At 69.9% G+C, this 57,671-nt stretch carries 46 protein-coding genes, 1 rRNA gene and 1 riboswitch (1 of these 48 running past the window's edge); of the genes, 29 read left to right on the forward strand and 18 right to left on the reverse strand.

Translation table 11 applies throughout. The features are described from left to right. The 11 genes from rrf to OO70_RS11445 form a co-directional block, all read left to right on the forward strand. Positions 1–99 (forward strand): 5S ribosomal RNA (gene rrf / locus OO70_RS51210); the annotation flags it as partial. A 110-nt stretch (positions 100–209) separates the two neighbouring features. Continuing rightward, a complete protein-coding gene (locus tag OO70_RS11400) occupies positions 210–818 on the forward strand; it encodes a CDP-alcohol phosphatidyltransferase family protein (protein WP_043667902.1) in 609 nt (202 codons plus the stop codon). Positions 819–932: 114 nt separating this feature from the next. Further along, positions 933–3,428, forward strand: coding sequence for a mannose-1-phosphate guanyltransferase (locus OO70_RS11405; protein WP_043667905.1), 2,496 nt, complete (start codon positions 933–935; stop codon positions 3,426–3,428). A 167-nt stretch (positions 3,429–3,595) separates the two neighbouring features. Beyond that, positions 3,596–4,432 carry a DUF881 domain-containing protein gene (locus tag OO70_RS11410; protein WP_043667909.1) on the forward strand — a complete coding sequence of 279 codons (837 nt, stop codon included), beginning with the start codon at positions 3,596–3,598 and terminating at the stop codon, positions 4,430–4,432. Next, on the forward strand, positions 4,429–4,761 hold the full coding sequence (locus OO70_RS11415; protein WP_019059351.1) for a small basic family protein: 333 nt from the start codon (positions 4,429–4,431) through the stop codon (positions 4,759–4,761). Before OO70_RS11410 ends, OO70_RS11415 begins: the two co-directional genes overlap by 4 nt. A gap of 5 nt (positions 4,762–4,766) precedes the next feature. Then, a complete protein-coding gene (locus tag OO70_RS11420; protein WP_043667914.1) occupies positions 4,767–5,603 on the forward strand; it encodes a DUF881 domain-containing protein in 837 nt (278 codons plus the stop codon). A gap of 61 nt (positions 5,604–5,664) precedes the next feature. Then, entirely contained in the window at positions 5,665–6,546 is an 882-nt protein-coding gene (locus tag OO70_RS52310; protein WP_078651359.1) for an FHA domain-containing protein, read from the forward strand. Between the two features lie 43 nt (positions 6,547–6,589). Further along, positions 6,590–7,327 carry a transcriptional regulator FtsR gene (gene ftsR, locus OO70_RS11430; RefSeq protein WP_043667920.1) on the forward strand — a complete coding sequence of 246 codons (738 nt, stop codon included), beginning with the start codon at positions 6,590–6,592 and terminating at the stop codon, positions 7,325–7,327. A gap of 85 nt (positions 7,328–7,412) precedes the next feature. Next, on the forward strand, positions 7,413–7,886 hold the full coding sequence (locus OO70_RS11435; RefSeq protein WP_006123076.1) for a bifunctional nuclease family protein: 474 nt from the start codon (positions 7,413–7,415) through the stop codon (positions 7,884–7,886). Positions 7,887–8,102: 216 nt separating this feature from the next. After that, a complete protein-coding gene (locus tag OO70_RS11440; RefSeq protein ID WP_078651360.1) occupies positions 8,103–8,747 on the forward strand; it encodes a MerR family transcriptional regulator in 645 nt (214 codons plus the stop codon). Between the two features lie 57 nt (positions 8,748–8,804). Further along, positions 8,805–10,388 (forward strand): DNA polymerase IV, encoded by a 1,584-nt coding sequence (locus OO70_RS11445; protein WP_043667930.1) that lies wholly within the window; start codon positions 8,805–8,807, stop codon positions 10,386–10,388. Here OO70_RS11445 and OO70_RS11450 read toward each other — a convergent pair. Next, a complete protein-coding gene (locus OO70_RS11450) occupies positions 10,307–10,681 on the reverse strand; it encodes a PRC-barrel domain-containing protein (protein ID WP_043667932.1) in 375 nt (124 codons plus the stop codon). The genes OO70_RS11445 and OO70_RS11450 overlap by 82 nt on opposite strands. A 114-nt stretch (positions 10,682–10,795) precedes the next feature. Then, positions 10,796–10,891, forward strand: a riboswitch (glycine riboswitch). 187 nt (positions 10,892–11,078) lie between these two features. On the opposite strand from OO70_RS11450, the gene gcvP reads away from it, so the two are divergent. Next, positions 11,079–13,964, forward strand: coding sequence for an aminomethyl-transferring glycine dehydrogenase (gcvP, locus tag OO70_RS11455; RefSeq protein WP_043668995.1), 2,886 nt, complete (start codon positions 11,079–11,081; stop codon positions 13,962–13,964). A gap of 70 nt (positions 13,965–14,034) precedes the next feature. Here gcvP and OO70_RS11460 read toward each other — a convergent pair whose 3' ends face one another. The 3 genes from OO70_RS11460 to modA are packed head-to-tail and all read right to left on the reverse strand — an operon-like array spanning position 14,035 to position 16,818. After that, positions 14,035–15,108, reverse strand: a complete 1,074-nt coding sequence (locus OO70_RS11460) for an ABC transporter ATP-binding protein (RefSeq protein WP_043667934.1) — start codon at positions 15,106–15,108, stop codon at positions 14,035–14,037. A 34-nt stretch (positions 15,109–15,142) separates the two neighbouring features. Next, entirely contained in the window at positions 15,143–16,000 is an 858-nt protein-coding gene (gene modB / locus OO70_RS11465; protein ID WP_043667937.1) for a molybdate ABC transporter permease subunit, read from the reverse strand. Beyond that, complete coding sequence (gene modA, locus OO70_RS11470) at positions 15,997–16,818, reverse strand: molybdate ABC transporter substrate-binding protein (RefSeq protein ID WP_043667940.1); 822 nt, start codon at positions 16,816–16,818, stop codon at positions 15,997–15,999. The genes modB and modA overlap by 4 nt, the downstream gene beginning before the upstream one ends. 205 nt (positions 16,819–17,023) lie before the next feature. On the opposite strand from modA, the gene OO70_RS11475 reads away from it, so the two are divergent. Then, positions 17,024–17,515, forward strand: a complete 492-nt coding sequence (locus OO70_RS11475) for a molybdopterin-dependent oxidoreductase (protein WP_043667943.1) — start codon at positions 17,024–17,026, stop codon at positions 17,513–17,515. Here the strand turns inward: OO70_RS11475 and OO70_RS11480 are convergent. Next, positions 17,427–20,168 carry a molybdopterin-dependent oxidoreductase gene (locus OO70_RS11480; RefSeq protein ID WP_043667947.1) on the reverse strand — a complete coding sequence of 914 codons (2,742 nt, stop codon included), beginning with the start codon at positions 20,166–20,168 and terminating at the stop codon, positions 17,427–17,429. The genes OO70_RS11475 and OO70_RS11480 overlap by 89 nt on opposite strands. Further along, a complete protein-coding gene (locus OO70_RS11485) occupies positions 20,165–20,989 on the reverse strand; it encodes an FAD binding domain-containing protein (RefSeq protein ID WP_043667950.1) in 825 nt (274 codons plus the stop codon). Before OO70_RS11485 ends, OO70_RS11480 begins: the two co-directional genes overlap by 4 nt. A 181-nt stretch (positions 20,990–21,170) precedes the next feature. Here OO70_RS11485 and OO70_RS52315 point away from each other — a divergent pair, with 181 nt between their 5' ends. The 3 genes from OO70_RS52315 (at position 21,171) to OO70_RS11500 (ending at position 25,254) form a co-directional block, all read left to right on the forward strand. Continuing rightward, positions 21,171–22,988: a PucR family transcriptional regulator gene (locus tag OO70_RS52315; RefSeq protein ID WP_043667954.1), complete on the forward strand. Its 1,818-nt coding sequence runs from the start codon at positions 21,171–21,173 to the stop codon at positions 22,986–22,988. Between the two features lie 26 nt (positions 22,989–23,014). Continuing rightward, positions 23,015–23,950 (forward strand): LysR family transcriptional regulator, encoded by a 936-nt coding sequence (locus OO70_RS11495; RefSeq protein ID WP_043667957.1) that lies wholly within the window; start codon positions 23,015–23,017, stop codon positions 23,948–23,950. A 143-nt stretch (positions 23,951–24,093) separates the two neighbouring features. Further along, on the forward strand, positions 24,094–25,254 hold the full coding sequence (locus OO70_RS11500; protein WP_043667959.1) for an NAD-dependent formate dehydrogenase: 1,161 nt from the start codon (positions 24,094–24,096) through the stop codon (positions 25,252–25,254). Between the two features lie 30 nt (positions 25,255–25,284). Here OO70_RS11500 and OO70_RS11505 read toward each other — a convergent pair whose 3' ends face one another. Further along, entirely contained in the window at positions 25,285–25,680 is a 396-nt protein-coding gene (locus tag OO70_RS11505) for a TOBE domain-containing protein (RefSeq protein WP_043667962.1), read from the reverse strand. A gap of 98 nt (positions 25,681–25,778) precedes the next feature. On the opposite strand from OO70_RS11505, the gene OO70_RS11510 reads away from it, so the two are divergent. Continuing rightward, positions 25,779–26,369 (forward strand): DUF1707 SHOCT-like domain-containing protein, encoded by a 591-nt coding sequence (locus OO70_RS11510; protein WP_043667964.1) that lies wholly within the window; start codon positions 25,779–25,781, stop codon positions 26,367–26,369. On the opposite strand, the gene OO70_RS11515 is transcribed toward OO70_RS11510, so the two are convergent. From OO70_RS11515 to OO70_RS11525, 3 genes are all read right to left on the reverse strand, one after another. Further along, positions 26,347–26,868 (reverse strand): hypothetical protein, encoded by a 522-nt coding sequence (locus OO70_RS11515; RefSeq protein WP_043667967.1) that lies wholly within the window; start codon positions 26,866–26,868, stop codon positions 26,347–26,349. The genes OO70_RS11510 and OO70_RS11515 overlap by 23 nt on opposite strands. Positions 26,869–27,385: 517 nt before the next feature. Continuing rightward, positions 27,386–29,341: an APC family permease gene (locus OO70_RS11520; RefSeq protein ID WP_043667970.1), complete on the reverse strand. Its 1,956-nt coding sequence runs from the start codon at positions 29,339–29,341 to the stop codon at positions 27,386–27,388. Between the two features lie 424 nt (positions 29,342–29,765). Next, positions 29,766–31,370 (reverse strand): Na+/H+ antiporter, encoded by a 1,605-nt coding sequence (locus tag OO70_RS11525; RefSeq protein ID WP_234336825.1) that lies wholly within the window; start codon positions 31,368–31,370, stop codon positions 29,766–29,768. Between the two features lie 152 nt (positions 31,371–31,522). Between OO70_RS11525 and OO70_RS11530 the strand changes: the two genes are divergently transcribed. Further along, complete coding sequence (locus OO70_RS11530) at positions 31,523–34,036, forward strand: ATP-binding protein (protein ID WP_043667973.1); 2,514 nt, start codon at positions 31,523–31,525, stop codon at positions 34,034–34,036. Here the strand turns inward: OO70_RS11530 and OO70_RS11535 are convergent. Next, a complete protein-coding gene (locus OO70_RS11535; protein WP_043667975.1) occupies positions 34,014–34,523 on the reverse strand; it encodes a hypothetical protein in 510 nt (169 codons plus the stop codon). The genes OO70_RS11530 and OO70_RS11535 overlap by 23 nt on opposite strands. 259 nt (positions 34,524–34,782) lie before the next feature. Here OO70_RS11535 and OO70_RS11540 point away from each other — a divergent pair, with 259 nt between their 5' ends. The 8 genes from OO70_RS11540 (at position 34,783) to OO70_RS11575 (ending at position 47,281) form a co-directional block, all read left to right on the forward strand. Beyond that, entirely contained in the window at positions 34,783–36,660 is a 1,878-nt protein-coding gene (locus OO70_RS11540) for an APC family permease (protein WP_043667978.1), read from the forward strand. 1,183 nt (positions 36,661–37,843) lie between these two features. Further along, positions 37,844–37,933 (forward strand): K(+)-transporting ATPase subunit F, encoded by a 90-nt coding sequence (gene kdpF, locus OO70_RS51785; RefSeq protein WP_016434100.1) that lies wholly within the window; start codon positions 37,844–37,846, stop codon positions 37,931–37,933. A gap of 8 nt (positions 37,934–37,941) precedes the next feature. Next, positions 37,942–39,606 (forward strand): potassium-transporting ATPase subunit KdpA, encoded by a 1,665-nt coding sequence (kdpA, locus tag OO70_RS11550; protein WP_043667984.1) that lies wholly within the window; start codon positions 37,942–37,944, stop codon positions 39,604–39,606. Positions 39,607–39,644: 38 nt separating this feature from the next. Continuing rightward, on the forward strand, positions 39,645–41,741 hold the full coding sequence (gene kdpB, locus OO70_RS11555) for a potassium-transporting ATPase subunit KdpB (protein WP_043667987.1): 2,097 nt from the start codon (positions 39,645–39,647) through the stop codon (positions 41,739–41,741). A 6-nt stretch (positions 41,742–41,747) separates the two neighbouring features. Next, positions 41,748–42,416 carry a potassium-transporting ATPase subunit C gene (locus OO70_RS11560; protein WP_043667990.1) on the forward strand — a complete coding sequence of 223 codons (669 nt, stop codon included), beginning with the start codon at positions 41,748–41,750 and terminating at the stop codon, positions 42,414–42,416. Between the two features lie 100 nt (positions 42,417–42,516). Next, entirely contained in the window at positions 42,517–43,200 is a 684-nt protein-coding gene (locus OO70_RS11565) for a response regulator (RefSeq protein WP_019059380.1), read from the forward strand. A gap of 1 nt (position 43,201) precedes the next feature. Next, on the forward strand, positions 43,202–45,748 hold the full coding sequence (locus OO70_RS11570; RefSeq protein ID WP_043667995.1) for a sensor histidine kinase: 2,547 nt from the start codon (positions 43,202–43,204) through the stop codon (positions 45,746–45,748). A gap of 57 nt (positions 45,749–45,805) precedes the next feature. Further along, positions 45,806–47,281 (forward strand): glycoside hydrolase family 43 protein, encoded by a 1,476-nt coding sequence (locus tag OO70_RS11575; protein WP_051741113.1) that lies wholly within the window; start codon positions 45,806–45,808, stop codon positions 47,279–47,281. A 68-nt stretch (positions 47,282–47,349) separates the two neighbouring features. Here the strand turns inward: OO70_RS11575 and OO70_RS55925 are convergent, their stop codons facing one another. Both OO70_RS55925 and OO70_RS11585 read right to left on the reverse strand, forming a co-directional pair. Next, positions 47,350–47,541 (reverse strand): DUF5999 family protein, encoded by a 192-nt coding sequence (locus OO70_RS55925; RefSeq protein ID WP_043667998.1) that lies wholly within the window; start codon positions 47,539–47,541, stop codon positions 47,350–47,352. A 284-nt stretch (positions 47,542–47,825) separates the two neighbouring features. Beyond that, positions 47,826–48,410 carry a hypothetical protein gene (locus OO70_RS11585; protein WP_043668001.1) on the reverse strand — a complete coding sequence of 195 codons (585 nt, stop codon included), beginning with the start codon at positions 48,408–48,410 and terminating at the stop codon, positions 47,826–47,828. A 530-nt stretch (positions 48,411–48,940) separates the two neighbouring features. Here OO70_RS11585 and OO70_RS11590 point away from each other — a divergent pair. Further along, complete coding sequence (locus OO70_RS11590; protein WP_043668004.1) at positions 48,941–50,458, forward strand: glutamate-cysteine ligase family protein; 1,518 nt, start codon at positions 48,941–48,943, stop codon at positions 50,456–50,458. Positions 50,459–50,509: 51 nt separating this feature from the next. Here the strand turns inward: OO70_RS11590 and OO70_RS11595 are convergent, their stop codons facing one another. After that, complete coding sequence (locus OO70_RS11595; protein WP_043668008.1) at positions 50,510–52,297, reverse strand: substrate-binding and VWA domain-containing protein; 1,788 nt, start codon at positions 52,295–52,297, stop codon at positions 50,510–50,512. Positions 52,298–52,437: 140 nt separating this feature from the next. Here OO70_RS11595 and OO70_RS11600 point away from each other — a divergent pair, with 140 nt between their 5' ends. Then, on the forward strand, positions 52,438–53,238 hold the full coding sequence (locus OO70_RS11600; RefSeq protein WP_043668011.1) for a CPBP family intramembrane glutamic endopeptidase: 801 nt from the start codon (positions 52,438–52,440) through the stop codon (positions 53,236–53,238). A gap of 28 nt (positions 53,239–53,266) precedes the next feature. On the opposite strand, the gene OO70_RS11605 is transcribed toward OO70_RS11600, so the two are convergent. The 4 genes from OO70_RS11605 to OO70_RS11620 all read right to left on the reverse strand — a co-directional run bounded on the left by OO70_RS11605 (position 53,267) and on the right by OO70_RS11620 (position 56,050). After that, positions 53,267–54,076, reverse strand: a complete 810-nt coding sequence (locus OO70_RS11605) for a PhzF family phenazine biosynthesis protein (protein ID WP_043668014.1) — start codon at positions 54,074–54,076, stop codon at positions 53,267–53,269. A 63-nt stretch (positions 54,077–54,139) separates the two neighbouring features. Beyond that, positions 54,140–54,571, reverse strand: a complete 432-nt coding sequence (locus OO70_RS11610) for a hypothetical protein (RefSeq protein WP_043668017.1) — start codon at positions 54,569–54,571, stop codon at positions 54,140–54,142. Positions 54,572–54,611: 40 nt separating this feature from the next. Next, the gene (locus tag OO70_RS11615) at positions 54,612–55,292 is read right to left on the reverse strand and encodes a class I SAM-dependent methyltransferase (RefSeq protein WP_043668020.1); all 681 of its coding nucleotides are present in this window, start codon (positions 55,290–55,292) and stop codon (positions 54,612–54,614) included. Between the two features lie 242 nt (positions 55,293–55,534). Further along, positions 55,535–56,050 (reverse strand): GtrA domain-containing protein, encoded by a 516-nt coding sequence (locus OO70_RS11620; protein WP_267881213.1) that lies wholly within the window; start codon positions 56,048–56,050, stop codon positions 55,535–55,537. 164 nt (positions 56,051–56,214) lie between these two features. Here OO70_RS11620 and OO70_RS11625 point away from each other — a divergent pair, with 164 nt between their 5' ends. After that, positions 56,215–57,671, forward strand: the 5' portion of a protein-coding gene (locus OO70_RS11625; protein WP_078651362.1) for an SWIM zinc finger family protein. The gene runs 13 nt beyond the window's last position; only the first 1,457 of its 1,470 coding nucleotides appear in the window; the start codon lies at positions 56,215–56,217; its stop codon lies off the right edge, out of view.

Genomic DNA, 57,671 nt, shown 5'->3' on the forward strand with positions numbered 1-57,671 from the left:
AGGGAAACGCCCGGTTACATTCCGAACCCGGAAGCTAAGCCTTACAGCGCCGATGGTACTGCAGGGGGGACCCTGTGGGAGAGTAGGACGCCGCCGAACTCCTTTTAGAGCTCTGGCTCTTGGGCATGCAGCCCAAGAGCCAGAGCTTTTTTGCGTTGGGGTAAGGTCAGGGGGCATCGTCGGCACGTATTCCCACAGGAGGCCCCCGGGTGGAGGTCCAGGAGACCCGCGTCCAGACAGACCGGGTGCTCACCATCCCGAACATCCTCAGCATGGCGCGCCTCGTCGGCGTACCCATCTTCCTGTGGTTGATCCTCAGGCCCGAGTTCGGAGGCCCCAAGAGCGACGGCTGGGCGCTCCTGGTGCTGATGCTGAGCGGGATCAGCGACTACCTGGACGGTAAGCTCGCGCGGCGCTGGAACCAGATCAGCAGCCTCGGCCGGCTTCTTGATCCCGCCGCGGACCGGCTCTACATTCTCTCGACTCTCGTTGGACTCACCTGGCGCGAGATTCTGCCAATCTGGTTGACCGCCGCGCTGCTGGCGCGTGAGCTGGTCCTGTTGGTGGTCGTAGGCATCCTCAGGCGTCACGGCTATCCGCCGCTGCAGGTGAACTTCCTGGGCAAGGCGGCTACGTTCAACCTGATGTACGCGTTCCCGTTGCTGCTGCTCAGTGACGGAAGTGGATGGCTCCCGTCACTCGCGGCTATTTTCGGATGGGCGTTCGCAGGATGGGGTACAACGCTCTACTGGTGGGCAGGAGTCCTCTACCTGGTACAAGTCCGCCGCCTACTGCGTGCGGACGCCATGGCCGACTGACCTTGCCGATTGGGCGGTAACAGTCGCTCGATGGCCCGCTGAGCAAAAGTGCGGGACAATCTGGACTGGTGAAGTCGGCTAGACCGTCGTCTCTCAGAGGAGGACGCTTCCGACATGAAGGCCGTCGTGATGGCCGGAGGCGAAGGCACACGCCTTCGCCCCATGACCTCAAGCATGCCCAAGCCACTGTTGCCCGTGGTCAATCGACCGATCATGGAGCACGTGCTCAGGCTGCTCAAAAGGCATGGGCTCAATGAGACCGTAGTCACCGTGCAGTTCCTGGCCTCGCTGGTCAAGAACTACTTCGGTGACGGCGAAGAGCTCGGCATGGAGCTCTCGTATGCCAATGAGGAGAAGCCACTCGGTACCGCCGGAAGCGTCAAGAACGCCGAAGAGGCGTTGAAGGACGATGCCTTCCTCGTCATCTCCGGTGATGCCCTGACCGACTTCGACCTCACCGAACTGATCAGTTTCCACAAGGAAAAGGGCGCGCTGGTCACCGTCTGTCTGACCCGTGTGCCCAATCCGCTGGAATTCGGCATCACCATCGTCGACGAAGAGGGAAAGGTCGAGCGGTTCCTCGAGAAACCGACCTGGGGGCAGGTCTTCTCGGACACGGTGAACACGGGCATCTATGTGATGGAGCCCGAGGTCTTCGACTACGTCGAGGCCGATGTCCCCGTCGACTGGTCAGGCGATGTCTTCCCGCAGTTGATGAAGGAAGGCAAGCCGGTCTACGGCTTTATCGCCGAGGGCTACTGGGAGGACGTCGGCACTCACGAGAGCTATGTGAAGGCACAGGCCGATGTCCTGGAGGGCAAGGTCGACGTCGAGATCGACGGTTTCGAGCTGTCGCCGGGTGTGTGGGTGGCCGAGGGCGCAGAGGTGCACCCCGACGCGGTTCTCCGCGGGCCGCTGTACATCGGTGACTACGCCAAGGTCGAGGCCGGTGCCGAAATCCGTGAGCACACCGTCATCGGTTCGAACGTCGTCGTGAAGACCGGGGCATTTCTGCACAGGGCCGTGGTGCACGACAACGTGTACGTCGGCCAGCACAGCAATCTGCGTGGCTGTGTCGTCGGAAAGAACACCGACATCATGCGCGCCGCCCGGATCGAGGACGGCGCGGTCATCGGTGACGAGTGCCTGATCGGTGAAGAATCGATCGTGCAGGGCAATGTGCGGGTCTACCCGTTCAAGACGATCGAGGCTGGCGCCTTCGTCAACACGTCGGTCATCTGGGAGAACAGAGGCCAGGCGCACCTCTTCGGCGCGCGCGGTGTGTCCGGGATCCTGAACGTGGAGATCACGCCGGAGCTCGTCGTCCGTCTCGCCGGCGCCTACGCTACGACGCTCAAGAAGGGGTCCACGGTCACCACGGCCCGCGACCACTCCCGAGGCGCCCGTGCGCTCAAGCGGGCGGTCATCTCCGCCTTGCAGACCAGTGCGATCGACGTACGAGACCTGGAGAACGTACCGCTGCCCGTGGCCCGGCAGCAGACCGCGCGGGGCAGTGCCGGCGGGATCATGATCCGGACCACACCCGGGGTGCCGGACTCCGTCGACATCATGTTCTTCGACAGTCAGGGCGCTGATCTCTCGCAGGGGAGTCAGCGCAAGCTGGACCGGGTGTTCGCGCGGCAGGAGTACCGGCGTGCGTTCCCCGGCGAGATCGGGGACCTGCACTTCCCGGCCAGCGTCTTCGACTCGTACACCGGGTCGCTGCTGCGGAACGTCGACACGACCGGGATCGCCGACTCCGGCCTGAAGGTCGTGGTGGACGCGTCGAACGGCAGCGCCGGGCTTGTATTGCCCAGCTTGCTCGGCAAGCTCGGTGTGGACTCGCTGACGATCAATCCCGGTCTCGACGAGTCCAGGCCGACGGAGACCGCCGACACGCGGCGGTCGGGGCTGGTGCGGCTCGGTGAGATCGTGGCCTCCGCGCGGGCCGCGTTCGGGGTGCGGTTCGACCCGGTCGGTGAGCGGCTGTCGCTCGTCGACGAGAAGGGGCGGATCGTCGAGGACGACCGGGCTCTGCTCGTGATGCTCGACCTGGTGGCCGCGGAGCGGCGCAGCGGGCGGGTGGCGCTCCCGGTGACCACCACCAGGATCGCCGAGCAGGTGGCGGCCTATCACGGGACCCAGGTCGAGTGGACGACGACCTCGCCGGACGACCTGACCAGGGTCGGGCGCGACGAGACGACCATCTTCGGCGGGGACGGCAAGGCCGGGTTCATCATCCCGGAGTTCAGCAGCGTCTTCGACGGTGCCGCAGCCTTCGTACGACTCATCGGGCTGGTGGCGCGGACACAACTCACGCTCAGCCAGATCGACGCCCGGATTCCGCGGGCGCACGTCCTGAAGCGGGACCTGGCTACTCCCTGGGCCGTCAAGGGACTTGTGATGCGCCGGGTCGTGGAAGCGGCCGGCGATCGCTTTGTCGACACGACGGACGGCGTCCGGGTCGTCGAGACCGACGGGCGCTGGGTGATGGTGCTGCCCGACCCCGCCGAGGCGGTCACGCATCTGTGGGCCGAAGGGCCCGACGACGCTTCCGCGCAGGCCCTGTTGGACGAGTGGTCGGCGGTCGTGGACAGCGCCGGACGGTAAAACGCGGACCACGCGCGCGTGCCGGACATGCGTCCCCAAGGGGGCCTGTCCGGCACGCCGGTGGGGCCATTCGGAGGTACAGGCCACCACGTGCGACGATGTGCGGCATGCCGCAGCAGCCCCCCGTTCGGAGCACACCCACGCGACCTTCGCGCCCGGACGCATCCATGTCGCTGCTCACCAACGTCATGGACCACAGCCTCGACGACGGTTACGCCGAGGCCGCCGAGCGGAAGAGGGCCGCGGGCGCGAGCGGTATGCCGAAAACGCTCCGGGCGAAGCTCGGTCTCGCCGCCGGCCTGGTGCTGGCGGCCCTCGTCGTGACCGTAGGTGCGGCACAAGCGCGCGTGGCGGCCCCCGTGGTGGCCAAGGAGCGCCAGGAGCTGATCGACCGTATCGACAAGGAGACCACGTCGGCGGACAAGCTGGAAGGCACCGTCGACAAGCTCCGGGACGACGTGAGCGCGCGGCAGCGGGCCGCTCTGAAGACGACCGGCGGCAGCGGACAGGCCGACCTGGTGAGCATGTTGTCCGGAGCCACAGCGGTGCACGGCCCCGGTGTGAAGCTCGTGGTCAACGACGCGAAGGAAGCCTCCTCCGGCGGGGGCGACAACCCGCGTGAGACAGCGGACTTCTCCGACACCGGACGGGTGCGCGACCGCGACATGCAGCGGGTCGTCAACGGACTGTGGGCGGCAGGCGCCGAGGCGATCTCCATCAACGGGCAGCGGCTGACGGCGCTGTCCGCGATCAGGGCCGCGGGTGACGCGATACTGGTCGACAACAGGCCGCTGGTGCCGCCCTACACGGTGCTCGCGGTGGGGGACGGCAAACGGCTGAGCACCAGGTTCCAGAACGGTGCCGACGGGCTCTATCTGCACGCCCTGGAAGACAACTACGGCATCAGGGCGACCATTTCCGCGGAGAGCGATCTCCGGCTGCCCGCCGCGCCGAGTGTGATCGTACGTACAGCACAGCCGAGAACTGAGAAGGGCACATCGTGATCGCCGTACTGGGCCTCATCGTGGGAGTGGTGGCCGGAATCCTGGTCCGGCCTGAGGTGCCGGTGGTCGTCGAGCCGTATCTGCCGATCGCCGTCGTCGCGGCGCTCGACGCCGTCTTCGGGGGGCTGCGGGCCATGCTCGACGGCATCTTCGACGACAAGGTCTTCGTGGTGTCGTTCCTGTCGAACGTGGTCGTGGCCGCGCTGATCGTGTTCCTGGGCGACAAGTTGGGCGTCGGTGCCCAGCTGTCCACGGGTGTCGTGGTCGTTCTCGGCATCCGTATCTTCTCCAACGCCGCGGCCATTCGCCGGCACGTCTTCCGGGCGTGACGTAGATGAGCAACGAGGACGAGCAGCCGGAGAACAGGCTGCGCAGGGAACTGCCCGAAGAAGTGCCGGCGTCTGCTTCCTCGGAGGCGCCGAGTCCTGAGGAGAAATCCGGCCCCACCGTGACCGGTCGGCAGCGGCTGGTGCAGGGACTGTGGCCGCCCCGGGTCAGCCGGGCCCAACTCATCGTCGCCGTGCTGCTGTTCGGCCTCGGCTTCGGGTTGGCCGTGCAGGTCGCGTCGAACAGCAACAGCGACAGCGCGCTGCGTGGGGCCCGGCAGGAAGATCTTGTACGCATTCTCGATGAACTGGACGACCGTACTCAGCGTCTTGAGGACGAGAAGCAGGGTCTGCAGAAACAGCGCGACGAGCTGGAGAACAGCTCCGACCAGGCCGAGGAGGCCCGCAAGCAGACAGCCGAGAAGGAGAAGCAACTCGGCATTCTGGCGGGCACCGTGGCCGCGCAGGGACCCGGCATCACGATGACCATCGACGACACGAAGGGAACGGTCGAGGCGGACATGCTGCTCGACGCGGTCCAGGAGTTGCGCGCGGCCGGCGCGGAGGCGATCCAGGTGAACGGTGTACGGGTCGTCGCCGGCACGTATCTGACCGATTCGGGCAAGAGCGTGAGTGTCGACGGGAACAAGATCAACGCGCCCTATCGTTTCAAGGTCATCGGCAAGCCGCAGGATCTCGAACCGGCGCTCAACATCCCTGGAGGCGTGGTGCAGACTCTCGAGAAGGAGCAGGCCACCGTTACCGTCGGGCGGTCGGCCAAGATCGTCGTGGATGCCTTGCGGGCGGCGAAGCAGCCTGACTACGCTCGGTCGTCCTCCCGGTGAACCGGGGGTGCATGGGGACCGTCCGGCGAGGGCATGAGGTTGCGGGGGGTCGACGCACCGATTGGGTGGTGCGTGGTGGAAACTGTCTGGTGGATACGGACGTTGTGAGGATGTCCGGGTCAACCGGTGTGTTCAATCAGGGTTCGTCCTGCCCCACGGGCGGGTCTGTTTCGGTCAAGGGGAATCGCCCGTGAAGTTGTTTGCGAAGTTGTTCGGCAAGAGTGCGAAAGAGGGCAGCGACAGTCAGACCGCCCGCCATCGCGCCCAACCGGACGCAGAAGGCCAGCGCCCGCTGTTCCGCGATCAGGTCGGTGGCCAGGGCGCGCCGTCGGTTGACCCTGCGCAGTCCGGCGACATAGGTTTCGGGCAACCGTCAACCTCAAGTACGGGTGGAGGGTTTTCCCCTATGTCGGCCCTGGTGTGTACGAGGTGCGGTAACCGCAACGCGGAGAACAGCCGCTTCTGTTCCAACTGTGGTGCGCCGCTGCGGCCCGGCGCGACCCCGGAGCGTCCGTCCGAGACGACCTCCACCATCTCCATCTCCGGTCTCGAGGCCTACGACGCCGAGGTCACCGGCCAGACGCAGATGCCCACGCTCTCCCCGGAGGCACAGGCCGCCGTGGACGCCCTGCCGTTGGGCTCGGCACTCCTGGTGGTGCGCCGCGGGCCGAACTCGGGCAGCCGCTTCCTGCTGGACGGCGAGCTGACCACGGCCGGCCGTCATCCGCAGAGCGACATCTTCCTGGACGACGTGACGGTCTCGCGCCGGCATGTGGAGTTCCGGCGCGCCCCTGACGGTTCGTTCACGGTCGCCGACGTCGGCAGCCTGAACGGCACGTACGTCAACCGCGAACGCATCGACTCGGTCCCTCTGGCGAACGGTGACGAGGTGCAGATCGGCAAGTACCGGCTGGTGTTCTACGCGAGCCAGCGGGGTTACTGACCCTCCCTCGGACTGGGTCCGGGGGGATTCCCCAGGAAGGTCCATGCTTCAAACACCGAGCGGCGGTGCCGGGCACGGTACCGCCGCCGCGGACACTGGGCTGATGAGCATCGGCACGGTGCTGACCGTGCTGCGCGACGAGTTCCCCGAAGTCACCATCTCCAAGATTCGTTTCCTGGAGTCGGAGGGCCTCATCGAGCCGCAGCGGACCCCTTCCGGGTACCGCAAGTTCAGCCCCGCCGACGTCGAGCGCCTCGGCCATGTCCTGAGGATGCAGCGGGACCACTATCTGCCGCTCAAGGTGATCCGCGAGCACCTCGACGCCATGGAGCGCGGGGAGGCCGCCCCGCTGCCCACCGTGGGGCGTCAGCGGGACGGTGAGATCGTTCTGGAGCCCGTGGAGGGGCCCACGGTGGCCCGGATCGGGCGGGCCGAGCTGCTGGCCGCCGTGGGCATCGGTGAGCAGGAGCTCGACGAGTGGGAGTCGTACGGACTCATCGCTCCGCTGCCGGACGGGGTTTACGACGTCGAGGCCGTCACCGTGGCGGGACTTGTCCTCGAATTGGGGCGGTTCGGGATCGAACCGCGGCATCTGCGGGTGATGAAGGCGGCCGCCGACCGTGAGGCCGGGCTCGTCGACCAGGTGGTGGCCCCGCTCAAGCGCCACCGCAATCCGCAGACCAGGGCCCACGCGGAGGCCCGTACGAAGGAGCTGGCGGGGCTCACGGTGAAGCTGCACGCCGCGTTGGTGCAGACCGCGCTCGGTACGCGTCTGCCCTGAGCCGGGCGGGTTCGCGGCTGCCTGATCGGTCACCCGTTCTCGGCCCGACTACCCAAACGTCCCGGGCACGGCCTAGGGTTGCTGTGTGAACGAGCTCGATGTCGTAGGTGTCCGGGTCGAAATGCCCTCCAACCAACCGATCGTGCTCCTGCGTGAAGTGGGAGGCGACCGCTACCTCCCCATCTGGATCGGGCCCGGGGAGGCGACGGCGATCGCCTTCGCGCAGCAGGGCATGGCCCCCGCACGACCGCTGACCCACGACCTGTTCAAGGACGTGCTGGAGGCCGTCGGCCAGGAGCTGACCGAAGTGCGCATCACGGATCTGCGGGAGGGCGTCTTCTACGCGGAGCTGGTGTTCGCCAGCGGCGTCGAGGTGAGCGCCCGCCCGTCCGACGCCATAGCGCTGGCTCTGCGCACCGGGACGCCGATCTACGGCAGTGACGGCGTGCTCGACGACGCCGGCATCGCGATCCCGGACGAGCAGGAGGACGAGGTGGAGAAGTTCCGTGAGTTCCTCGACCAGATCTCACCCGAGGACTTCGGCACCAACAGCCAGTGAGACCGACGCTCGGCGAAGAAATGCTGGCATTTGCCACCGGCGAGTGAGAGCGTCCTGCGGCTTCCCGCGAGCGCATTCGGCTAGCCTTTCCCCGCGGTGGGGTGCGGGAAACCACTCCTAGGGTGATTATCACTCGGCGTGCCGAGTGTGGCGATCGTTGACGCACCCCTGGTGACTGCCTACCGTCGAGAAGGCAGGTCAAGGACGGAGGTCGGCGTGAGAAGCAGCGGCGACGGTACGGCTGGGGGTGCCCCGGAACGCAGTTTCGGGGACAGTGGCCCGTACCCGCTTCATGGCAGTGCGGCCGATCACGCTACGCATCGACCCACTGCCGTGCCGAGCAGCGGAGGGGCGACGTCCATGGCGTCCGAGCAGATCGGCTACCGGGGCCCGACGGCCTGTGCGGCGGCCGGCATCACCTATCGGCAACTGGACTACTGGGCACGCACCGGGCTCGTGGAGCCCAGCGTGCGGCCCGCACACGGGTCGGGGACTCAGCGGCTCTACAGCTTCCGGGACGTCGTCGTCCTGAAGATCGTCAAGCGGTTCCTCGACACGGGCGTGTCGCTGCAGAACATCCGCAGCGCCGTCCTGCACCTGCGGGAGTGCGACTTCCGCGACCTGGAGCGCATGACGCTGATGAGCGACGGCGCCACGGTCTACGAGTGCACTTCGCCGGACGAGGTCCACGCGCTGCTCCAGGGCGGCCAGGGTGTCTTCGGGATCGCTGTGGGTGTCGTGTGGCGGGACGTCGAGAGCGCCCTGTCGCAGCTGCACGGGGAGCGCATCGACACCGGCGAGACGCTGGTCGGGTCCAACCCCGCAGACGAGCTGGCCAGGCGGCGCAACCGGGCCGTCTGAGGGCCCGGCGGGAGCCGTAGCGGGGCATTGTCAGTGGCGTAGGGCAGCATCGGAGATGTGAGAACCGCGCCCACGATCCTGCATCTCGACATGGATGCCTTCTTCGCCTCGGCGGAGCAGGCGTCCAAGCCGAGCCTGCGCGGGAAGGCCGTCGTGGTGGGCGGGCTCGGGCCGCGCGGGGTGGTCGCCACCGCGTCGTACGAGGCACGGGTCTTCGGGGTGAACTCGGCGATGCCGATGGCCCAGGCGCGGCGGCTCGCTCCGAACGCCGCGTATCTCGTGCCGCGGTTCGGGTTCTACCGGTCGATCAGCGAGCAGGTGATGGGGCTGCTGCGGGCGTTGTCGCCGCTGGTGGAGCCGCTGAGCCTGGACGAGGCGTTCGTGGACCTGGAGGCCGGGGGAGCGGCCCGGGACGCCGAGTCGGCGCGGCTGACCGGGGAGCGGCTGCGGGCCGACATACGGGCGGTCACGGGGCTTACGGGCTCGGTGGGGCTCGCCGCCTCCAAGATGATCGCGAAGATCGCCTCCGAGCGGGCCAAGCCCGACGGGCTCGTGCTGATCGATCCGGGGAGCGAGCGGGCTCTGCTCGGTCCGCTGTCGGTGCGCACGCTGCCGGGGGTCGGGCCGGCGACGGGCGACCATCTGCGGCGGGCCGGGATCACCACGGTCGACGAGATCGCCGAGGCGGGCGAGGACGAGCTCGTACGGCTGGTGGGCAAGGCGCACGGGCATGCGCTGTACGCGATGGCGCTGGCACACGACGAGCGGCCCGTGGTGGCCGAGCGGGAGACCAAGTCGGTGTCCGTCGAGGACACGTACGACGTGGACATCCACGACCGGATCCGGGTGGGTCTGGAGGTGCAGCGGCTCGCCGACCGGTGTGTGCGGCGGCTGCGGAGCGCCGGGCTGTCGGGGCGGACCATCGTGCTGAAGGTGCGGCGGTACGACTTCTCGACGCTCACCCGGTCCGAGACGCTACGGGGGCCCACCGACGACCCCGGGGTGGTGCGGGAAGCGGCGGCGCGGTTGCTGGACTCCGTGGACACCACGGGCGGGGTACGGCTGCTCGGGGTGGGGGTCTCCGGGCTTGCCGACTACACACAGGAGGACCTGTTCGCGCAGGCGGCGGGGGAGCAGGCCGACCTTCTTGAGGAGGAGCACACGGAGGAGGCCGGTGAGGAGCAGGCGGCGCCCGTGGAGCGGCGCTGGCCCGCGGGGCACGACGTGCACCACGCCGGGTTCGGGCACGGGTGGGTGCAGGGGAGCGGGCTGGGGCGGGTCACCGTGCGGTTCGAGACGCCGGAGGATGTGGGGCCGGGGCGGGTACGGACGTTTCGGACCGACGATCCTGAACTGGAGCCGGCGGAACCGTTGCCGTTGGTGGCGCGGGAAGTGGGGGAGTCGCCGGGGGTGGCGTTGCCGTTGGAGGGGCGGGGTCGAGAGACGCGGCCGGCCGAGCCGTTGCCTTTGGTGGCGCTGGACCCCGGCCTTCTCCCGCCCGCCGCGCCGAGGGACCCGGAAACTCGAAGACCCGGAGATGATCCGCCCGCCGAGCGGCCTCAGGTGTTGTCGTCCGAGCCCGCCAGTTTGCCGAAGTCGTGGTCCGGGAGAGAGGGCGGTGGCGCCACGTCGAGGCCGTAGTGGTGGTAGAGCTGGAGTTCCTGGTCCGGGGAGAGATGGCGGCCGACTCCGAAGTCGGGGGCGTCCTTGATCAGGGAGCGGTCGAAGGGGATGTGCAGGGTGCCTTCGATCAGTTCGCTGGGCTCCAGGGGGACGAAGGCGTCTCTGGAGAACAGGCCGGTGCGTATGGCCGCCCACTCCGGTACGCCGGTCGCGTCGTCGAGGTAGACCTCGTCGATCGTGCCGATCTTGGCGCCGGTGCGGTCGAACGCCTTGCGGCCGATCAGGTTGCGGGGATCGATATCGGTCTGCACGGGCCCTCCTCCTGGTCGCAACTCATCCGTAAGCACTACAAAAGAGCACATTGGGGAAGGTGGCCACTCGAAAGCTCGGCTTCAACGCTCGCTGGTAGGCTGGCGAGTGGCTGCTGACCCCGTGCGGGAGAGTCCTCCAGACTTCATCGGAGGCGCCGAAGGAGCAAATCCTCCCCGGAATCTCTCAGGCTCACGTACCGCACGGACGAGGTCACTCTGGAAAGCAGGGCGCGTGTCGTCGATGGTGTCGACGGCTTGCGCTCTCACCGACGGTGAAAGCCGGTGACCTTCGGGTGACCGGTGAAGCTCTCAGGTTGAGATGACAGAGGGGGAGGCCGTCCGGCACCCCGATGTCGTGGTGCCCTCGAAGGTCGTGTTCGACCAGGAGGCCTCCCTCATGACTGCCCCTCGTACTTCCCTCTCCGAGCTCGAACAGGGCATCCCGTTCGAGCAGCGTCACATCGGGCCCGACCAGGAGGCGCGGGCCAAGATGCTCGCGCAGGTCGGCTACGGCTCGCTCGACGAGCTCACGGCCGCCGCGGTTCCCGATGTGATCAAGAACGCCGACTCCCTGGATCTGCCGGGTGCCCGCACCGAGGCCGAGGTGCTGGCCGAGCTGCGTTCCCTCGCGGACCACAACGAGGTCCTCGGTTCCATGATCGGGCTCGGGTACTACGGGACCTTCACCCCGCCGGTGATCCTGCGCAATGTCATGGAGAACCCGGCTTGGTACACGGCTTACACGCCATATCAGCCGGAGATCTCCCAGGGGCGGCTCGAAGCCCTCCTCAATTTCCAGACCATGGTTGCCGATCTCACCGGGCTGCCGACCTCTGGTGCCTCGCTGCTCGACGAGGGGACGGCCGCCGCCGAGGCGGTGGCGCTGTCGCGGCGCATGGGGAAGAACAAGAAGGGTCTGTTCCTGGTCGACGCCGACGCGTTGCCGCAGACCATCGCCGTGATCGAGACCCGTGCCGAGCCGGCCGGCGTCGAGGTCGTCGTCGCCGACCTCAGCGAGGGCATTCCGGCCGAGATCGCCGAGCGTGAGATCAACGGCGTGCTCGTGCAGTACCCGGGCGCCTCCGGTGCCGTACGCGACATCAAGCCGCTGATCGAGCAGGCGCACGCGCTCGGCGCGCTCGTCACCGTCGCCGCCGATCTGCTCGCGCTCACGCTGCTGAAGTCGCCGGGCGAGCTGGGGGCGGACATCGCGGTCGGTACGACGCAGCGCTTCGGGGTGCCGATGGGCTTCGGCGGGCCGCATGCCGGATACATGGCCGTGCACGAGAAGTTCGCGCGCAGCCTGCCCGGACGGCTCGTGGGCGTCTCCGTCGACGCCGACGGGCACAAGGCCTACCGGCTTGCCCTGCAGACCCGTGAGCAGCACATCCGCCGGGAGAAGGCCACCAGCAACATCTGTACCGCCCAGGTGCTTCTTGCGGTGATGGCCGGCATGTACGCCGTCTACCACGGGCCCGAGGGGCTCAAGGGCATCGCGCGCCGGACGCACCGGTACGCGACCATCCTCGCTGCGGGCCTGACCGCCGGAGGTGTCGAGGTCGTGCACGGTGGTTACTTCGACACGCTGACCGCACGCGTTCCGGGCCGGGCCGCCGAGGTCGTCGCCGCCGCTCGTGAGGACGGGGTCAACCTGTATCTCGTGGACGCCGACCAGGTGTCGATCGCCTGCGACGAGACCACCACGCGTGCCCAACTGGCCGCCGTATGGGCCGCGTTCGGGGTGGAGGGTGACGTTGAGGCGCTTGACGCGTCCGCCGCGGACACGCTGCCCGAGGGCCTGCTGCGCACCGACGCGTACCTCACGCACCCCGTTTTCCGGGACCACCGTTCCGAGACCGCGATGCTGCGGTACCTGCGCAGGCTCGCCGACCGGGACTACGCGCTCGACCGGGGCATGATCCCGCTCGGCTCCTGCACCATGAAGCTCAACGCGACCACCGAGATGGAGCCGGTCACCTGGCCCGAGTTCGGGCAGCTGCACCCCTTCGCGCCCGCCGAGCAGGCGCAGGGATACCTCACGCTCATCCGGGAGTTGGAGGAGCAGCTCGCCGAGGTCACCGGGTACGACAAGGTGTCGTTGCAGCCGAATGCTGGTTCGCAGGGGGAGTTGGCCGGGCTGCTGGCGGTGCGTGGGTACCACCGTGCCAACGGTGACGAGCAGCGGACCGTGTGTCTGATTCCGTCGTCGGCGCACGGGACCAATGCCGCGAGTGCCGTGATGGCGGGCATGAAGGTCGTCGTCGTGAAGACCGCCGAGGACGGTGAGATCGACGTCGAGGATCTGCGGGCGAAGATCGAGCAGTTCCGCGACGAGCTGTCGGTGCTGATGATCACGTACCCGTCCACGCACGGGGTGTTCGAGGAGCATGTCGCCGACATCTGCGCGCAGGTGCACGAGGCGGGCGGGCAGGTCTACGTCGACGGTGCCAACCTCAACGCCCTTGTGGGGCTTGCCAAGCCGGGGCATTTCGGCGGGGACGTCTCGCATCTGAATCTGCACAAGACCTTCTGTATCCCGCACGGTGGTGGCGGTCCGGGGGTCGGGCCGGTCGGTGTGCGTGCGCACCTGGCGCCGTATCTGCCGAACCACCCGTTGCAGCCGGCGGCCGGGCCCGAGACGGGAGTTGGGCCCATCTCGGCTGCTCCGTGGGGCTCGGCAGGGATTCTGCCGATCTCTTGGGCGTACGTCCGGCTCATGGGCGGCGAGGGGCTGAAGCGGGCCACGCAGGTGGCGGTGCTCAGCGCCAACTACATTGCCAAGCGGCTCGAACCGCACTACCCGGTGCTCTACACCGGGCCCGGCGGGCTTGTCGCGCACGAGTGCATCATCGATCTGCGGCCGATCAGCAAGGCGACGGGCGTCTCCGTCGACGACATTGCCAAGCGGCTCATCGACTACGGCTTCCATGCGCCGACCATGTCGTTTCCGGTGGCCGGCACGTTGATGATCGAGCCGACGGAGTCCGAGGACCTGATTGAGCTGGACCGGTTCTGCGAGGCGATGATCGCGATTCGGGGGGAGATCGAGAAGGTCGGGGCGGGGGAGTGGCCGGCTGAGGACAATCCGTTGCGGAACGCGCCGCATACCGCTGCCGCGTTGGGCGGGGAGTGGGGGCACGCTTACTCGCGCGAGGAGGCTGTCTTCCCGGCCGGTGTCTCCGTCGCCGATAAGTACTGGCCGCCTGTGCGGCGGATTGACCAGGCCTTTGGGGACCGGAACCTTGTTTGTTCCTGCCCGCCGTTGGATGCGTACGAGGACTGACGTCTTTCGGCTGCGGCCGCGTCGTGGCTGGTCGCGCAGTTCCCCGCGCCCCCAAGAGGGGCGCTCTCGCTCAGGTGGGATATGAGTGGGTCTGGGTTGCCTTCACCGCAGCCCAGACCGACGCGCCCTGGTGTAGGTCCAGTTCGGCTGCTGCGGGCGTTGTCAGGTCTGCTGCCAGGGGGAGTTCGCCGGTCAGGTCTACGCGGATCTGGTCGCCGTGGGTTTCCAGGCCCGCTACCTCGCAGTGCCAGAGGTTGCGGGCGCTGGCGCCAACGGGGCGGTCCCGGAAGAGAGTTACCGCGCTTGGCGGGAACGCTACGAACACCTCGCCCTGGAGGTTCTCCGTGGTGGTGATCGTGGGGCCGGTGTCGAGGGTGACCGTGTGGCCGTCGGCTTGGCCCTTGTAGAGGTTGAGGCCGACCAGTTGGGCGATGTAGTCCGTGCGGGGGTGGCGGGCGATGTCGGCGGGGGTGCCCTCCTGGACGATCGTGCCCTGCTCGATCACGACCAGGCGGTCGGCCAGCACCATGGCGTCCAGGGGGTCGTGGGTGACCAGTACCGCGACCGCCTCGAACTCCGCGAGGTGGCGGCGGAGTTGGGCCCGTACGTCGAGGCGGGTGCGGGCGTCCAGGGCGGCGAGGGGTTCGTCCAGGAGCAGAAGTCGGGGGTGGGTTGCCAACGCCCTTGCCACGGCTACGCGTTGGGCCTGACCGCCGGAGAGGCTGCGGGGCTTGGCGCCGGCGTGCTCGGCGAGGCCCATCCGGTCCAGCCACTCGGCGGCCACCGCGCGGGACTCCGCCTTGGTCGCTCCCTGGCAGCGTGGGCCGAACGCCACGTTGTCGAGTGCGGTCAGGTGGGGGAACAGCAGGTAGTCCTGGAAGACGACTCCTACCGGGCGGGACTCCGGTGGCGTTCGGTCCAACTCCGCGCCGTCCAGCCGTAGATGACCGTCCGTCAGGCGGACCAGGCCCGCCAGCGCGCGGAGCGCTGTGGTCTTGCCGGCGCCGTTGGGGCCGAGCAGGGCGACTACGTCACCGGGGGCGGCGGTCAGCTCGACGTCGAGGCGGAAGGTGCCGCGGTCCACGACGAGATGGGCGTCGAGGCCCTGGGAGCCGGTGAGTTGGGCGTCGGCGGTGTCGGTCATCAGGGGATCGTCCAACGTGGTTGGGGTGGTTTCGTCATGACGTGGTCATCCAGCGGTCGCGGAGTCCGGCCAGTACCGCGATCGACACGGCGAGCAGGACCAGGCTCAGGGCGATTGCCGCCTCCGGGTCGTTCTGCAGGGCCAGGTAGACCGCCAGCGGCATTGTCTGGGTGCGGCCCGGGAAGTTGCCGGCGAAAGTGATCGTCGCGCCGAATTCGCCGAGGGCGCGGGCCCAGGCGAGGACCGAGCCCGCCGCGATGCCCGGCGCGATCAGGGGGAGTGTGACCCGGCGGAACGCGGTGAAGCGGGAGGCGCCCAGGGTCTGGGCGGCCTCCTCGTAGCGGGGGTCCGCGGCGCGCAGGGTGCCCTCGACGCTGATGACCAGGAACGGCATCGCGACGAACGCCTCGGCGATCACGACGCCGGTCGTGGTGAAGGGGAGGGTGATGCCGAACCAGGAGTCCAGCCACTGGCCCACGACGCCGTTGCGGCCGAGGGCCAGGAGGAGTGCTACGCCCCCCACCACCGGGGGCAGGACCAGGGGGAGTGTCACCAGGGCTCGGACGAAGCCGCGGCCGGGGAACTCCGTGCGGGCCAGTAGCCAGGCCAGCGGTACGCCCAGGACCAGGCACACGGCCGTCGCCGCGGTCGCGCTGAACAGGGAGAGTTGGAGCGCCTGCCAGACCTCCGTGCTCGTCAGCTGGGACGGGAGGGAGCGCCAAGGGGCCCGTACGAGAAGGGCGAGCAGGGGGAGGAGCAGGAACGCCAGCCCTACGAGCGCGGGCAGCAGAAGGGGGAGCGGCACTCCGCGGCCGGTCATCCGGACGCGGCGACGCCGCGGCCCGCCCTTCAGGGTCTCGGCCGCGGCGTCGGAGGTGTCGAGCTGGGTCACGGCTTGAGGAAACCTGCCGCGGACAGCACCTTCTGGCCCTCGGCGGACTGCACCAGCGCGATGAACGCCTTGGCGGCGACGGCGTTCGGTGCGTTCTTGAGGAGGGTGATCGGGTAGTCGTTGATGGCTTCGGCGGACTCGGGGAACTCCACGCCCTCCACCTTGTCACCTGCCGCGTGCACATCGGTCTTGTACACGACCGCCGCGTCTGCCTCCTTCAACACCACCTTGTTGAGGGCGGACTTGACGTCCTCCTCGTACGACACCGGGGTCAGCTTCAACTTGCTTGCCGTCAGCGCCTTTTGGGCGGCGGCACCGCACGGCACCGTCTTGTCGCACAGGACGACCTTGAGCGAGGACTTGGTGAGGTCCTTCAGGGAGGCGATCTTGTCGGGGTTGCCCGGCAGGGTGGCGATCTCCAGCTGGTTGCGCACGAACGTGGCCGGCGTGCCGACGCCGTCGCCCTTGTCCGTGACGATCGCCATGGTCTTGGGGCTCGCCGCGGCGAACACGTCGGCCGGGGCACCGCTGGTGATGCTCGCGGCGAGGGTGTCGCTGCCGGCGAAGTTGAAGGTCACCTTGGTGCCCGGGTGGGCCGTCTCGAACTCCTTGCCCAGGGTCGTGAAGGACTCCTTGAGCGAGGCGGCGGCGAAGACGGTGACCGTGCCGGACATCTTCGGGGACGCGGACGCCGAGGAGTCGGACTTCGAGGAGGACGAGTCGTCGCTGGAGGAGCAGGCGCTCAGGGCCAGCAGCGCGGCGGCTCCCGCCCCGGCAACCTGCAGGGTCCGGCGGGTCCGACGCGCGGAACGGGTCATCACGGTTCTACTCCTCTGATTCTGCTGATAAGGGGTCGTCGCGCCCTTGCCCGGCCGCAACAGCCGTGCCGCGATGATACTGCCGCATATGCAAGGCATAAGTCTCCTGTCGCATCGCATGAGCTGCACTGTTCGCTTGTGGGGTGTGCATGTGCGTTTGTACGGGAGTGCCGTCCGGGTACCACATTCCGGGAGGTGATGGCTCGTGACGCTCGCGCAGCTCGACCTGACGGGGGACCTCGCCCGACCCGCCCGGCTGACCGTGCCGGACCTGTTCGACTGGCCGCTGCACCGGGTGCGGGTCAGCTTCGAGTGCGCCACCAGCGGCACGCAGGTCCACCGCTTCGCGGGACCTCGGCTCTACGACGTCCTGTCCTCGGCCGGTCCCGGCTTCGACCCCGTCCGCCGCAAGGACCGGCTGCGCTTCCTCATCGCGGTCAGCGGTGCGGACGGGCACCACGCGCTGTTGTCCTGGGCCGAGATCGACCCCGACTTCGCTCATGCCCCTGTTCTGCTCGCCGTGAGCATCGACGACACCCCCCTCGACCGTGCCGGGCCGCAACTGGTGCTTCCACAGGACCGTTGCGGGGCCCGGCACATCAGTGGGATCAGTGCGATACGGGTGGACGGCGGGTACGGCGCGGCGACTTGGCCAGTGCCAGCCACACCCGGTCGCGGGTCAGCGGAAGTTCGGTGAAGCGGACCCCCGTCGCGTCCCGCAGCGCGTTGGCGAAGGCGGGCGCGACCGGGTTGAAGGGGCTCTCGCTCATCGACTTGGCGCCCAACGGCCCGATGGCGTCCGCCGTTTCCATGAAGTGCACCTCGGTGCGCGGCACGTCCGCGTACTGCGGCAGCCGGTAACGCCGGAACGCTGCCGTCTCCACCGCCCCGTGCTCGTCGATGCGGACGTTCTCGAAGAGGGTCGCGCCGAGCGCCTGGGCGACCCCGCCCTCGACCTGGCCCCGGCACTGCATCGGGTTCATCACCTTGCCCGCGTCGGCCGCGTGCACACTGCGCAGGATACGGATCTCGCCCGTGTCCGGGTCCACGGCGACCCTGAACCACTGCGCGTTGAACGCCACCGAGCGGGGCGTCCCACCGAAGTGCCCGTCGGCGGTGAACTCCACCCCGACCGCCGCACCCGCCGCGTGCAGCTCCTTCAACGACAGACGGCCACCAGGGTGCAGTACGGCCTCCTCCGCCAACCGGCAGTCCGCGCGCGGGAGTTGCAGATGGGCGGCGGCGAAGTCGAGCAGCTGGTCGGCCAGGGCGCGGGATGCGCGCAGGGTGGCCTTGCCGGCCACCACCGTGCCCGTGGAGGCGAAGGCGCCCGTGTCGTGCCGTACGACGTCGGTGTCGGACTGGCGGACGGTGATCCGGTCGACGATGGTGGCGAGTTCACCGGCGGCGATCTGGCGGTGGACCGTGGTCGTGCCGTTGCCGAACTCCGCTGTGCCTACGGCGAGATCGAAGCTTCCGTCGGGGAGGAGGCTCGCCTTCGCGTCGGCGATGTGGCCGCCGGGCGGCCCCGTCGCGATCATCGCCAGGGCCGCTCCTTCGCCCACCAGCCAGCCGTCAGGGGCCGCGTCCCAGGGCTCGGTCTGCGCGCGGCGCACGATCGACACGCACTGGCCGAGGCCGTAGCTCGCGATGTGCAGATCCTCCTCCTCGCCGCCGGGGGAGAACATCGCCTCGCCCGGGCCGATGATGTTCTTCGCCTTGAACTCCAGCGGGTCCAGACCGAGTTGGCGGGCCAGTTCGTCGAGGGCCGACTCCACGGCGAACATCACCTGGCCGAGGCCGTAGCCCCGGAAGGCGCCCGCCGGGACGGTGTGCGTGTACACGGAGAAGGCGTCGACCTTCTTGTGCGGGGCGCGGTAGACGGCCATCGACTCGCCGACGCTGTGGAACATGACGGCGGGGCCGTGGTTGCCGTAGGCGCCAGTGTTGGAGACAACTCGCAGCTGGAGCGCGGTGAGTTGGCCGTCCCGGCGGGCGCCCACCTTCACGTTGATCGTGAACGGGTGGCGGGTGGTGGCGCCGTAGAACTGTTCGGCGCGGGTGTACTCCAGTTTCACCGGGCGGCGCAGGCGCAGGACCGCGAGGGCCACGATGTCCTCGACGAGCATCTCCTGCTTGCCGCCGAAGCCGCCGCCCACCCGGCCCGCGACCACGCGTACCTGTTCCTCGGGGAGGTCGTACAGCGCGCACAGGGCGCGGCGGGTCAGGAACGGGGTCTGTGAACTGGTGCGTACCGTAAGCCTGTTGTCCTCGTCGAACCACGCCACCGCGCCGTGCGTCTCCAGGCTGGCGTGCTGGACGCGCTGGGTGCGGTAGATGTCCTCGTAGACGGCGTCGGCCTCCGCGAAGCCCGCCTCCACGCTGCCGATCTCGCCGTGCGCCTCGCCCACGACGTTGTTCTGCGGGCGTGAAATGCGGGCCGTGGCAGCGTCCTTGTCGTGGACGACCGGTGCGCCCGGGCGCATGGCCTCCTCCGGGTCGAGGACGGCGGGCAGGATCTCGTACGTCACCTCGATGCGTCGGCAGCCCTCCTCGGCGGCGGCCTCGCTGTCGGCGACCACGGCGGCTACGCGTTGGCCGATGTAGCGGACGGTGTCGTCGAGGACGCGGGTGTCGTCCGGGTCCTCGGTGGGGTGTTCGTGGCGGGCTGTGGAGAAGTGCCGTTCGGGGGCGTCGTGATGGGTGAACACCGCTTGTACGCCCGGTACTTGGAGGGCCGCCCTGGTGTCGATCGCGGTGATACGGGCGTGGGCGTGCGGGGAGCGGAGGAGCTTCATGTGGAGCAGGTCGGGGATGTCGACGTCGAAGGTGTAGCGGGCGGTGCCGGTGACGACCTGGGGGCCCGCGGGGGCCGGGAGGTTGCGGCCGACCGCCTCTCCCGCGCTGGGTGCTTCGGCGTGGCAGACGCCGCGTACCGCGTCCTCGATGGCGCGGTAGCCGGTGCAGCGGCAGAGGTTGCCCTTGAACGCCCGGGGGAGGTCGGTGAGTTGGTCCTCGTTCAGGGCGGCCGTCGTCATCAGGAAGCCGGCTGTGCAGAAGCCGCACTGGAAGCCCTGCGCGTCCAGGAACTTCCGCTGTACCGGGTGGAGTTCGCCGTCCTCGGCGGCCAGGCCCTCGACCGTGGTGACGGCGCGGCCGTCGGCGCGGAAGGCCGGGTAGAGGCAGCTGTGCACCGGTTCGCCGTCCACGTGGACCGTGCAGGCGCCGCAGTCGCCCGCGTCGCAGCCCTTCTTCACGCCGAACCAGCCGCGCTCGCGGAGGTAGGTGCGCAGGCACTGACCCGGGCGGGGTTCTTCGCCGAAGGACCGGCCATTGACGTCGATCTTCATGCTGCCGTCTCTCCCAGCTCCCGGCGGATCTCCTCCGCGTAGTGGAACGTCATGTGCGCCCGCCACTCGGGCAGCCCGTGGATGTCGTCGAACCACTCGTCGTCCGCTACGGCGGTGGCGATCGCCGTGCGCAGTTGCTCGGCCGTCGGTGGGAGCGGGAACGACAGGCGGATGGGGCGGACCGTCGACGCGGTCACCGTCAGTGCGAGTGAGCCGTCGAGCGGGTCCAGGGCGCCGATGACCAGGACTCCGGAGCGGCCGAGGCCGTAGAGCGAGGCCTGGCGGAAGGCCGTACGGGAGGCGAGTGCCTGGGCCGGGACGGTGATCGAGCGGAGCAGTTCGCCGTCGGCCAGGTCCTTGCGGCCTGCGCCGGTCACGAAGTCGGTGACGCGGACCCGGCGGCGTACGCCGTCCTGGGCGAGCAGCAGGCACTCGCCGTCCAGGGCGGCCGTGAGGGAGATCATCGGGCCTGCGGGCAGGGCGTTGCAGAGGTTGCCGCCGACGGTCGCCATGTTCCAGATCTTGAAGGAGGCGAGGAAGGCGCGGCAGCACTGCTCGAAGAGCGGGGCCGCCGCCTCCGCCGTCAACTCCTTCGCGAAACGGGAGAGTTGGGCGATCGTGCAGGTGGCGGCGATTTCCAAGGAGCCGTCCGGGAGGCGTTCTACCGGCGTCCAGCCGGTGCGGCTCAGGTCCACCAGGCGGCGCAGGTGCGGTTGCGGCTCGGAGAAGAGATACGTGCCGCCGCCGAGCCAGGCGTCGCCCGGCCGCCAGGGTGTCGGCTGCCGGGCGTCGAGGATCTCGGCCACCGTGTTCAGGTCCATGACCGCCAGTGAAGCAACGTGGACCCGGTCGGGACGACTGGTTCACAGCACGGAAACACCGACGTTCCAGAGCCTCACCATGGAGGATCAACCAAGAGGCGTTTCGGTCGATTGGTCTTGCACTTACCATGCAATCACTCGTGTTCACCTGGCGAATGCGAGATGCGAGGAGCCGGAACCCATGCACGTCGAACACCTCCTTCAGGACGAGTCCCTCGGCCTGCGCCTGCTGTGGGCCGAGGACGCCCAGCTGGCCCGGGAGATCAGCGGAGTGACCGTGACCGACCTGGAGGACCCCGCGCGGTTCGTGCGCCGGGACGAGGTGGTGCTCAGCGGGCTGGTGTGGTGGTCCGCCGAGGACGGGCCCGGGCGGGCGGAACGATTCGTCTCCGCGCTGCGCGGTGCGGGGGCCGCCGCGCTGCTCGCGGGGGAGGAGACACACGGCTCGGTGCCGGACGATCTCGTCGAGGCCTGTGTGCGGCACGGGGTGCCGGTGGCCGCCGTACCGGCGCACATCATGTTCCGCGCGATCACCGACACCGTGTACCTCGGGCGGTGGGGCGAGCTGAGCCGTCGGCACGCGCTGCCGGAGAACGTGCGGGGGCGGCTGAGTCGGATGGCCGCGCAGGGGGCGGGGCCGGAGGCGATCGTGGCGACCGCCTTCGCTCACCTTGAGCGGGCCGTCGCGTATGTGCTCACGCCGTCCGGGCGGACGGTCGCGGCCACGCCGGGTGCGGGGGCGATACCGGCGCGGGAGGCGGCTGCGGTGCTGACGGAGGCCGTGCCCGTCGACGCCGACGGGGTGTCGCCGTACGAGCGCTGGCATCTCTACCTTCCCGACCCCGACGACGCGCCGCCGCGCATGGTGCACGAACTCGCCTCGGTGCTGGGGCGCTGCCAGGAGGCGCGGGTCCGGGCGCGGGCCGAAGAGCGGCAGACGGCCGATGAGTTGGGGGCGTTGCTCGCGGTGCCGGGGGCCGATGGTGCGGCTGTGGTGGCGGCACTGCGGGCCTGTGGGCTGCCGGACGCGGGGCCGTATCGCGTGCTGGTCGCGGAGACCGGGGCGCGGCGGGCGGGGCTGGCCGAAGGGGCCTTGGCTGAGGCGGTCGCGCATGTGGTGCAGGGGGAAGGTGCTGCGGGGCGGACGGCGGACGAGGCCGCGTCGACGAGTGGGCGGGCGGGGGCAGGAGGGCGGTTGCCGGAAGGCACGGCTGTCGGAAGGGCTGCGCGGCCGTTGGCGGAGGGCGGGGTGACTGCGGGCGGGGCAGCGGGAGCGGTGCCGGGGGCGAGGGCCGGCCGGTCGACGGACGGCACGGTCGTCGGGGGCGCTGCGGGACGGTCGCGGGACGGCGCCCCGGTCGCGGGGACTGCGGGACGGTCGCCGGCCGGCACGGTCGTCGCGGGGGCGGGTGAGCGGGGGTTGGACGGCACCGGGCTCGCCGATGATCTGGTGCCGGGAGCGGGTGCCGTGGGGCGGTTGCCGGACGGTACCGCGTTCGCGGTCGTGGCCGGGGGTGAGGCCGACGCGCTCCACGAGGTCTGGTCGCTCGTCGCCGGGGCCGAAGCCGCCGTGCCGCTCCACGGCGGGACCGGGGCGCCCGTAGCCGAGGCGAAGGAGCTCAACGGGGCGCTGGCGCAGGCGCGTTACGCGCTGGCCTCGGCGCGCAGTACCGCACGTGACGGCTCGGCGCTCACCGACGCCTCGACGCTCACGGGACTCGACGCGCTGCTCACCGGTGTTCCGGCCGAGGTCCGTACCGCCTACAGCAGGACCGTCCTGGGTCAACTGCGGTCCAACGCCGTCCTGTTGGAGACCCTGGAGACCTTCCTGGCCTGCGACGGCTCCTGGGCGCGGACAGCGGAGGCCCTGCATCTGCACGTCAACACCGTCCACTACCGCATCGGCCGCATCGAGCACTTCACCGGCCGCGACCTCTCCCGCCTCTACGACCGACTCGACCTGTGGGCCGCCCTGTTGTGCCGGACGGATGCGGCTTAGCCTGCACGTTCCAGGGGAGGTTGGGCATGCTGCTGCGTCAGCTGGAGTACCTCGTCGCGCTCGCCCGCGAGCGGCACTTCGCGCGCGCCGCGGCGGCCTGTTACGTCTCGCAGCCCTCGCTGTCGGCCGCGATCCGGCGCCTGGAGCACGAGTTGGACGTGCCGATCGTGCGGAGAGGGAGACGGTACGAGGGGCTGACCCCGGAGGGCGAGGTCGTGCTGGCCTGGGCGCACCGCATCCTGGCCGAACGGGACGCGCTGCACCAGGAGTTGTCGGCGCTGCGAGGTGGTCTGACGGGCACGCTGCGACTCGGTGTGGTGCCCACCGCGCTGCCCGCCGCCTCCCTCCTCACCACCCCGTTCTGCGAGCGGCATCCCCGGGCCCGGGTCGCCCTGGAGTCCCTCTCGTCCGTCGACATCACCCACGGGCTCGCCGAGTTCGAACTGGACGCGGCGATGACGTACCTGGACGACGACACCCTGCGCAACGTCCGCCGCCTCCCGCTCTACGAGGAGCGGTACGTCCTCCTCACCCCGGTCGACGGGCCACTCGCCGGTGTTTCCAAGGCCAGTTGGGCTCAGGCGGCCACGCTTCCCCTCTGCCTGCTCAACTCGCGGATGCGCAACCGCCGCATCATCGACGAGTGTTTCGCCGCCGAGGGCGCGACGGCCGCCCCGGCGGTCGAGTCGGACAGTGTCGCCGGGCTGTACACGCTGCTGCCCGGCGGCCGTTGGTCCAGCGTGATCTCGCACGCGTGGCTGCACATGTTCGACGTACCGGAGGGGATGCGGGTGGTGCCGCTGAACGGGCCCGCGCACGGGCCGCGGGTCGGACTGGTCGTCGCCCGCAGCGAGCCCCAATCGGTGCTGGCGGAGGCGCTGTTGAAGGTGGCGCGGGAGGCGGGCGTACGGGACGCGCTCGACGAGCTGCTGCACACCTATCTGGGCGACGGCGGACGCTGACAGCCGTTGATAGGAGCGGGCTATGTCGGCATAGCAACGTTCGCTTTGACCAGGGCGATTCGCTCCGAGGATCGTGAAGTGCGTCTTCAGACAACGGAGTTCCGGAAACGGAGTTTCCGACAACGGAGTTGAGGAGCCGCGACATGGCCAAGGTTCTCTGTGTCCTCTACGACGACCCGACCGACGGATACCCGACCTCGTACGCCCGCGACGACCTGCCCGTGATCGACCACTACCCGGGCGGCCAGACCACCCCCACCCCCGAGGCGGTCGACTTCACCCCCGGGCAGCTTCTCGGCAGCGTCTCCGGTGAACTCGGCCTGCGCGCCTACCTGGAGGCGGCCGGGCACACCCTCGTCGTCACCTCCGACAAGGACGGCGAGGGCTCGGTCTTCGACCGGGAGCTGGTCGACGCCGACATCGTGATCTCGCAGCCGTTCTGGCCCGCGTACCTGACGCCGGAGCGGATCGCCGCCGCGAAGAACCTCAAGCTCGCGGTCACCGCCGGCATCGGTTCCGACCACGTCGACCTCGACGCGGCGATCTCCCACGGCGTGACGGTCGCCGAAGTGACGTACTGCAACAGCATCAGCGTCGCCGAACACGTCGTGATGATGACGCTGTCCCTCGTGCGCAACTACCTGCCGTCCCACCAGGTGGTGCTCGACGGCGGCTGGAACATCGCGGACTGCGTGGCGCGTTCGTACGACCTCGAAGGTATGCACGTCGGCACGGTCGCCGCCGGGCGGATCGGGCTCGCGGTGCTGCGGCGGCTCGCGCCCTTCGACGTGAAGCTGCACTACACCGACCGGTACCGACTGTCCGAGGACGTGGAACGGGAGTTGGGGCTGACCTGGCACGAGAGCGCCGAGGACATGGTGCCGCACTGCGACGTCGTGACCATCAACGCGCCGCTGCACCCGGAGACCGAGGGGCTGTTCGGCGACAAGCTGCTCGCGCAGATGAAGCGCGGCGCGTATCTCATCAACACCGCGCGGGCGAAGATCGTCGACCGGGACGCCGTCGAACGGGCGCTGCGCAGCGGGCAGTTGGCGGGTTACGCCGGTGACGTGTGGTTCCCGCAGCCCGCCCCGGCGGACCATCCGTGGCGGACCATGCCGCACCACGGGATGACTCCGCACATCTCCGGTTCGTCGCTGTCGGCGCAGGCCAGGTACGCGGCGGGGACGCGGGAGATCCTGGAGGCGTTCTTCGCGGGGCGGCCGATCCGGGACGAGTACCTGATCGTGGACGGGGGTGCGCTGGCGGGGACCGGGGCGCACTCCTACTCGGTCAACAAGTGACCCGGTGACGGACGGGGGCCGCCGCGCGCCTCACACCCGGTCGATGTGCACGTTCGTCGACTTCACGCGGGCGGTGGCCTCCATGCCGACCTCCAGGCCGAGTTCCTCGACGGCCTCGCGGGTCAGCAGGGAGACCAGGCGGTGCGGGCCCGCCTGGATGTCGACCTGTGCGGCGACGTCGCCGAGCTTGATCGCGGTGACGATGCCGGGGAACGCGTTGCGCACCGAGGTGTAGGAGGGGTCCTCCTCGACACCGCCCGCCTTCGCCAACTCGACCGAGAACGCGGCCAGATCGACCCCGTCGATGAGCCGGCGCCCGCCCTCGTCGCGGTGGGTCGTCACCCGGCCCGCGTCCGCCCACCGGCGCGCGGTGTCCGGACTCACGCCGAGCAGCCGCGCCGCCTGGCCGATTGTGTAGGACTGCATACGCGCCACCCTAGGGGCAGAAACGGAAGTCGGTGGACGGGGGGTTGGCTCTGGGGTATAACGCGATATAGCGCCAGGCCGTCTATCGGGGTGAGGGTATGTCGGGTGAGCTGACGAGCACGACCGGGTTGCGGGCCTCGCATGCGGACCGGGACCGCGTCGTGGACGTGCTGACCGGCGCGGCCGGCGACGGACGGCTGACCGCCGAGGAGCTCGACGAGCGCGTCGAGGCCGCCCTGACCGCCCGCACGATGGGGGAGTTGGCGGTCCTGACGGCCGACCTGCCGGCGGTGGCGGGCGCGACCCCGGTCGAGGTGAAGGACGTCGCCCGCATCGAGCAGAACGGCGGTTCGACGCGGCGCGGTGACGGCTGGGTGGTGCCGCGCCGGCTGGAGATCCAGTCGCGCCTGGGCGATGTGACCCTGGACTTCACCGAGGCGGTGATCACCCAGGGCACGCTGCGCATCGACCTGGACATGCACCTCGGGTCGCTACGGCTGCTGCTCCCGCCGGGGGTCGTGGTGGACACCGACTCCCTGGTGCTCAACTACAGCAAGGTCAAGACGCGCGGGCCCGGCGACACCGGGGCACCGGTGGACCTGCGGATAGAGATCGCCGGGCAACTGGGCTTCGGGAAGGTCCGGGTACGCCGGACGCGGCGCGCGGTCAGGAAATCCCCGACGCCCTGAGGACCGACCGCGCGGTCTCGTCGTCGATCAGATGGCCCAGGTGACGCCGGACATCGGTGCCCTGGCGCAGTGTGCCGCGTTCCATCGAACGCCGTATGCCCGTGTCCAGCTCGTGCCAGAGCAGGGGGTTGGCGACCAGGACCCGGGGGTCCAGTTCGAGCCAGTGTCCGTGCGCGTCCCGCAGGACCAGGCGCGCGGACACGTCGCCGTACTGTCGTACGACGGTCAGCGCGTCCGTGTGCACCGTGCGCCGCAGCAGCGGGCCGTCCACGGTGAGCCAGCCGGGGCCCGCGGTGACCCGATGCGGCAGCAGTACGGCGAAGAGCGTCGCCGACAGGGCGAACCACAGCAGCGCGCGGGTCAGGGTCAGGGTTCCGGCGTTCCAGTCGACCAGCAGGGTCATGCCGAGGAAGCCGAACGCACAGCCCGTCGCCAGCCGGGCGTCGCCACGCCAGTGGCGGTCGCCGGCCGGGTCCGGTGGGAGGGTGCTGTGCCGCATGAGGCCGACCGTAGGCCGCCGCGCGTGCGGTGCGGGGGCCGCTGACGGGGCTCTTACACTGCGGGACCGGATTTTGTCGTGTCTCTTACGGTGCGGGCGCGGATGGGATCGACGGGCGATCGGTGGGGGCGCGTGTGCGGCGAGGGCGGTGCCGTTGGGTGGTGTGCGTGTGCGGGGCGCCGGCTGCGGTTCCGTCGGCCGGGGTGTAGGCGGGTGAGCGGTGAGGTAGGTGCTGTTGGCTGGTGTGCGCGTTGCTCGCGGTCCTGCCGGTCGGCTGGTGTGCGCGGGTGGAGGGTGTGTTTCCGTCGGTTGGCCGGTACGCGGGTGTCGCCCGCAGTCCCGTCGGCCGGTGTGCACGCGGGTGAGCGGCGAGGTCGGCCTCGCCGGCCAGTGCACCCGCGCGGGCTGCCGCCCGCGTTCCCGCCGGCCGCTGTGTGGACGCGCGCGAGGTCGAGGCCGTCGCCCCCCGCCACCCCTTGCCCACGCGCGAGCGCCGAGCCCGGCGCCCGCCCCCCCCTCAGCCCGTGTGCACCCGAGGCCGCCTCGCCCGGTCCGGTTCCGCCTCGCGCAGGACCTCTCGGGTGACCGGGGCGACCTCGCCCTGGCCGAAGAGGAAGAAGCGGAGGAAGTTGGCGAACGGATTGCCCTCGGTCCACTCGAAGTACATGTGCGGGATGCGGCCCGTCGTGTCGCGGACGTTCAGCATGAGCGCGGCCAGGGCGTTCGGGACGGACGAGGACTCCAGGGTCAGCACCCGGTAGCGGTTGTGGAGGACCTCGCCGCGTACGGTCAGGCCCGCCTCGAACTCGGAGGCGTCGAGGACCGTCACCTCGACGAAGACGAAGTCCTCGCCGGGGATGTCGTTGTCGGTGCGGATCTGCTCGATCTTGTCCCGGTACTCGGCCTTGTCGCGCCGGTCGGGCTCGTTGGCGACGAAGCGGATCTTCCGGCTGGCCATGTCGCGGATGAATCGTTCCGCCATGGGGTCCAACTGCACGCTCGTCACGCGCAGTTCGAAGGCGCGGGCCAGCCGGGACAGCAGGGAGACCAGGATGATGCCGGCGATGAAACAGGCGCCGATCTTCACACCGTCGGGGCGTTCGATGACGTTCACGACGGTGACGTAGAGGAGGACCGCGGAGACGATGCCGAAGACGACGGTCCAGTTGCGCTGCTGGGCGCGGCGGGCCGCGATGGTCACCGCGATGGCGGCGGAGGACATCAGGACCAGGACGCCGGTGGCGTAGGCGCCGCCCTGGGCGTCGACGCTGGCGTCGAAGATCCAGGTGACGAGGAACGCGACCAGGGTGAAGACGATCACCATCGGGCGGACAGCGCGGGCCCAGTGCGGGGCCATGCCGTAGCGGGGCAGATAGCGCGGCATCAGGTTGAGCAGGCCGGCCATCGCGGAGGCGCCGGCGAACCACAGGATGGCGATGGTGGAGAGGTCGTAGACCGTGCCGAAGGCGTTGCCGAGGTACTCGTGCGCGAGGTAGGCGAGCGCGCGGCCGTTGGCCTGGCCGCCCGCCTTGAACTCCTTCTCCGGGATCAGCACGGTGGTGATGAAGCTGGTGGCGATCAGGAACACGCTCATGATGAGCGCGGCAGTCGTCAGCAGCTTCTTGGTGTCCCGGATACGGCCCTTGGGGTTCTCGTGGGTGTCGTCCGGGTCGCCCTCGACGTGCGGCATGACGGCCACGCCGGTCTCGAAGCCGGAGAGGCCCAGCGCGAGCTTGGGGAAGACCAGCAGGGACACGCCGATCATCGCGAAGACGTTGCCGTGCTCGGTGGTCAGGGCGCTGGTCCAGTCGGTGACGACGTGCCCCTCGGTGACCACGTGCCACATGCCGACGATCACGACGACGACGTTGAGGCTCAGGTAGGCCGCCACCAGGTACACGGCGACACCGATCGCCTCCAGGAAGCCCTTAAGGAACACCGCGCCGAGCAGGGCGACCAGGATCAGGGTGATCAGCATCTGCTTGTCGTGCAGCATGCTCGTCAGGTGCGGGTTCTCCACGAGGTGGGTGGAGGCGTCCGCCGCCGACAGGGTGATGGTGATCAGGAAGTCCGTCGCCGCGAACCCGAGCAGGGTCAGGACGAAGAGCTTGCCCTTCCAGAACGACAGCAGCCGCTCCAGCATCGCGATGGAACCCTCACCGTGCGGGCTCTCCTCGGCGACCCGCCGGTACACGGGCAGGGCGCCGGCCAGGGTGACGATCACGAGCACGATCGTCGCGACGGGGGAGAGGAGTCCGGCCGCGAGGGCGGCGATGCCTGGCTGGTAGCCGAGGGTGGAGAAGTAGTCGACGCCGGTCAGACACATCACCCGCCACCAGCGCTGGCCCTGGTGGGCGTGCTGCTCCGGTTCCGGCGCGGCCTGCGTGGCGTGCGTGCCGCCCTTGCCCATGTCGGCCAGACCCTCCAGCATCCAGGCGCGCATACGACTGGGAGGGTGTTCGGTGGTGGCCATGGGCGTGCTCCTGGGATGCGGGTCAGCGTGTGGGTCTCCGGCCATCACGCGGACGGCGGCACCAGCGTAAGCGGAGAGTGACGCGTGGGCCCATGGATGACGGGGCCTTCGGCGTCAATCTTGCGTTAAGACTGGCCGGGTTGGTGGAGGTGGCGCATCAGGAAAGGGGGGATGGGGCTGGTTGGGGGTGCGTTGGGCTGTATGGGGGATGGGGAGGGGGTGGTCGAGGGGTGGATACCCAGCGTTACGGGGGTGAGGGGCTGGTGTTTCCTCGCCTACGAGCTCGGGGGGTTCCCTTGTGTGGCGGGTGCGGGTGCGTTGTGGCTGGTCGCGCCCGCGCGGCGGTAGCCGCACATCAGATACAGCCCCGCGCCCCTAGGGGGTGGCGGGGGCCGGAGTCGGGTTGTGGTCGAGGCTTGCGAAGTCACACGTCCGCCAACCTCGCCTCCTCCAGGTCCAACGACCGCTGGAGCCTCCTGCGCGTCGTGTCGCTGATGGCGTGGTCGTCGTAGAGGCGCTGGAGTTCCACCGCCTCCACGGCGATCAGGTCGCGGCGGAGTTGGCGGTAGACCAGGTCGGCCGATTCCGTGTGGGAGGCGTGGCCGTTGTTCTCGGAGAGGCGGTCGCGGGCGTCGTCGAGGCGGGCGTTGAGGCCGCGGCGGAGGCGGTCGAGGACGACGTCGGGTACGGCCTCCAACTCCGCCAGTTCGTCGAGGCGGCGGATGCCCGCGTCGGCCAACCGGCAGCGGGCGGAGGCCTCTTCGCGTTCCGTGTGGTCGGGTTCCAGGGCGATGCCGGAGCGGCGGACGACGGGGGCCAAGGTGAAGCCCTGAACCACCAGGGTGACGACCACGACCGACGTGGTGAGGACCAGGACCAGGGGGCGGTCGGTCAGTGTGGCGCCGGTCTTGGTGACCTCCGGGATCGACAGGGCCGCCGCCAGCGGGAGGACACCCCGGGTGCCTGCCCAGGTCAGCACCATCGGGACCCGCCAATTCACCCTGTGCACCCCGCCCTTGCGTTGTACGACCGCCGACAGCGGGGCCAGCCACAGCAGTCGTACGGCGATCAGGGTGCCCGCCACCGCGAACGCGTACAGCGGCCACGCGCGGTCGCCGTCGGACAGCGCGCGCACCTGGGCCGGCAGCGCCAGTCCGATGAGCGAGAACACCACGCTCTCCAGCAGGAACACCACCGTGCCGTAGACGGCGTGCAGTTGGAGCCGTATGCGGGCGTTGGTGAGGCGGTCGCCGCGACCGCCGAGGACAACTCCGGCGACCACGACCGAAGTTACGCCGGAGGCGTGCGCGCCCTCCGCCAGGACGTAGGCCGCGTACGGGGTGACCAGGGCGATCACCGTCTCCAGGACCGGGTCCTCGGTACGGCGCCGGATCAGTGTCACGACGTAGGCGACGGCCGCTCCGATGACCGTGCCGCCGCCCGCGAGCACCACGAACTCCCCGCCTGCCGCACCCCAGTTGGCCGCCGCCGAGGCCACGGCGACGCTCACCGCGACCCGGAACAGGACCAGCGAGGTCGCGTCGTTGAAGAGGGACTCCGCCTGGACGAGTACCTGGACCCGGGGCGGCAGCGCGAGCCGTCGGCCTAGCGCGGTGACCGCGACCGGGTCGGTGCTGGCCAGGACCGCGCCGAGCACGAACGCCATCTGCCAGGAGAGGGGGGTCACCGTCGACGCAACCCAGCCGACCGCCGCCGCCGACGCGAGGACCAGGCCGATCGCGAGGATTCCGACCGGCTTCCACACGGCCTTCAGCTCGCGCCACGACATGTCCTCGGCGCTGGCGTACAGGAGCGGCGGCAGGACGACCAGGCCGATCACGTCGGGACTGATCTCGATCGCCGGGGTGCCCGGCAGCAGGGCCACGGCGAGACCGGCGACCACGAGCAGGGAGGGCGCGGGAATCCGCCACCGGCGCGCGAACGTCGCCACCAGCGTCGCCAGCACCACGAGTGCGAGAACCGTACCGACGCCGCGCATGCCGTCCCCCTGGGGCTTGGACGAGCCCATGTGGACTCCCCGCCGACCAGACTTCCCGGCACACCGCGCACACCCTAACCCGGCCAAGGGCCGTCAAGACAGTGTCAACGTCCTTGAGGGCGGCGCCAGGGACGCATCAAGAAGCCTGCCCGGAGGCCCGCGGAGCGCTTCTCTGGGAGGCGATGGACGACGTACTGCGACGCGGACGGCTGAAGGTCTACCTCGGGGCGGCCCCGGGCGTCGGCAAGACCTACCGCATGCTCGACGAGGCGCGGCGCCGGGCCGCCCGGGGCGCCGATGTGGTGGTGGGCTTCGCCGAGTGCCACGGGCGTCCGCGCACCGAGGCGATGCTCGACGGCCTGGAGGTCGTCGCGCGGGCCCAATGCGCCTACCGGGGCGGGGAGTTCGAGGAGATGGACCTCGCGGCGGTCCTCGAACGGCGTCCGGAAGTGGCCGTCGTCGACGAGTTCGCGCACAGCAACGTCCCCGGCGGCGGACGCAACGCCAAGCGCTGGCAGGACATCGACGTCCTGCTCGCCGACGGCATCGACGTCGTCACCGCTGTCAACGTGCAGCATCTGGCCTCCCTCAAGGACGTCGTCGAGAAGATCACCGGGGTGCCGCAGCACGAGACGGTGCCCGACGACGTCGTGCGCCGGGCCCAGCAGATCGAGCTGATCGACATGCCGCCCGAGGGACTCCGGCGGCGCATGGCGCACGGCAACATCTACGCGCCGGAGAAGATCGACGCGGCCCTCGCCAACTACTTCCGGCCCGGAAACCTCACCGCACTACGGCAGTTGGCGCTGCTGTGGGTGGCCGACCGGGTCGACGAGGCCCTGCACACCTACCGCGCCGAGCACGCGATCGGCGGGGTGTGGGAAACCCGGGAACGCGTGGTCGTCGCCCTGACCGGCGGCCCCGAGGGCGACACACTCATCCGGCGCGCCGCCCGCATCGCCGACCGGTCCGCCGGCGGTGACCTGCTCGCCGTGCACGTGGCCCGCAGCGACGGTCTCGCCGCCGGGGTGTCGCACGCCTCGCTCGCCCGGCAGCGGCGCCTCGTAGAGGACCTGGGCGGCAGCTACCACTCCGTGGTCGGCGACGACGTGGCCACCGCCCTGGTCGAGTTCGCCCGCACCGAGAACGCCACCCAACTCGTCCTCGGCACCAGCCGCCGGGGCCGGTTCGAGCGGTTCCTGACCGGCCCCGGCACGGGCGAGACGGTCACGGAACTCTCCGGTGACATCGACGTCCACCGCGTCACGCACGAGCGCGCCGGACGCGGCACCCTGCTGCCCTCCCGCCGCCGTACCCTCTCCACGGCACGGCTGATCGCCGGTCCGGTGACGGGACTTGTGCTGCCGGTGCTGCTCACCGTCTGCCTCGCGCAGGTACGCGACACGGTCAACCTCACCAGCGAGGCCCTGCTGTTCCTGCTCGCCGTGGTCGGGGTCGCCTGCATAGGCGGTGTCACCTCGGCGGTCATCGCGTCGGTGACGGCCTCGCTGCTGCTCAACTACTGGTTCATCCCGCCCATCGGGCAGTTCACCCTGGACGACCCCAACGCACTGTTGGCGCTAGGGGTGTTCACGGTGGTGGCGGCGACCGTGGCCGCCGTCGTCGACCGTTCGCTACGACTCTCCCGGCGCTCGGCGCGTGCCACTGCCGAGGCCGAGACGATGTCCTCGCTCGCGGGCAGCATCGTGCGCGGCGGCCAGACGATCCCGGCACTGCTGGAACGCACGCGCGAGACCTTCGGCACGGAGTCGGCCGAACTCGTCGACCGGCCGCCCGATCATGAGATCGGCGGCGGGGTCACCACTGTTCCCGCGGGCCCCGGTGCCTTCCTCGTCCTGCGCGGACGCACCCTGTCCTCCTCGGAACGGCGGGTGCTGGCCGCCTTCGCCGCCCACGTCGGCTCCGCCGTCGAACGGGCCCAACTCGCCGAAGCGGCAGCCGAGATCGAGCCGGTGAAGGCCGCCGACCGGTTGCGTACCGCGCTGCTCCGGGCCGTAGGACACGATCTGCGGACGCCGCTCGCGGCGGGCTGGGCGGCCGTCACCTCGCTGCGCGGGCGGGACGTGGAGTTCTCGGACGAGGACCGGGACGAACTCCTCGCCACCGCCGACGAGTCCATGGCCAAGCTGAACCGGCTGCTGGAGAACCTTCTCGACCTGAGTCGGCTTGAGGCGGGTGTGCTCCCGCTGAACCTGCGGGCCACGAGCCTGGAGGAGGTGTTGCCGATGGCGCTCGCGGACGTGCCCGATGTGGACCTGCGGGACGTGGAGTCGATTCCGCCGGTGCTTGTCGATCCGCCGCTGCTGGAGCGCGTGATCGCCAACCTGGCCGGGAACGCGGCCCGGCACACGCCGCCCGGGCGCCGGGTCATGGTCACCGCCAGTGCGCTGGGAGGGCGGGTGGAGCTGAGGGTCGTGGACCGAGGGCCGGGGCTCCCAACCACCGGGCGCGAGCGGCTCTTTGAGCCCTTCCAGCGGCTCGGTGACACGGACAACACCACCGGGCTCGGGCTGGGTCTCGCCCTGGCGCGCGGGCTCACCGAGGCGATGAACGGGACCCTCACTCCCGAGGACACCCCGGGCGGTGGCCTGACCATGGTCGTCTCCCTGCCGCTGGCCGAATGGGCGGACCCCTCAGCTTCAACAGCGGTGGCTACTCCAGGCCGGACACCTTGAACACGGTCTCCGCGGTCTCGCGCTCGACGCGCTCCGCGATCCGGCGCAGGGCGGTGGCCCCGCAGGTGAGGGAGCCGGAGGTGATCGACTTGCGGGAGTCCTCGGAGATGCGGTGCCACAAGTCCGGGTTGTTCACCAGCACTTCGGGATCGATCTCGACCCGGCCGCCCAACTCGTCCCGCAGCAGCAGCCGTTGGGAGACGCCGTCCAGACAGCGCACCGACACGAGCCGGTCCGTGCGGACGCGTCGCTCGCGCAGCAGTCCGCGCGCGGACAGCCAGCCCTCGCCGGCCCGGACCCGGGCAGGGTAGAGCACCGCGAAGAGCAGGACGGCGAGGGTGAGCCAAAGCGCGCCGCGCCACAGCGTGAAGTGCCCGCTGAAGTGGTCGACGAGCAGTAGGAGTCCGAGCAGCGCGCCCGCGCAGCGGAACGTGTCGCGCAGGTCCCGTGCCCATCGGCGGTCCTCCACCGCTTCCCCGGGTCTCATGGGGGTGACGGTAGAGAGTCCCGGCGTACGGGAGCCGGGCCTTGACGCGACTCTGACGGGCGGCCCGCGCTTCTTGACGCCGTCGCAGCGGGCGAGGGCAGTCGCGCAGGTCACATCGTCGTCAAGTTCGTGTCAAAGAACGCGTGTTCGGCGCGAAGAAGCCGCAAGGAGAAGGAGAAACCGGCGGCGGCGGGACAGAACCTGAAGCGCACCCGCGCGTTGCCGTCACCGCGCGTCCGTACGTGAAGGAGCCAGCAGCATGACCGTTCTCACCTCCCCCACTCTCGGCTTCGCTCGAGCGGGGGGACCCCCATCGCCGGGCGCGACGCCCGCCGACGAGGAGCCCCCGGATACCGGCGAACGCCATCGGCTGACCGCCCTCGCCGGGTTCGCCGCCCTCTCCCTGGACGCCATGGCGTCGGTCGCGTACGGCCCCGAGGCGATCGTCCTCGTGCTGGCCGCGGCCGGTGCGCACGGACTCGGCTTCACGCTGCCGGTCACGCTCGCCATCGCCGCCCTGCTGGCGGTGCTCGTCGCGTCGTACCGACAGGTCATCGCGGCCTTCCCGGACGGCGGCGGCTCCTACGCCGTGGCGAAGACCCACCTGGGCGCGCGGACGAGCCTGGTGGCGGCCGCCTCGCTGGTGCTGGACTACGTACTGAACGTTGCCGTGGCCGTCACGGCCGGAGTCGCTGCCCTGACCTCGGCCTTCCCCGGGCTGTACGACGACCGGCTGTGGCTGTGCCTCGCGGTGCTCGTGCTGGTCACGGGGGTGAACCTGCGCGGGATCGTCGAGTCGGCCCGCGCCTTCATCGTGCCGACTGTGGTGTTCGTCGGCTCCATCTTCGTGCTCATCGCGGTCGGCCTGTTCCGGTCCGCGCCGGTGAGCACCGCGACCGCCGACGGCCATGCCTCCGCGCTCGCCGACAACGCCACGAGCGTCGGCACCCTGCTGTTGCTGAAAGCTTTCGCCTCCGGGTGCAGCGCCCTCACCGGCGTCGAGGCCATCGCGAACGCCGTGCCCTCCTTCCGCACGCCCCGGGTCAAGCGGGCCCAGCGCGCGGAGGTCGCCCTCGGCGCGGTGCTCGGCGTGATGCTGATCGGCCTGTCGGTACTGATCTCCCGCTTCCACCTCCAGCCCGTCCAGGGCGTCACCGTCCTCGCCCAGCTCGCGGACGCCGCCCTCGGCCACAACTGGGCTTTCTACGTCATCCAGTTCGCGACGATGATCCTGCTCGCCCTGTCCGCGAACACGTCGTTCGGCGGGCTGCCAGTGCTGCTGAAGCTGCTCGCCCGGGACAACTACCTCCCGCACGTCTTCGCGTTGAAGGCCGACCGCCAGGTGCACCGGCACGGTGTGCTCGCGCTGGCCGCGGTCTCGGCGGCCCTGTTGGTGTTCTCCGGCGGCGACACCAACACCCTCGTGCCGCTCTTCGCGATCGGTGTCTTCGTCGGCTTCACCGTCGCCCAGGTCGGCATGGTCCGGCACTGGCGCGGCGAACGCGGAACCGGCTGGCGAGGCAAGGCCCTCCTGAACGGCTTCGGCGCGGTCCTCACCGGCGTCGCGGCCGTCGTCGTGACCGCGAGCAAGTTCGAGGAGGGCGCCTGGCTGATCGTGATCACGCTGCCGCTGCTCGTGCTCGCCTTCGAGACCGTGCACCGCGCCTACGCGCACATCGGCGAACGGCTCGGCCTCGGCCGTATCCCTGAACCACCGCACCGAGACCGGTCGGTGGTGATCGTGCCGGTCTCCTCCCTCACCCGGCTTACCTCCGAGGCGTTGACGGCCGCGGCCTCCCTCGGCGACGAGGTGCGCGCGGTGACCGTCTGCTACCCCGACCCGGAGGATCGCGCCCACCTGCACGCCCTGGAACGCGCCTGGGCCGAGTGGAACCCCGGCGTACCCCTGGTCCGGCTCGCCTGCGAGCGCCGCACGCTGGGCCGCCCCATCGCCGCCTACGTACGCGACGTGTCGGCGACGGAACCGGACACCCGGGTCACCGTCCTGATCGCCGAGGTGGAGCCGGTACGGCTGTGGCAACGGCTGCTCCAGAATCAGCGCGGGGCCGTGGTCGCCCATGCGGTACGGCGGGACACGGACGCGGTGATCTGTCGGTTGCGGTTCCGGTTGTTCTGACGCGGGTGTGGTGCGGGTGCCTGCTTCGGCGCCGGGGTGCGGCGCGGGCGCCTGCTTTGGCACCGGGGTGCGGGGCTCGCGCCTGGGCCTGCGGCACGGCCTCGGTGTGGAGGCGCTTGCGGGTCGGTGCAGGCGTCGGCGTAAGACGCCTGTGGCCCGGTGCGGGTGTCGGCGTGAAGCCGCTTGCGGGCCGACGCGGGCATGGGCGTAACGCCCGAGGGCCGGTGTCGGCGCCGCGTTTTGAGCGGCCTGCGGCCCGGCGGGGGCGTCGGCGTGAAACGCCCGGGGTAGGTGTCGGCGTGGGTGTGAATCGCCTGTGGCTTGGTGCCGGCGTCGGCGTGAAACGTTCGCGGGTCGGTGTCGGTGTCGGTGTTGGAGCGCCTGCGGCGCGGTGCTGGTGCCGCCGATATCCGTTCGCGGCGCGGTGCTGGCGTCGGTGTAGGACGGCCTGTGGGCTGGTGTCGGCGTGGGTGCGAGTCGCCTGTGGCTTGGTGCCGGCGTCGGCGTGAAACGTTCGCGGGTCGGTGTCGGCGTCGGTGTTGGAGCGCCTGCGGCGGGGTGCCGGTGCTGCCGATTACCGCTCGTGGCGTGGTGCTGGTGTCGGTGTAGGACGGCCTGTGGGCTGGTGCCGGCGTGGGTGTGAATCGCCTGTGGCTTGGTGCTGGCAGCGGCGTGAAACGTTCGCGGGTCGGTGCCGACGTCCGCGTGAAACGCTCGCAGGTCGGTGCCGACGTCCGCGCGAGCGTGCCCCCGGCCCGGTGCTGGTGCCGTCGTAAAACCGCCCGCAGGCCGGTGCCGATGCCGCTGTAGAACCGCCCGGGGCCCGGTGCCGGCGTCGCCGCAGAACCGCCCGCAGGCCGCTGTCGGCACCGGCGTGAACTCGCTCGCGGGTCGGTGCCGGTGCCGCCGAAAACCGTCCGCGGACCCGCGCCCCACACCGCCGTAGAGCCGCGCCCGCCCGCCGAAGCCCGCCCTCGCCGTAAGAGTCGCGTCAAAGGCGTATGCGTCGCCGTAAGGGAGCCGTCAACGGCGGCCGAATCCGGTCACGGGCGCGGTTACCTCTAAGCGTCCGTTCCATTCGAACCTCATTCCAGGAGCTCACGATGGCCGATCTGGCCTTCGTCGTCACCACGATCGCGGTCTTCGCGCTGGTGGCCCTCGTCGCCAAGGGGGTGACGAAGCTGTGACCGCCGAGAACATTGTCGGCCTCGTCGTGGCCGTCGCCCTGCTGGGCTATCTCGTCCTCGCCCTGATCTTCCCGGAGAGGTTCTGAGCCACGACATGGGTCCCGTACTCGCAGGTGTCCTCCAGTTGCTCGCCCTCATAGGCGCGCTGGCACTCGCCTACATCCCCCTCGGCAACTACATGGCCAGGGTCTACTCCTCCGACAAGCACCTGCGGGTCGAGAAGTGGATCTACAAGGGCATCGGTGCCGACCCGAACACCGAGATGCGCTGGCCCGCGTACCTGCGCAGTGTGCTCGCCTTCTCGGCGGTCGGTGTTCTCTTCCTTTACCTGCTCCAGCGCCTTCAGGGCATCCTGCCGGGCTCGTTGGGCTTCTCTTCCGTCAATCCGGCGCAGTCGTTCAACACGGCCGTGTCGTTCGTGACGAACACCAACTGGCAGTCGTACTACGGCGAGCAGACCATGGGTCACGTCGTGCAGACCGCCGGTCTTGCCGTGCAGAACTTCGTCTCCGCGGCCGTTGGCATCGCCGTGGCGGTCGCTCTCGTACGGGGCTTCGCGCGCTCCCGCACCGGTGAACTCGGCAACTTCTGGGCCGACTTGGTGCGCGGCACGATCCGCATTCTGGTGCCGCTCTCCGTCGTCGCCGCGCTCGTGCTCGTCGCCTGTGGTGCCATTCAGAACTTCTCGGGCATCCATGAGGTCGGGCAGTTCATGGGCGGGCACCAGCAGTGGAACGGCGGCGCGGTCGCCTCCCAGGAGGCCATCAAGGAGGTCGGCACCAACGGCGGCGGCTACTTCAACGCCAACTCCGCCCACCCCTTCGAGAACCCGACGCCCTTCACCAACCTCTTCGAGATCTTCCTGCTGCTGGTCATCCCGTTCGCGCTGACTCGCACCTTCGGCGTGATGGTCGGCTCCATCAAGCAGGGCTACGCGATCCTCGCCACCATGGCCACCATCTGGCTCGGCTTCGTCGCCCTGATGATGTGGACAGAGTTCGCGCACCACGGCCCGGCGCTCCAGGCCGCCGGCGGTGCGATGGAGGGCAAGGAGACCCGGATCGGCGTCGGCGCCTCCTCGATCTTCGCGGTGTCGACCACCCTGACCTCGACGGGCGCGGTGGACTCCTTCCACTCCTCGTTCACCGGTCTCGGAGGCGGAATCACCATCCTGGGCATGCAGTTGGGCGAGATCGCACCCGGTGGTACCGGTTCCGGTCTGTACGGAATGCTGATCATGGCCGTCATCGCGGTGTTCATCGCCGGGCTCATGGTCGGCCGTACGCCCGAGTACCTCGGCAAGAAGATCGGCACCCGCGAGATGAAGCTCGCGGCCTGCTACATCCTGATCACCCCGGCCCTGGTGCTGATCTTCGCGGCCGCCTCCATGGCGCTGCCGACCCCGCCGCACTCCATGCTGAACTCCGGCGCGCACGGCTTCTCCGAGGTGCTGTACGCCTTCACCTCCGCCGCCAACAACAACGGATCGGCGTTCGCCGGTCTGAACGCGAACACCGACTGGTTCAACACCATGACCGGACTCGCGATGGTGCTCGGCCGCTTCCTGCCGATGGTGTTCGTGCTGGCCCTGGCCGGTTCGCTCGCCGAGCAGAAGCCGGTGCCGGTCACCGTGGGCACCCTGCGCACCGAAAAGCCTTTGTTCACCGGCCTGTTGGTGGGCGCGATCCTCATCATCACCGGTCTGACCTACTTCCCGGCCCTGGCGCTGGGTCCGCTGGCCGAGGGGCTGGCGTCATGACCACCCGCATAGACAACCAAGAAAACCAAGAGGACTCGATGTCCACTGCCACTCCGACCCGGGCGCCGCACAGCGATGTGCCGACCGGTCACAAGGACGAAGGACGGGTCGGTGCGGGCCTGTTCGACCCGAAGCAGCTGATCAGGTCCCTGCCCGACGCCTGCCGCAAGCTCGACCCGCGGGTGATGGTCAAGTCGCCCGTCATGTTCGTGGTGTGGATCGGGTCCGTGCTGACCACGATCTTCTCCTTCAAGGACCCGGGCGACTGGTTCGGCTGGGCGATCAGCGCCTGGCTGTGGCTGACCGTCATCTTCGCCAACCTGGCGGAGGCCGTCGCCGAGGGCCGCGGCAAGGCGCAGGCCGACACCCTGCGCAAGGCCAAGACCGACACCGTGGCCCGACGGCTCAACGGTTCCGTCGAGGAGCAGGTGCCCGGTACTGAGCTGCGCATCGGCGACCTCGTGGTCTGCGAGGCCGGCGACATCATTCCCGGCGACGGTGACGTCGTCGAGGGCGTCGCGTCCGTGGACGAGTCGGCGATCACCGGCGAGTCCGCGCCCGTCATCCGCGAGTCGGGCGGCGACCGTTCGGCCGTCACCGGCGGTACGAAGGTCCTCTCCGACCGCATCGTCATCAAGATCACGACGAAGCCCGGCGAGACCTTCATCGACCGGATGATCGCCCTCGTCGAGGGCGCCGCCCGGCAGAAGACGCCCAACGAGATCGCCCTGAACATCCTGTTGGCGTCCCTCACCATCGTCTTCCTGCTCGCCTGCGCCACCCTGCCGCCGTTCGCGGACTACGCAGGCACCCACCTCACGATGATCGTGCTGGTTGCCCTCTTGGTCTGCCTCATCCCGACCACGATCGGCGCGCTGCTCTCCGCGATCGGCATCGCGGGCATGGACCGGCTGGTGCAGAGGAACGTACTGGCCATGTCCGGCAGGGCAGTTGAGGCCGCCGGTGACGTCTCCACGCTGCTGCTCGACAAGACCGGCACCATCACCCTCGGCAACCGCCAGGCCTCCGAGTTCGTGCCGGTGACCGGCACCACCGAGGCCGAGGTCGCCGACGCCGCCCAACTCTCCTCGCTGGCCGACGAGACGCCCGAGGGCCGCTCCATCGTCGTCCTGGCGAAGGAGAAGTACGGCCTGCGCGAGCGCCACCAGGGCGAGTTGGCCCACGCCGAGTGGATCGCCTTCACCGCCCAGACCCGTATGTCGGGTGTGGACGTCGAAGGGCGCAAGATCCGCAAGGGCGCGGCCGGTTCGGTCGCGGCCTGGGTCCGGGAACGGGGCGGCGAGGTGTCCGAGGACGCCGGCGCGCTCACCGACCGGATCTCCGCGGCCGGTGGCACCCCGCTGCTCGTGGCGATCGAAGACACCGAAGGCGCACGGGTGTTGGGGGTCATCCACCTCAAGGACGTCGTCAAGGCGGGCATGCGCGAGCGGTTCGACGAGCTGCGCCGCATGGGCATCAAGACCATCATGATCACGGGCGACAACCCCTTGACCGCCAAGGCGATCGCCGACGAGGCCGGCGTCGACGACTTCCTTGCGGAGGCGACTCCCGAGGACAAGATGGCCCTCATCAAGCGGGAACAGGCCGGCGGCAAGCTGGTCGCGATGACCGGTGACGGTACGAACGACGCGCCCGCGCTGGCCCAGGCGGACGTCGGCGTCGCGATGAACACCGGTACGTCGGCCGCGAAGGAGGCCGGCAACATGGTCGACCTCGACTCGAACCCGACGAAGCTCATCGAGATCGTCGAGATCGGCAAGCAACTCCTCATCACCCGGGGCGCGTTGACGACGTTCTCCATCGCCAACGACGTCGCGAAGTACTTCGCGATCATCCCGGCGCTGTTCGCGGCCGTCTACCCGGGCCTCGACAAGCTGAACATCATGGGCCTGTCCTCGCCCGACTCCGCGATCCTGTCGGCCGTCATCTTCAACGCGCTGGTCATCATCGCGCTGGTCCCGCTCTCCCTGCGGGGCGTGCAGTACCGGCCGGTCAGCGCGGACAAGATGCTGCGCCGCAACCTGACGATCTACGGCATCGGCGGGCTGATCGCGCCCTTCATCGGCATCAAGATCATCGACCTGCTCATCTCCCTCATCCCCGGAATCGGCTGATCGGCTATGAACAACTCGGTATCCAACACAGCCCGGTTGCTCTGGGCGGGCCTGCGCGCCCTGCTCGTGCTGACCCTGGTGACGGGCGTGATCTACCCGCTGGTCGTCACCGGCATCGCCCAGGGGATCTTCCCCGGCAAGGCGAACGGCTCGGAGATCAAGTCGAACGGACAGGTCGTCGGCTCGTCCCTCATCGGGCAGTCGTACAACCTGCCGTTGAAGAAGGGCCAGGAGACCCCGGACCCGGACCTGAAGTGGTTCCAGGGCCGCCCGCAGAACGGGCTCGGCGCCAACAGCATCAACACCCAGTACAAGCTGATCCTGTCCGGCGCCACCAACCTCTCCGCCGACAGCAAGGTGCTCGTCCAGCAGGTGAAGGACGCCAAGGCCGCCGTCATCAAGGACAACTCGGTGCCCGGCTACACGGTCGAGGCGTCCCAGGTGCCCGCCGACGCGGTGACGTCCTCAGGCTCCGGCCTCGACCCGGACATCTCCCCGGCGTACGCGGACCTCCAGGTCCACCGCATCGCCGAGAAGAACGGGCTGTCCGTCGCTCAGGTGCAGAAGCTGGTCGACGAGCACACCGACGGCCGCACCCTCGGCTTCATCGGTGAGCCGACGGTGAACGTGCTGGAGCTCAACATCGCGCTCAAGTCCCTTGTGACGAAGAGCTGATGGCGTTACGCGACCGGCAGGGGAGTCGGCGGCCCGGGAGGGATCCCGGCGCCGCCGACTCCCGCCGCCATGCCAGGGACCACACGAAAGGCACACCCCCATGACACGGGTGCTGGTGGTGGAGGACGACCCGCAGCTCGTACGGGCCCTCGTGATCAACATGCAGGCCCGCCAGTACGGCGTGGACGCGGCCCCCGACGGCGCCACCGCGCTCCGGCTCGCGGCCATGCGGCAGCCGGACGTCGTGATGCTCGACCTCGGGCTGCCCGACATGGACGGCGTCGACGTCATCAAGGCGCTGCGCGGCTGGACCCGGGTCCCGATCCTGGTGCTGTCGGCGCGGCAGGCCTCCGACGAGAAGGTCGCCGCCCTCGACGCGGGCGCCGACGACTACATCACCAAGCCGTTCAGCATGGACGAACTCCTCGCCCGGCTACGGGCCGCCGTCCGCCGCGTCGAGGACGTGCCGCTGGCCCCGACGACCACCCTGGTCACCACCGACGACTTCACCATCGACCTGCTCGCCAAGCGCGCCACCCGCGGCGGACACGACATCCGGCTGACCCCCACCGAGTGGCATCTGCTGGAGATCCTGATCACCAACCCGGGCCGCCTCGTCACACAGAAGTACCTGTTGCAGGAGGTGTGGGGGGTGTCCCAGAGCAACAAGACCAACTATCTCCGGGTCTACATGGCCCAATTGCGCCGGAAGTTGGAGGGGGACCCCTCCAGCCCCCGCTACCTGATCACCGAGCCCGGCATGGGCTACCGCTTCGAAGGATGACATGGGACGCGGCAAGCTCCGGATCTACCTCGGCGCGGCACCGGGCGTCGGCAAGACGTACGCGATGCTGTCCGAGGCACACCGCCGAATCGAGCGCGGCACCGACTGTGTGGTCGCCTTCGTGGAACACCACAGCAGACCGCGCACCGAGGTGATGCTGCACGGCCTGGAGGAGATCCCGCGCCGCGAACTCGCCTACCGGGACACGACGTTCACCGAGATGGACGTCGACGCGGTCCTCGCCCGCCATCCCGAGGTCGCCCTCGTCGACGAACTGCCGCACACCAACATCCCCGGCTCCCGCAACGCCAAGCGCTGGCAGGACATAGAGGAACTGCTGGCGGCGGGCATCGACGTGATCTCGACCGTCAACATCCAACACCTGGAATCCCTGGGCGACATCGTCGAGTCCATCACCGGCGTACGGCAACAGGAGACCGTCCCGGACGAGGTCGTCCGCCGCGCCGACCAGATCGAGCTGGTCGACATGTCACCGCCCGCGCTACGACGTCGTATGGCGCACGGCAACATCTACAAGCCCGACAAGGTCGACGCGGCTCTGTCGAACTACTTCCGTCCCGGAAACCTCACCGCCCTACGGGAGTTGGCGCTCCTGTGGCTCGCCGACCGCGTCGATGCCTACCTCCAGGAGTACCGCAGCGAACACCGCGTCTCGGCGATCTGGGGCTCGCGCGAGCGGATCGTTGTAGGCCTCACCGGCGGCCCGGAGGGACGCACGCTCATTCGCCGGGCCGCGCGTCTCGCCGAAAAGGGCGCGGGGGGTGAGGTGTTGGCGGTCTACATCTCCCGCAGCGACGGCCTGACGTCCGCGTCCCCGAAGGAACTGGCCCAACAGCGCACGCTCGTCGAGGACTTGGGCGGCACCTTCCACCAAGTCGTGGGCGAGAACATCCCGGTGGCCCTGCTGGACTTCGCGCGCGGGGTCAACGCCACCCAGATCGTCCTCGGTGTCTCCCGCCGCAAGGGCTGGCAGTACGTCTTCGGGCCCGGCGTCGGCTCGACGGTCGCCCGGGACTCGGGACCCGACCTCGACGTCCACCTCATCACCCACGACGAGGCGGGCAAGGGACGCGGACTGCCCGTGAACCGGGGCGCACGGCTCGGGCGCGCCAGGATCGTCTGGGGCTGGCTGGCCGGAATCGGCGGACCGCTGCTGCTGACCTGGCTGTTGAGCAGTGTCGCGCCCGAAGTGGGCCTGGCCAACGACATGTTGCTGTATCTGACCCTGACCGTGGCGGCCGCCCTGCTCGGCGGACTGTTCCCCGCACTGGCCTCGGCGGCGGTCGGATCGCTGCTGCTGAACTGGTACTTCACCCCGCCCGTGCACACCTTCACCATCGCCGACCCCAAGAACATCGTCGCCATCGCGATCTTCGTGGCCGTCGCGGTGTCGGTCGCGTCGGTGGTCGACCTGGCCGCACGGCGCACGCACCAAGCGGCCCGACTGCGCGCCGAGTCGGAGATCCTCTCCTTCCTCGCGGGCAACGTACTGCGCGGCGAGACCAGCCTGGAGGCCCTCCTGGAACGGGTCCGGGAGACCTTCGGCATGGAGTCCGCCGCCCTGTTGGAGCGCGCGAGCGACGTCGAACCCTGGACCTGCGCCGGCAGCGTGGGCCCACGCCCCTGCCAGAACCCCGAGGACGCGGACGTCGACGTACCGGTCGGCGACCACATGGCCCTCGCCCTCTCCGGCCGGGTGCTCCCCGCCGAGGACCGCCGCGTCCTGGCCGCCTTCGCCGCGCAGGCCGCCGTCGTCCTGGACCGCCGCCGCCTGCGCGAAGAGGCAGACCAGGCCCGCGCGTTGGCCGAGGGCAACCGCATCCGCACGGCGCTCCTCGCCGCCGTCAGCCACGACCTGCGCACCCCGCTCGCCGGCATCAAGGCGGCCGTCTCCTCGCTCCGTTCCGAGGACGTCGACTGGTCGGAGGAGGACCGGGCGGAGCTGCTGGCCGGCATCGAGGACGGCGCCGACCGCCTCGACAACCTCGTCGGGAACCTCCTCGACATGTCCCGCCTCCAGACCGGCACGGTCACCCCGATCATCCGCGAGGTGGACCTCGACGAGGTCGTCCCGATGGCACTCGGCGGAGTCCCCGAGGACAGCGTCGAACTCGACATCCCCGAGACCTTGCCGATGGTGGCCGTCGACCCCGGGCTCCTCGAACGCGCGGTGGCCAACCTGGTCGAGAACGCCGTCAAGTACAGCCCGGACTCAACTCCCGTACTGGTCAAGGCGAGTGCCATCGCCGACCGCGTCGAGATCCGCGTGGTCGACCGCGGCCCGGGCGTCCCCGACGAGGCCAAGAACCGCATCTTCGAACCCTTCCAGCGCTACGGCGACGCCCCACGCGGAGCGGGTGTCGGTCTCGGCCTGGCGGTCGCACGCGGCTTCACCGAGGCCCTCGGCGGCACCCTCAGCGCCGAGGACACACCGGGCGGCGGCCTCACGATGGTGCTCAGCCTGCAACTCGTACCCACACAGAACCTTGCCGCCGTCCCCGGAGCCACTTACAGTCCCGCTCCGTAATGTTCGTCAATCGGCCCGAAACTTTCGAGAACGGGCCGGGCGGAGGAGACCCTGCGTATGCGGACGTACGACAACCTGGTCATCGGCGGCTTCCATCCCGACCCCAGCGTCTGCCGGGTCGGCGAGGACTACTACCTCGCGTGCTCCAGCTTCGAGTACTTCCCCGGCGTCCCGCTCTTCCACAGCCGGGACCTGGTGCACTGGCGCCAGATCGGCAACGTCCTTGACCGGCCGGGCCAGTTGGACCTCCCGGACGACACCCCCGCCTCGGCCGGCATCTACGCCCCGACCCTCCGCCACCACGACGGCCGCTTCCACCTGATCACCACCGACGTGGGCGGCAAGGGCAACTTCCTCGTCACCGCCGACCGCCCCGAGGGCCCATGGTCGGACCCGGTGCTCGTCGACGTGCCCGGCATCGACCCCGACCTGGCCTGGGACGAGGACGGGAACTGCTGGTGTGCCGTGGCCGGGGTGAAAGTGGCCCGCATCGACACGGCGACCGGCAAGGTACTGGAGGGCCCGCTCCCGATCTGGTCCGGGACGGGCCTGCAACACCCGGAGGCCCCGCACCTCTACCGCGTCGGCGACTGGTGGTACCTGATGCTGGCCGAGGGCGGCACCGCACACGGCCACAGCGTCTCGATCGCCCGCGCCCGCTCCCCGCGCGGCCCCTACGAACCGGCTCCCGCCAACCCGATCCTCTCCCACCGCAGCACCGACCTCCCCATCCAGAGCACCGGCCACGCGGACCTGGTCACGGCCCCCGACGGCACCTGGTGGATGGTGCTGCTCGGCACCCGCCCCCGGGGCTGGTTCCCGGGCTTCCACGTCCTCGGCCGCGAGACGTTCCTGACCCCGGTGGAATGGGTGGACGGCTGGCCGAGGGTGGGCCCGGTACAGGAACAGCACCCGGCTCCGACAGCCTGGCATCCCCTCCAACTCCCGCCGGTACGCGACGACTTCGACGCCCCGACCCTCGCCTTCTCCTGGATCTCCCCGCGCAGCAGGCGGGACGACAGCTGGTCGCTGACTCGTCGGCCGGGCTGGCTGACCCTGGACGCGCAGGCGGGCCCCACGTTCCTCGGACGCCGACAGCAACATCCCGACTGCCGGGCGGCGGTCCGGATCGACCCCGGCTCCGGGCGCGCGGGTCTCTCCGTCCGCATGGACGAGGCGCATCACTACGACATCGAGGTCGCCGGGGGAGTGGTGAGCGTGGTCGCGCGGATCGGGCCGGTACGGCAGCGGATCGCCGAGCATGTGGTGGAGCCGGGGCCGGTCACTCTTGCTGTCGCTATCAGCACGGCCGATGTCGGCACGCGCGGTCCCGACACCCTCACCTTCTCGGTGGAGGGCCCCGAAGGCGCCGTAGAACTCGCGGAGTTGGACGGCCGCTATCTCTCCACCCAGGTCGCCGGAGGCTTCACCGGCCGCGTGCTCGGAATGTACGTCACCGAGGGCGAGGCGGACTTCGACTGGTTCGACTACGAGGAGGCGCAAGGAAAGCGAGCGACTACGGAGGGTGATTGACCCCGGAAATGCGTCGGGGCCGGTGCGCACCTCGTGTGTGCGGCCGGCCCCTCATGTTCTTGAATTGCTCAAGCGGCAGTCATCACCTGTCGGTGCGGGGCGATGATCTGGCCGTCGGGCAGGAGCTCACCGGTGTCCTCGAACAGGAGAACGCCGTTGCACAGCAGACTCCAACCCTGTTCCGGGTGGTGCGCCGTGAGGCGCGCGGATTCCCGGTCGGCGGATTCGGCTGTGGGACACGGTGGCTGGTGCTTGCACATTGGTGGGATCTCTCGCTCTGTTGTGGTCATGTCCGTCCCCCGTGGTGTTGAGTCGGTCCGAACCCAGTGTTGCCCCACGGGCGTCAATCCGCAGGGATTTAGCAGCACCGCTTCTCACAGGTTAGTGACGCTTCACCCGCGCGGACGGTTCATCCCAATTCCCAGCTCGTACGAGCTTTTTCCTGCTCGTACGAGCGTTACGAGCGTAAATAGGGCCGGAAACGCGATCGTACCCCGCTGCCGGGAATTCGGCGGCGGGGTACGGAGGCGACGGAGGGGGAAAGTCAGGCGGGGGAACCGAGCAGGGGCGCGGGAGTCACCCGATGGGTCAGCACCGGCAGCAACTCGGCGACCCGGTGCGGACGGTGGGCCGCGATGCCGGGCGGTGCCGGGGCCAGCGGGACCAGCAGATCGGTCGCGGCGGGGTGGCCGTCGGCGCCGTCCGCGGTGAGGTCGCCGTGCAGCCAGAGCGTGAGCATGTAGAGGCCGGGCACGGAGAGGAGGCGCGGCTGGTAGGCGCCCTTCATGTTCTCGGCCTGGCGCAGCGCCCGCTCGGTGGCGGCGATGTACGGGCCCTCGAAGAAGTGCGAGAACGCCCAGCCGTCGGGCGTCAGCATCGTCTCGGCCGCGGCGACCGCGCGGTCACCGCAGCGGATCAGGAAACGCCACCCGGCCAGCCGGGTGACGGCCGCCCCCTCCGGGGCGACGCTGTCCAACACATGGACTGGCAACGGGAGTTCGGGGGTTGCGGGCCCCTGGGCCGCGCGCAGGGACGGGGTTCGGGCCTCGCGGACGGCGGTGGGGGAACCGAGTGCCGTGAGAACGGAGCGCAGGGCGGGCGCGGGAGCCGGGGGGACATGCAGCGGCATGGTGGGTCGCCTCTCATTCGACAGGCACGGTGGCGCGAGGGCGGGACGGGGGCGGACGGCGCTGTCAGCTCTCGGGGTCAGGGAGGCCGGGGCCGGGTGCTGTGAACATGGGTACGGCGTGCCGCACGTGACCTCGACGGCAGGACCAGGACCGTGGGCACCAACCTTCTGCCTTGTTCGCGGAGTTTATACGACACGTGTTCAGACGATGTTTCGTCTAACCGTTTCCCGTATGAACAACAAGGGGCTATTCGGCCAGCGATTCGCGGGAATCACCCCTGTTCCGAACCGGTCCTGCGGCGATGACCTCGGGATATGGCGCCGATGCGGTCGGCCAATTGTCGTCGGCGTTTTTCACGAGGTCCTCATTGAGTGCGGAACTGCATGGTGCCGCATGCCTCGTGAATGTGCCGCGGGTCACGTTCGACCAGAGTAGCGGGCGCCGGGCCGCTCCGGGACGTTATCGATCGCCAGGTCTGGGCATCATCCTTCCTGACCCGGGGACGAGTGGGACGAGGAGGTGGCGCATCGTGGGGGAGAAGGTCGTGGCGGGGCCGTTCGAGCTCGCTGACCGCCAGCGCTACCGCGCCAAGCTGCGGCGGTGCCTGACGGGACTGGAGCGGCTGCTGGCCGAGAAGCGGTTCGACCGCCCGAAGAACCTCATGGGGCTGGAGATCGAACTCAACCTCGCCGGCACCGACGGCATGCCGAGAATGCTGAATGCGCAGGTCCTGGAACGCATCGCGAGCCGAGATTTCCAAACAGAACTCGCCATGTTCAATCTGGAAGTCAACATTGCCCCACATCGATTGGAGGGCCGGGTATTCGACCGGCTCGCCGAGGAGATCCGTACGTCGCTGGCATATGCCCATCGAAAAGCGGGCGAGCTCGACGCCGGAATAGTGATGATCGGCATTCTGCCGACGCTGGACCGGGACGACCTGGTCTCCTCGAACCTCTCCGCGGTCGACCGCTACACCCTGCTCAACGATCAGATCGTGGCCGCCCGCGGCGAGGATTTCGTCCTCGACATCGACGGCGTCGAACACCTCACCTGCACCTCGGGCTCCATCGCGCCCGAAGCCGCCTGCACCTCCGTGCAGTTGCACCTCCAGGTCACCCCGGACCGCTTTGCGGACGTGTGGAACGCGGCCCAGGCCGTCGCCGCGGCGCAGATCGCCGTGGGCGCCAACTCGCCCTTCCTGTTCGGCCGTGAGCTGTGGCACGAGTCCCGCCCCCCTCTCTTCCAGCAGGCCACCGACACCCGCCCGCCCGAACTCCAGGCCCAGGGCGTACGCCCCCGCACCTGGTTCGGCGAACGCTGGGTCACCTCGGCGTACGAACTCTTCGAGGAGAACCTGCGCTTCTTCCCGCCCCTGCTCCCGATCCACGACGACGAGGAACCCCTCGACGTGCTCGACGCGGGCGGCATCCCCACCCTCGCCGAACTCGTCCTGCACAACGGCACGGTGTACCGCTGGAACCGCCCGGTCTACGGCATCGCCGACGGCGTCCCGCACCTGCGCGTCGAGAACCGCGTCCTGCCCGCGGGCCCCACCGTCACCGACGTCATCGCCAACACCGCCTTCTACTACGGCGTCGTCCGCGCCCTCGCCGAGGAGTCGCGGCCGGTGTGGACCCGGCTGCCCTTCGAGGCCGCCGCCGCCAACTTCGACACCGCGTGCCGCCACGGCATCGACGCGAGGCTCATCTGGCCCCGGCGCGGACGCCTCGGGGGCACCACCGAGATCGACGCGGTGGCCCTCGTACGCGACGAACTGCTGCCGCTGGCGGAGGCCGGCCTGGACGCGTGGGGGGTCGAACCGGCCGACCGGGACCTGTACTTGGGCGTGATCGACGAACGCTGCCGCCGCCGGGCCAACGGCGCGACCTGGCAGTCCGCCACGTTCCACCGCGCCCTCGAACAGGGCCTCACCAGGGAAGCCGCCTTCGCCGCCACGACGCGCCGCTACAGCGAGTTGATGCACCTCGGGGAGCCGGTCCACACCTGGCCGGTGGGGTTGCCGGAGCCGGTGCCGCTGGGGTGAACTGCCCTTGTTCCAGCCCGCGTTGGCGGAGACGGGTGAACTGCGGCTGCTTCAGCCCGCGTTGGCGGCTGCGCCCGACGCGCCCGCCGCCACGATGGCCTGGAGGATCACCGACTGGATCTGGGCCGGGTTGCTCACCTCGTGGCCGGAGCCGCCGGTGGCCTCGGCGATCTGCCGGGCCTCCTCCTTGTCGGCCTCCGGACCCACCGCGATCATGATCAGCGGCACCGGCCGTTCCGGGCTGGCGAGTTGCTGCAACTGCCTGACGAGCGTGGAGCGGGAGATGCTGCCGGGGTCCTGATTGACGCCGTCGGTCAGAATGACCAGCGCGTTGAACTTCCCCTTCACATAAGAGGAGGTGGCCGCCTTGTACGCGGCGAGCGTGGTGTCGTAGAGGCCGGTCGCCCCGCCCGGCACCGGCTTCAGCGAGCCGAACGCCGCTGACAGCGTGTCCCGTTGGGTGCCGTCGCCCTTGCGGTCGCCGAGCCGCTCGGTCGGCACCAGGATCTTGTAGTCCTTGTCGCCGTCGAGCTTCGTGGAGAACTCCCACAGCCCGATCTCGTCCTCGGGCGTGAACGTGGCCAGCGCCTGGAGCAGCGACGCCTTCGTGACGTCCATCCGCGACTGCCCTGTCCCCGGCACCGACTCCGACATCGAGGACGACGCGTCGACGACCGTGGTGATCCGCGCGCTCTGCACCGTGATCGTCCAGGTGCCCAGGGCCTCTTCGAGCGCCGCGTCGGAGGCCTGGTCCGCCGGGGCGGCGGCGTACGGCTGCGGACTAGTACCGCCGGCCTTGGCGACCACCGCCTTCGGCGCGTCGTCGTCATCGGTGCGGAAGCCGTACTTCTCCATGAGCTTCTGCTGCGCCGGCTGGCTCAGATAGGTCATGAACCGGATCGCGGCCCGGCTCTCGTCCGTCGTCAGCCGCTCCTGGTCGACCAGGTTGTACGGATAGTCGAGCCGCGGCGAGCCGTCCTTCGGATAGAAGAGATCGAGGCTCCCGTCACTGTCCGCCGACGCGTTGTACGCGAACGCCGACTGCTCGCTGAGGACCAGTGCCTGGTTGCGCTTCGGGTTGCCCTGCTCGGTGCCCGAGGAGTCACGCGGCAGGGTGTCCAGGACCTGACTGTCGGTGTCCGAGATCCGCTGCGACAACGTCTTCATCATCGCCGCAGCCTGCGTGGCCCCGCCCTTGACCTTGGCGGCGGCCGTACTCAACTGCGTGAGCGCCAGCAGCCCCGTCGCGCTGCGCGCCGGATCGGCCGCGCCCAGCCGCAGCGAGTCGTCCTGCAGGGTGGCACCGGCCAGGTCCAGCCAGGTGTACGTCTTCTTCGGCCAGCCCAGCGACTTCGCGGCGGCCGGGACCATCGCCACGCCGACCGGCGTCGAGGCCACGTTCCCCGCGGGCGTCACCCCCGTCGCGTCGCTGTTCGCGGCCGACGAGACATGGTTCACCCACAGCTCCGAGTCGGGCACCCACACCTGGATGTCCGGGTGCTTGCCCGCCTTGAGCGTGTCCGCGAACTTGTACGACTCCTCGGCGGTCACCGAGATGTTCAGACACTGCCCGTCGGACGTGATGTTCTCGTCGCGGGCGTTTCCGGCCGCCGCGCGCAGGGCGGGAGCCATGTCGGGGGAGGCGGCGAGTTTCAGCCGTACCGCGTCCTTCCGGCAGGAGGAACCGAAGGAGAGCAGCCCGCTCTGCACCGCGACCGCGGTACCGCCGGCGACAGTGAGCACGAGGACCGTGGCGATGGCCACCGAACGGCGGCGCGCCCGGGGGCGGGGGTCGCTGCCGCCCGCCCGGTACTGATCGGGCAAGCTGTGACGTCCCATGACGGTGGTGCCCCTCCCTGTTGAACCTCGTGCCTCCGTCTCCCCCAACGGCCCGTCGCGCACGATCTTTCGTAAGTTCTTTCGAGACCCTAGCGGGGCGAAGATGGGCATGAGGCGGGATTTCCGAACTGAAGGCAGGTGTGCAGGTGGAGGCAGGGCAGGTGGCCGAAACTTTTCCGCTGGAGCGGCCCACGCGGCGGATTCTCCGGTCCGAGGCACTGCTCGTTCTGGGGCTTTCGCTCGGTGCGAGTGGAGTGTCCGCCCTGATCAGCTTTGTCGGATCGGTCACGAAACCGGGCGGCCTCAAGGACCAGGCCGCCACCCTCAACGCCTCGGCCGCGCCGGGCCGTCCGTGGCTCGATCTCGCCTGGCAGTTGTTCGGGATCGCGTCGGCACTCGTCCCCGTCGCACTCGTCGCGCACTTCCTCCTGCGGGAGGGCGAGAGCCTGCGCACGATCGGCTTCGACCGCACCCGCCCCTGGCCCGACCTGGGTCGCGGAGCGGCGATCGCGGCAGTCATCGGCAGCACCGGAATCGCCTTCTACCTGGCCGCACGCGGCCTCGGCTTCAACCTCACGGTGGTACCGGAGGCACTGCCCGACGTCTGGTGGAAGTACCCGGTCCTGATCCTCTCCGCGATGCAGAACGCGATCCTCGAAGAAGTCATCGTGGTGGGCTATCTGCTGCGCAGGCTGGGCCAGTTGGGCTGGACACCGGGCACCGCCCTCGTGGCCAGTTCCGTACTGCGCGGTAGCTACCACCTCTACCAGGGCATCGGCGGTTTCATCGGCAACATGGTGATGGGCGTGGTGTTCGTCTACCTGTACCGGCGTTGGGGTCGCGTGGGTCCCCTGGTGGTGGCGCATTCCCTGCTCGACATCGGGGCGTTCGTCGGCTACGCGCTGCTGGCGGGGAAGGTGGGCTGGCTGCCGACGGCGTAACTCGTCGGCAGCGCGGGTCTCTTGGGGCTCAGGCGAGCAACTCGCCGTCGATCACGGTGACCGCTCGACCCGTCAACAGGGTCCGTTCGCCGCGCAGTTCGGTCCGGACGAGCCCCGAGCGCGGCGAGGCCTGAAGCCCGGTGAGGACCGTGCCGCCGAGGCGCTCGGACCAGTACGGCGCGAGCGCCGTGTGCGCACTGCCGGTGACCGGGTCCTCGTCGATCCCGACGTTCGGGAAGAAGCAGCGGGACACGAAGTCGTAGCCGCGGGTGGGGTCTTCGGCGCGGGCGGTGGCGATGATGCCGCGCTCGGAGTGGGCGCCGAGGGCCTTGTGGTCCGGGGCGAGTCCTACGACGGTCTTCTCGTCGGCGAGTTCGACGACGAGGTCGCGGATGTTCGGGCCGGTGTCGAACGCGGTGAGCGGCTCGGCACCCAGGGCCTCGGCGACACCGTCCGGGATCTCGACGGCGGTGAGTGGGGCGGTCGGGAAGTCGAGGGTGATGGACCCGTCGTCGGCCGGCGTCGCGATGAGCACCCCGCTCCGCGTGGCGAACCGCACGGTTCCCTCATGGGCGCCGGTGGTGTGCAGTACATGGGCCGTGGCGAGGGTCGCGTGCCCGCACATCGCGACCTCGGCCGCCGGCGTGAACCACCGCAACGCCCAGTCGGCGTCCCCGCCCGCGGGCAGCCGGTGCGCGAACGCCGTCTCGGCGTGATTGACCTCCAGCGCGATCTTCTGAAGCCGGTCGTCCTCCGGGAAGGCGTCGAGAAGCAGCACCCCGGCCGGGTTGCCGGCGAAGGGACGGTCGGTGAAGGCGTCGACGATTCGAATCCGCATGGTCCGACGCTAGAGGTTTTGTGGAGCGCTCGACCAAGGCCAATTCGGGGGGAGTGGACCGATTTACCGGTGCCGGGGTGGCATCAGCAGGCCCACCAGCGTCCCCACTGCAGTCGCGGCGTCCGGGGTGGTTTCGACGAGCACCGGGTCGGGCGTCCGCATGCGCGTCCCGCTCCACACCCGGAAGACGGGGGAGCCGTCCGGGCCGCCCTTGTCGAAGGAGACGGAACCCGGCAGCACCTGGCACTCCTTGGCACCGGGCGTGAACAACAGGGGGCCGTCGGCGAAGCACAGGTGGTTGTGGCTGGTGAACGGGTACCACTGGAACAGCGGGCTCGCGCGGGCCGCGCGCACCAACTCCTCCTCGACCGGCGGCACCCAGGACGCGTGGGTGTTGTTCCATGCGTCCGAGTCCCGCGCGGCCTCCACCGCCCAGGACCACGCCTCGGCGAGTGTCCACGTCGTGCCGTCCGCAGTCGTGTCGTCCGCCGTCATGTCGGGAGTCTGGCCGCCCCGGCAGATCCCGAAACGATCGCTACGACGGTGACGGGTGTGGTGAAGGGCGTTCCGGTTTCCGGGCCAGGAAGGTGGCGTGCGTCCTCTTCGCTCCTTCGGCCGGCTCCAGGACCAGCCGGGCGGTGAGCGTGAGCCCGGCCCGTGCCAGCAACTCGGCGATCCGGTCCGGTGGGAGCAGGTGGGACTCGTAGGACACGGGATGCTCGCCGTACGCCTTTGTCGGGCGCAGGAGTTGGTCGTCTCCCACGTGGCCGGCCAGCATCAGATGGCCGCCGGGCGCGAGTGTGCGGTGGAACTCGGCGAAGACGACGGGGAGTTGGTCGGGTGGCGTGTGGTGGGTCGAGTAGAAGGCGAGGATGCCGCCCAGCTCGTCGTCCCCGATCTCCGGCGCGGTCATCGAGCCCACGGTGAAGGTCAGGTTCGGGTAGGCGCGGCGGGCCAGTTCGATCATCTTCGGGGAGATGTCGAGGCCGAAGATCGGCACCCCCGACTCCGCCAGATACGCGGTGAATCTGCCGGGCCCGCAGCCCAGGTCCGCCACCGGCCCGAGGCCGGCCGCCCGCACGGTCTCGGCGAACGCGGCCAGCATCGCGCGGGACAGCGGGTCCAACTCGGCCGGAGTCTTGACGAGTTGGACGTAGTCGGCGGCGACGGTGTCGTACGACTCCCGGATCGCGGCGAGGTAGGAGGGATCTGTCACGCGGGGGACTCTAGGGTCGGGGTGGTTCCTGCTGGTAGCGGTTATCGCTGCGCGGGATGGCGACGGTGCCGGTGTCGCCGGCCGGCGCGACCGTCGTGCCCTGCGTCGGCGTGGGGTGATGCACGCGGCTGGTGTCCCAAAGGGGCGGCGGATGCTGCGGCCAGCACGGCGACGCCGGCCGAGCGCCGAGGGATGCGACGCCCGCCCCGCCCCCCGGGTCGCCGGCCCCTTCCCGTCGGCCCTCATGCCGCCGCGTCGTACGCGGCCCGCGACCGGACTTCCCCGTCGGTCCGCGGCAGCGGCGCGCGCTCCGCGAACACCGCCAGCCGCAGCACGAGATAGCGGCCGATTCCCACGAGCGCGGTGGCCGACAGGTAGACCGTCTGCTGCAGGACGAGTCCGGTGCCGGGGCGGAGCGCGGCCAGCGTGCCGACCGCGGCGGACGTGACCAGCCAGCCGAGCGCCATGGTGGCCGCGCTCTTCAGATGCCCGGCGAGGCCGGGCCGTCCGTGGCTGAACGAGACGCGGGCGTGCAGCTCGGTGGCGACCACGGTGGAGGCGACGGTGGTCAGCGCGTTCGCCGCCATCCACGGGATCCACTGCGAGAGCAGGACCAGGGCCGCCGACGCCGCCAGGGTGACCCCGCTGCCCAGCCCCGCGAAGCGCCCGAAGGCTGCCGCGTGCCGACGGATCATGCGCACGCCGCTCATGGTGATCCCCTCCTGGGCCGCGCCCCCTTGCGGGGCTGGTGTCGTCATGCGCAGAGCGTGGCCGACCCTTCATTCAGCGCGGTTTCAGAGCGTCCTCAGGGGAGCGGGCGGTGCTGAAACCGGTGCCGCGTTCCTCACTGAAACAACCGCAGCAACCGCAGCAAGGAGATGTCCCGAACTCCGGTGTCAGACCCCGGTCGTAGCGTGTGCGCGTGACTCAACTCCTGCAGTCCTACGCCTATTTACGCCCCTCGGCCGTGCGTGATTCCACGGCCGGGCGCAGTCTCGCGCTGGAGACCTCAGGCGGTGCCACCCCCGCCGGAGAGGTGGCCAACCCCCGGTTCTTCAGCGGGTTCCTGACCGCGCCGGCCGCCGCGGCCACGGCACTGCTCGCGGTCGCCGACGTGGCCGCCGCCCGCTACTACCGGCCGGGCGGCGGCGCCTCGCTCGACCCGGTGGTGACGGCCGACGGCGACCGACTGCGCCTGGAGTCCTTCTCCGGCTGCTGCGGTGTCTATGCCCGGCTCGACGTCCTCGCCCCCGGCCTCGACGGCGACGACGTCGGGCACGGCACCACGAACGTGGACGTGAACCCGCCGCTGCGGCAGGCGCTCGCCGGGCTCGGTGGTCTCGACCCGCTCCATCTGGCCGTAGGGCCCGAGGAGTTGGCGGTGCGCACCTTCGACGGCGAGTTCGTGGAGAAGAAGGTTCCGCTGCCGGAGCGCTGGCTGCGTGGCTTCGCCGAGGCCCAGGTTCTCGCGCCGGGCTTCGCCCTCCGGGCCGAGGTGCCCGCGGCGGAGGCGGCCGCCGTACTGCGGGCGCTGCCCCGGCCCACCCGGCAGTCCGACGCCCGTACGACACGCTGGGTGATACCCGTGGGCCGCACCCTGCGCCCCACGACCAGACCGGCACCGAACGCCGTGTGCCTGCCCGGCCCGGAACGGCTGCTGACCCTGCTGCCGGTACTGCGGCACGCGACGACCGTGCGGGTGTACGCGCCGGCCGACGCGGACGGCGCCGCGGCCGTCGCCTGGGAGGTCGAACTGCCGGGCATGCGGCTGACGTTGATGCTCTCCCAGAGCGCCTCGCGCGGCTTCTCCGGCGAGGGCGGAGTCCTCCACGACCTCGCCGCCGGGCCCCCGGCGGCGGACGTCGAACGGGTCGCCGAACTGCTGGCCTGGGAGCCGAGGATCGACGTCGGCGAGCTGTCCGGGCAGACCGGTCTGCCGGCCGACCGGGTGCGTGCCGCGCTGACCGTGCTGGGCACGTCCGGTCAGATCGGCTACGACCTCGCCGAGGAGGCGTACTTCCACCGCCACCTGCCCTACAGGGCGAGCGCCGCCGAGACGCGCAACCCCCGGCTGCGCGCGGCACGGGCGCTCGTCGCGGACGGGGCGGTGGGGCTCGACGGCGCGCTGGCCCGGGTCGGAAAGGGCGACGACGCCCATGTGGTCCGCACCGACGAGGCATCGGGCCGGCTGAGCTGCACCTGCTTCTGGTGGGCGAAGTACCGGGGTGGACGCGGCCCCTGCAAGCACGTGCTCGCGGTGGGCATGGTGCGCGGCACGACGGCGGACCTGGACGCGCCTTCGACAGTGGGCACGAACACGACGGCGGACGCGGAAGCGACCGTAGACGCGCACGCGAATACGAACACGGCACGATCGGA

This window comes from Streptomyces xylophagus (genome assembly GCF_000716435.1).
GTDB lineage: Bacteria > Actinomycetota > Actinomycetes > Streptomycetales > Streptomycetaceae > Streptomyces > Streptomyces xylophagus.

Bases quoted from the DNA above. Each gene is read 5' to 3' on its own strand.
- OO70_RS11405 (WP_043667905.1), top strand. From the start codon at position 933: ATGAAGGCCGTCGTGATGGCCGGAGGCGAAGGCACACGCCTTCGCCCC.
- OO70_RS11410 (WP_043667909.1), top strand. From the start codon at position 3,596: ATGTCGCTGCTCACCAACGTCATGGACCACAGCCTCGACGACGGTTAC.
- OO70_RS11420 (WP_043667914.1), top strand. From the start codon at position 4,767: ATGAGCAACGAGGACGAGCAGCCGGAGAACAGGCTGCGCAGGGAACTG.
- ftsR (WP_043667920.1), top strand. From the start codon at position 6,590: ATGCTTCAAACACCGAGCGGCGGTGCCGGGCACGGTACCGCCGCCGCG.
- gcvP (WP_043668995.1), top strand. From the start codon at position 11,079: ATGACTGCCCCTCGTACTTCCCTCTCCGAGCTCGAACAGGGCATCCCG.
- OO70_RS11460 (WP_043667934.1), bottom strand. From the start codon at position 15,108: ATGACCGACACCGCCGACGCCCAACTCACCGGCTCCCAGGGCCTCGAC.
- modA (WP_043667940.1), bottom strand. From the start codon at position 16,818: ATGACCCGTTCCGCGCGTCGGACCCGCCGGACCCTGCAGGTTGCCGGG.
- OO70_RS11480 (WP_043667947.1), bottom strand. From the start codon at position 20,168: ATGAAGATCGACGTCAATGGCCGGTCCTTCGGCGAAGAACCCCGCCCG.
- OO70_RS11485 (WP_043667950.1), bottom strand. From the start codon at position 20,989: ATGGACCTGAACACGGTGGCCGAGATCCTCGACGCCCGGCAGCCGACA.
- OO70_RS52315 (WP_043667954.1), top strand. From the start codon at position 21,171: ATGCACGTCGAACACCTCCTTCAGGACGAGTCCCTCGGCCTGCGCCTG.
- OO70_RS11495 (WP_043667957.1), top strand. From the start codon at position 23,015: ATGCTGCTGCGTCAGCTGGAGTACCTCGTCGCGCTCGCCCGCGAGCGG.
- OO70_RS11500 (WP_043667959.1), top strand. From the start codon at position 24,094: ATGGCCAAGGTTCTCTGTGTCCTCTACGACGACCCGACCGACGGATAC.
- OO70_RS11505 (WP_043667962.1), bottom strand. From the start codon at position 25,680: ATGCAGTCCTACACAATCGGCCAGGCGGCGCGGCTGCTCGGCGTGAGT.
- OO70_RS11510 (WP_043667964.1), top strand. From the start codon at position 25,779: ATGTCGGGTGAGCTGACGAGCACGACCGGGTTGCGGGCCTCGCATGCG.
- OO70_RS11515 (WP_043667967.1), bottom strand. From the start codon at position 26,868: ATGCGGCACAGCACCCTCCCACCGGACCCGGCCGGCGACCGCCACTGG.
- OO70_RS11520 (WP_043667970.1), bottom strand. From the start codon at position 29,341: ATGGCCACCACCGAACACCCTCCCAGTCGTATGCGCGCCTGGATGCTG.
- OO70_RS11525 (WP_234336825.1), bottom strand. From the start codon at position 31,370: ATGGGCTCGTCCAAGCCCCAGGGGGACGGCATGCGCGGCGTCGGTACG.
- OO70_RS11530 (WP_043667973.1), top strand. From the start codon at position 31,523: ATGGACGACGTACTGCGACGCGGACGGCTGAAGGTCTACCTCGGGGCG.
- OO70_RS11535 (WP_043667975.1), bottom strand. From the start codon at position 34,523: ATGAGACCCGGGGAAGCGGTGGAGGACCGCCGATGGGCACGGGACCTG.
- OO70_RS11540 (WP_043667978.1), top strand. From the start codon at position 34,783: ATGACCGTTCTCACCTCCCCCACTCTCGGCTTCGCTCGAGCGGGGGGA.
- kdpA (WP_043667984.1), top strand. From the start codon at position 37,942: ATGGGTCCCGTACTCGCAGGTGTCCTCCAGTTGCTCGCCCTCATAGGC.
- kdpB (WP_043667987.1), top strand. From the start codon at position 39,645: ATGTCCACTGCCACTCCGACCCGGGCGCCGCACAGCGATGTGCCGACC.
- OO70_RS11560 (WP_043667990.1), top strand. From the start codon at position 41,748: ATGAACAACTCGGTATCCAACACAGCCCGGTTGCTCTGGGCGGGCCTG.
- OO70_RS11565 (WP_019059380.1), top strand. From the start codon at position 42,517: ATGACACGGGTGCTGGTGGTGGAGGACGACCCGCAGCTCGTACGGGCC.
- OO70_RS11570 (WP_043667995.1), top strand. From the start codon at position 43,202: ATGGGACGCGGCAAGCTCCGGATCTACCTCGGCGCGGCACCGGGCGTC.
- OO70_RS11575 (WP_051741113.1), top strand. From the start codon at position 45,806: ATGCGGACGTACGACAACCTGGTCATCGGCGGCTTCCATCCCGACCCC.
- OO70_RS55925 (WP_043667998.1), bottom strand. From the start codon at position 47,541: ATGTGCAAGCACCAGCCACCGTGTCCCACAGCCGAATCCGCCGACCGG.
- OO70_RS11585 (WP_043668001.1), bottom strand. From the start codon at position 48,410: ATGCCGCTGCATGTCCCCCCGGCTCCCGCGCCCGCCCTGCGCTCCGTT.
- OO70_RS11595 (WP_043668008.1), bottom strand. From the start codon at position 52,297: ATGGGACGTCACAGCTTGCCCGATCAGTACCGGGCGGGCGGCAGCGAC.
- OO70_RS11605 (WP_043668014.1), bottom strand. From the start codon at position 54,076: ATGCGGATTCGAATCGTCGACGCCTTCACCGACCGTCCCTTCGCCGGC.
- OO70_RS11610 (WP_043668017.1), bottom strand. From the start codon at position 54,571: ATGACGGCGGACGACACGACTGCGGACGGCACGACGTGGACACTCGCC.
- OO70_RS11620 (WP_267881213.1), bottom strand. From the start codon at position 56,050: ATGACGACACCAGCCCCGCAAGGGGGCGCGGCCCAGGAGGGGATCACC.